Below are 57,671 nucleotides of genomic sequence, written 5' to 3'. Positions count from 1 at the left end.
AATATGGATTAACAAAATCTTGATGGATTATTGATCTTTTAGCTTGTTTAATTTCAAACGTAGTAAGCTTAACAGTTCCTTTTCAGTAATATCCAGCAGATTAACATCAATCCAAAGTAAATCTGGTTTTGATCTAAAAAGCATTCCCAACTTATTGAGATACTGAAGGTATGTACTTCGCTTAATTTCATTATATTTTTGAGGGTGGACCGTCACGATATAGATCTGATTTTGCGAGCGATAATAACCATTTCTAAATTCGACAATCTCCTCGAAAGGAATAAAAATATTGGTTTCCTGAGTATTGTTGGTAATTCCAATTTCATTCAATTTAATGCCAAAATAACCTTTATAGTATAGTTTTAGTGCTTTAATGTTGTGAAAATATAAAATATGAATAGCAACCAGCAGTAGAAAAATACTAATGGGTTTGTAAGAATTCGATGCGTAGATAGTGGCATAGACAAGAAAGATCATAAATGCGAGACACAGCACTGTTGATGTTATTAACTTCTTTTTTTTGAATTTTATTTCTACCATTAATTTATTGTTGGTCGATGTGCGATCAATAAATGTCTATTCAATTTAAACATCCACTGATAGTAATTATAAAACGAATATAAATGTTTGAACACAAAATTTGAACACAATGAAAAGGAGGTTTCTTACTGAAATAGGGCATCTTGGTCTGATTAATTGACAAGCATTGCGTAATAAAAAAGCTTTGTGATTTTGCTGAGCGATAATTGAACGAAGCAAAGTGATGTGAGAATGAAATCTTAAATTCACTCCATAAAAAAAACGTCTCAAGTTTCATTGAGACGTTCGAACTAAAATATTTATACTTTTTTAAATTTTTCTTACCCTACCTGAGCCGATGATGGTTTTATCAACACTTGCATCGCCAGAATAACTTAAACTTCCAGAACCGCTGATGAACGCTTTAATTGATTCATCTGCTTTGATGTGAACAGTTCCAGAACCACTTATGGTAGTGGTTAATGCACCTACCTCAAAACTTTTTCCTTCAAAAGATCCTGAACTGCTGATAACAATCTTCGCACGATCGGCGCTGCCTGTAATGTTCAGTGAACCAGAACCGCTAATTACTCCGTTGTACTTATCAACATCTGCCGAAGCTTTGATGCTACCCGAACCGCTTATGGTGGTGGTTAAATCGGTCATGCTGATTTTTCCATTTACAACCATGCTGCCAGAACCACTCATGGTTAAGCTAGCCAATTCTCTCACCGATACGTAAGCTGTTATTTTTTTACCATCATATTTTCTAGACCAGCTAGTGATGCTGTTTTGAGGACGAATAATTAACACATTGCCCTTCACTTCAGTGATAATCGATGATATCGCTTCAGCATCGCCTTCTAAACGGCAACTTTCTTTGCTGCCGAAGGTAACCACAACATTTATCGGTCCGGCGGAAGCGATGCCATTGAAATTGCTAACCTCTCTTTCATCATCATTAAGCTTTGTTGATTTGATATTAATTTGTTCTTTGGCAATTGCGCTGATACCTGTTATTAAGGTAAATGCGGCGAATAATAGGGCAAATATTCTTTTCATTTTTGATAAAGGTTTTATAGCCAATTGAGATGGCCTCAATCGGTTGATGAATACGTTTTTCTTATAAGACGATCATTTTATCAAAAAGTTGCATAGCTTATTAAAACTAATTCAATTTTCTGTGTGAGTAGTTGGCCTATAGGCATTAAAAATGATTCTAATTATTGTTATCGCAACACGATAATGAAACCTCGATTAAATTTATTTCTGGTTATTAATCGCAGGGTTGTTACCATCTATTTACAACAAAGCCCAATGCGTTATGCAATGGGCTTTGTTTTGGATACCTTTCAATTCTGGCTATCCTTTTTTAATATTAATATAAAATGCAGGATCGTTTTTGAAGTTTTCGGCAGTAATGCTGGTATCAACTTTTATAGTTTTCCAATTATTAGTTGGTTTAATCAAACTATAAACCCCATCTTTTAGGGTTACGCGAACCGGCATGTCAAAACCTTTAACATCCGTTATCCAACGGTAAGAAAGTATTCCGTTTTGAATTTTATATTCCAGTAATGGTATGTTAGTGTGGCGAAGATATTGATCGAAAACTTTATCTAATTTCAATCCACTTTGCTGAGCAATGTAGTCCTCTATTTGCGCTGTAGTTACCGTTTGGTGGTAGAAAGTTTTATTTAAGCCACGTAAAATCTGTCTGAACTTTTCATCATTATTAATTAACTGACGGATGTTGTGAATAAGATTTGCACCTTTTGGGTACATATCGCCCGAGCCTTCCTTATTTACGCCATACGGGCCAATAATTGGAATATCATTGCTAATTCCTTTACGGATACCAATTAGATATTCGCTACCCGATGCCTTACTATCAGTACATTCTGTAAACAGCGTTTCAGAGTAATTAGTAAAGCCTTCATGCACCCACATGTCTGCAAGATCTTTAGTGGTAATATTATTTCCAAACCATTCATGGCCACTTTCGTGTACGGTAATAAAATCCCATTTTAAACCATGCCCTGTTCCGCTTAAATCTCGACCTAAATAGCCTTTTTTAAATTGATTTCCATATGCCACAGCGCTCTGGTGCTCCATGCCCAAGTGTGGTGCCTGAACCAATTTGTAGCCATCCTTATACCAAGGATAGGGCCCAAACCAGTACTCGAAGCATTTTAACATCGGTTTTACGTCAGCATCCCAGTGTGGACGGGCTTTTGCGCTATCCACCTGGAGTGCCCAATAATCAATCGATAATTTTCCGTTTTCGCCATCATAACTATCTTTCCAATGGGCGTATTTTCCGATATAGAAACTTACATCATAATTGTTAATCGGGTTGCTAACAAACCAGTTGTACTGTTTGTAACCATCAGCCTTGTCAACCGTATTTTTTAATCGGCCATTTGATATTTCTTGCAGTGTATTGGGTACGCTGATGCTAATGAGCATGCTATCCACTTCATCGCTTTGATGATCTTTATTTGGCCACCAAACACTGGCTCCTAAACCCTGACACGCTACGGAAACGAACGGATTTCCTGCAGAATCTTTCTTAAAGATAAAGCCACCATCCCATGGGGCATTTTTAGCTACCCTCGGGTTCCCAGAATAAAAAACGGTAAATCTGTCTTTGCTTCCTTTTTTAATTGTTTTAGGGAAGATTAAAAAAACCGCATTATATTCTCTTGAAAATTTTAATGCTGAGTTATTATAAACTACTTTTTCAACCTTCAGATTATCGAAAAGATCAAATTGCAGCTTGTTAAAATCCTGCGTAGCGGTGAAAGCAAATTCATTGCTTCCTGCAACTGATTTTTGGTCGATATCAATTTTCACATCCAAGTGGTAATAATTAATATCGTAACAAGTTCGTAAGGGTGTAAGCGTTCCACGTAAACTATCGGCTCTTGAGTTTACTTGATTTTTGCCAAGCATTTGGGCATTTGCGCTTGCAATGCTTAGTGCAATGGAGAGAAGGGTAAGTAGTTTTTTCATTGATGATTTATTTACCACCCCTTTGTCCTCCTAAAATAGGAGGGGAGTTGGGCAGTGGGAGTTTAATCTATTGCCTATTTATTAAAGTTCTGTGTTGGCTTGGATACTATATTTACCACCCCCAGCCATTCCTAAAATAGGAGGGGAGTTGGATAGGTGAAGTTTAATTATGTTGTGCTTTTATCAAAAGGCTGATTACGTTGTGTTTAATGGTATTGTTGTCGGCTAAAGAACGGGGCTCCCCTCCTTATTTTCAAGGAGGGGTTGGGGGTGGTTTATTACATGTTTACTTCAAAACTGAAACCGTTATAAACGAACTGTTTTTTACATCATGATAAATTTTGTGTGTTGCTTTTTGAAAGTCGCCTGGTTCTGCCTGGTAGATATCCATGAATTTTTGTGGATTACGATCAGCTAAAGGAAACCATGAATTCTGAATTTGAATCATGATTTTGTGTCCTTTCTTGAAAGTATGTGCCACATCTGGCAATGGATAATTTACTTTAGTAATAGCACCAGGAGTAAAGGCTTCGGGTTTTTCGAAACTGTTGCGGTATTTGCCACGCATAATCTCACCACGAACCAGCATTTCATATCCTCCCATAATAATGTTTTTAGGATTCGGATTCGGGTTTGGTTCATCCTCCGGATAAACATCAATTAATTTAACCACATAGTCAGCGTCTGTTCCTGTAGTAGAAACGACCAGGTTCGCCAACACTGGTCCTGTTAGGGTAATGTCTTCCGCTAAAGCATCTGTTTGGTATGTTTTTACATCAGGTCTTCTGGCAGCGAAACGTTGATCATCGATCATGTATTCTCGGGTTCTTCTTGCCTGAACGCCATCCTGATAAGGTACAGGATTATTCGGATCGCTCACATATTCGTCCCAGCTATCGGTTCTGCCTACTTTTTCAAAGCTCAATTTTCCGTTAGGTTGCAGGTATAAATTTTTAGTTTCAATCTCTTGAGGTGGCCAGCTTGCAAATTTTTTCCATTGGTTAGATCCCGTTACAAAAATGTTTGCTTCGGCAGCGTTAAAATCTCCTTCATCTTTTAGGTAGTGTTTAAAAAAAGGAAGTTCAAACTCTTGTTGATAATCGATACTTGTTTTAGCTCCGAACTGAATATCGCCAAAAGATGAACCATCACCTCGTACCCAGCCTCCATGAAACCACGGCCCAGCCACAAGAATATTGGTAGCTCCTGGATTTTGTTTTTCAATGGCTTTGTAAGTGTCGAAAGTTCCATAAGCATCTTCGGCATCGAAGAAACCACCAACCACCATCACAGCTGGTTTAACATTTTTTAAGTGCGGAGTAATCAATCGTACTTTCCAAAAGGTATCTAAGTTTGGGTGTTTAAATAAATCATTCCAAAATTTAATGCTATCAGCAAAATACTTTTCCTTTAAGTTCTTTACCGAGCCTGATTCCAAATAGAAGCGATAGTTATCCTGAATAGGGAATTGGAAACCTTTTGGCCCTTTATCTGGCGTAATCGGTTTTGGACGTGGAACACCGAAGCTACTCATGAAACTGAAAGCGTCCATTAAAAACAAGGTGCCACGGTGGTGAAAATCATCACCCATAAACCAATCGGTAACGGGTGCTTGTGGCGAAACAGCTTTCAAAGCTGGGTGCGCATTTGGTAGGGAAGTAGTGGAATAAAATCCAGGATAAGAAATTCCATAAATCCCTGCTTTGCCATTATTGTCTTTCACGTTTTTTATTAACCAATCTATGGTATCATAGGTATCGGTACTTTCATCAATAGCCGTTTTACCTTTTTTGTTAGTTTGTGGCCGAATATCTTCAAAAGTACCTTCACTCATCCAACGTCCGCGTACATCCTGAAAAACGAAGATAAAGCCCTCACGAGCCATAGCAGGGAAATTTCCCAGGCTTATTTTATAATTATTGGCACCATATGGAGCAACTGTGTAAGGCGTTCGGTTAATCAAAAATGGATATTTTTTGGATTGATTTTTGGGTATGTAAATGGAAGTGAAGAGTTTAACTCCATCTCGCATGGGTATTTGACGTTCTATTTTAGTGTAGTTTTCTCTAACATAAGCCGAATCAGGTTGCTGAGCCCATAGTGGAGTGGAAATAAACAAACAAAATAGGAGACTTAAAAATCTTGAAAAGTTCATTCAGGTTTGGTTTTTAGTAATAAAATTTAAATATAGGTGATTAGAAATTGATTAGAAAAAACATCCCGTAAAAGGTTTGTTAGCTGCCTTAGAGGCGATCGTCATTGCTCCATCAGAATTTAGTTAAATAATGTTAACGACTAATCTTTCGAATGCTTTACTCGTCATATTTATGATTAATTTAAACAAACATGAAAAGGTTATTAAATAAAGGAATAGTTATTTTGGCTGCGGTAGCGATGATGACAACTTTGACTGTCGAAAGTGTTTCAGCTCAACGCCCAAGTAGAAGTAGCGGGGGTTCATCAAGTGCTGGAGGCGGTAGGTCAAGCTCCGTTTCACCATCAAGAGGTAGTATATCGAGGCAGCCTTCTATGCAGGCTCCATCAAATAATAGGATGTCGCAGGTTCCAAATAGAGGTTCAAACACGTCAATAGATCTAGGATTTGGTCGCTCCAATTCAGGCAGGCCTGAACGCTCTGGGTATAGTTACAACAGACCAGGTTATAACAGACCAGGATTTCGCCCAGGTGGAAATTACCGGCCGGGTTATGGGTATCGCCCAGGTTTTCGAAGACCATACTATCGACCATATTACAGCTATTATAATTTTTACAGGCCGTTTTTAGGTTTTAGAATTGGCGTTTTACCATATGGTTATTACCCGTTTAATTATGGTCCGAACCAGTTTTATTATTCCGGGGGATTATTTTATCAGCAAAATAATAACCAATATGAAGTAGTAGTACCACCAGTTGGAGCAGAAGTACCAAGCTTGCCACAAGATGCAAACCTGGTCACTATTGATGGGGTAGACTACTATGAATATAAAGGTGTTTACTATACTCAGGGCCAAAATGCAGATGGCGCTACGGTTTATATTGTTGCTGGAAAAGATGGCGTGTTAAATACAACTGATGGCCCGGTTGATACCCATCAAATAGGCGAAATTATTACACAGTTGCCAGATGGATGTAGAGAGGTAACCATTAAAAATGAGAAGTATTTTGTTTCTCCTACCGATGTTTATTACGAAGAAGTTATCGATGGAGATAAGATTTCTTATCGCATCATTGGCAAGTTGTTTTAAACCATTCATGGGATAAAAAATTTAGCCGTTTCAATATTAAATTGGAACGGCTTATTTATTTCATCAAATTCTATACTTTTGCCACCAAAACATTTCGATTTGAAAAAAATATTCTCGAAAATCTCCCTTTTCAATTTTGTTGCTATCCTATTGTTTTCTTCGTGTTCCACAACAAAAAATGTTGTTGATAGAAATAAGGAAAATTCGATTTCATCCCTAAAATTTTTGAGCGAATACATTATGCCGCTTAATGGAACTTTCCAGAATACATTGGTGGGTGGTTTATCCGGTATTGATTATGACACAAAAAACAATCAATATTATCTGATTAGCGACGATCCATCGCAGTTTAGTCCAGCGAGAATTTACACCGCAGAAATTGATATCAAAGAAAGTAAAATAGATACGGTTAGGTTAACAGGAGTTACCTTTATCCTGCAAAAAGATGGAACGCAATATCCGAAATATCAATACGGTAAAAATTCAAAAGCTGATGGAGAGTCGGTTCGCTATAACCCGATAAAACAAACTTTTGTTTGGAGCAACGAGGGCGAACGACTTTACAGAAAAACGGACACAACTATTGTTCAGCCTGCACTAACATTCATTTCTACAACAGGAAAATATGTAGATACCATTCCGCTTCCTGCAGGTTTTCACATCACCAAACAGCATTACGGCGTTCGTAAAAATGCCTTTTTTGAAGGTTTAGCCTATGCAGATAATTTCAAAACTTTATATGCCAGTTTAGAGGAACCCTTATATCAAGACGGTGAGCAGTCGCATTTCGAATTTGATCGAGCCTTAACAAGAATTGTGAAATTTGATGTAGATAAAAAACAAAATACAGCACAATATGCATACAGATTAGATGCTTTGCCAATTAAGCCGACAGCAGAAAGTGATTGGAATTTGAATGGTATTTCTGAAATTCTGACTATAAATAATCATACGCTATTGGTGATGGAAAGAGCGTGGGCAAAAGGACGCGATGATCACTCTTTTGTAAAACTCTATTTGGTTGATTTGGATGGCGCTGAAAATGTAATCAACAACCCATCTTTTATTGCTAATCCGCCTAAACCATTAAATAAAAAACTGCTTTTCGATTTCGATTCTTTGAATATGCATATTGATAATATTGAAGGGATTACTTTTGGGCCGAAATTGCCAAATGGAAATAATACATTAATTTTCTGTGTAGATAACAATTTTGGTAAAGCACAAGTTCAACAATTTTTTTTATTTGAAGTGATCAGGTAATCTGAAAGTCCGTAGGTTAGATTCGAAAATCCGAGGCGGAAGTTAGATGCCAGGCGGAAAAACAATTTTAATCTTTGAAATCTATTAATCTGTGTAATCATCCAGAAGGAAAATCTGGTTGATAAACTTTAAAAAATATGAGTAAAATAAAAGCGCTGCTATTTGATTTAGATGGAACATTAATTGATTCCGAAAAGTTTCACTTTGATTGTTGGAATGAGTTTCTTTCCCCATATCATGTGGTGCTTGATTTCAAGGATTGGCTGAGCAATTATGCTGGTATTCCTTTGCCTCAAAATGCAAAAACGATTATCAGCAAGTATAAAATAGATGCAGATCTGGATGATTTTATAAAGCGAAGAGAGCAACTCACCTTCGATGGATTTAGAACAAAAGATATTGCCCTAATGCCATTTGCACTAGATTTTGTTCAGTATTTTTACGATAAGGGATTTACCCTGGCCGTGGTTACTGCAAGCCCGAAAATAGATGTAGATGCGGTTTTTGCGAGAAATGGATTGGCTAAATATTTTACATTATTTGTCACAAGAACCGATGTAACGAAAAGCAAGCCTGATCCTGAAAGTTACAATATTTGCGTTCAAAAACTGGGGCTCCAGAAAGACGAATGTATTGTATTTGAAGATACTATAAATGGTGTAAAATCGGCAATGGCAGCTGGAATAATGACCTATGCAGTGCAAAATAATGTTAGGGCTCACCAAAAATTAAAAATTGCCGACCAACTATTTTTAAATTTCGCTCACGTGAAAACTTATATCCTGGAGCATGGAATTTTGTAGTGTCTTAAGCTTTTAAACGCAGCGCGTAGTAGCCTAAACCATCTTAAGGCTACACAGATTAAAACAAGGTTAGATATTTCAATATCAATCCTTTTTCATTGTAAAATTGTGCTTTTTCCATTGCAGGTTAGCGCTTTTGACTTTCAGCTTTCCGCCTTTTTCCCTACCTTTGATTAATCAAAATTCTCAAGAAATTATGCAATACGATGTCGTTGTTATCGGTTCAGGGCCGGGCGGTTATGTTGGCGCAATCCGTTGTGCTCAGTTAGGGTTAAAAACTGCCGTTATAGAAAAATACAAAACTTTTGGAGGTACTTGCCTTAACGTTGGTTGTATTCCATCGAAAGCTTTGTTAGATTCTTCAGAGCATTACCACAACGCTGCTCATACTTTTACCACTCATGGTATCGATTTAAAAAACCTGAAAGTAAATATGCCCCAAATGATCGCTCGTAAAGACGATGTTGTTGCACAGAATACTGCCGGGATCACTTATTTATTCAAGAAAAACAAAATTGATTCGTACGAAGGTTTGGGTTCATTTGTAGATAAAAATACTGTTTTAATCACTAAGACAGATGGTTCTACTGAAACATTAACAGCCAAAAACGTAATTATAGCAACGGGTTCAAAACCTACTACGTTACCATTTTTGCCAATTGATAAAAAACGTATCATTACCTCAACTGAGGCTTTAAATATTAAAGAAGTTCCAAAATCGATGGTGGTTATTGGAGGTGGAGTTATTGGTTTAGAATTAGGTTCGGTTTATGCCCGTTTAGGCACAAAAGTTTCTGTGGTTGAATTTTTGCCAACTATTATTGCAACCATGGATGCAAGTTTGGGTAAAGAACTTCAACGTGTATTGAAGAAAAACTTAGGCATGGAATTTTACATGGGCCATAAAGTTACCGGCGCAACCACAAAGGGTAAAACGGTTACGGTAACTGCTGAAAATCCAAAAGGCGAAACTATTTCTTTAGACGCCGATTATTGTATTGTAGCGGTTGGCCGTACAGCTTACACTGAAGGTTTAGGCTTAGATAAAATTGGAATCACTATTGAAGAAAGAGGTAAGAAAGTTCCGGTAAACGAGCATTTAGAAACTTCGGTACCAGGTGTTTATGCCATTGGCGATGTAATTACGGGCGCTATGTTGGCCCACAAAGCAGAAGATGAAGGAATTTATGTAGCTGAAACAATTGCCGGACAAAAACCACACATCAATTATAACCTCATTCCAGGCGTTGTTTATACCTGGCCAGAAGTTGCATCTGTTGGTTTAACAGAAGAGCAATTGAAAGAAAAAGGTACAAAATATAAAGCAGGCTCATTTCCATTTAAAGCAAGCGGACGTGCGAAAGCCAGCATGGATACCGATGGTTTTATCAAGGTTTTGGCTGATGCCGCAACAGATGAAGTTTTAGGTGTACATATGATCGGTCCACGTGCTGCGGATATGATTGCTGAGGCAGTTATTGCAATGGAATTCCGAGCTTCTGCTGAAGATATCGCCCGTACTTGCCACGCTCACCCAACTTATACCGAGGCATTGAAAGAAGCAGCAATGGCTGCAACTGAAAACAGAGCGATACATATTTAATTGTCTTGGTCTGTGTCTTCACAGATCAATGATATAACGAAGCCGATAAGAAATTATCGGCTTTTTTTGTGAAACTGATTTTTTAATTATCGTCATTTTCATTGAAATATGGAGATCTCTCAAAGATTTTTTAAAATTTCGGGCATGCCCCAAGCTACGCAAGGGTCGGGCTATTCGTTCAAATCTTTTTATTGTCCTCCGACGACGCTCAGGATAACAACAAAAAGGATTTCCACTGCTATCCCTCATGCAAAACCCATAGCATATCATACAAAGTTATGCGCCCGTGTATTCGTTCCTTGCGCTAAACGTTATGCTCTGAACTCCAAACCCCAAACTCTAAACTCCAAGCTTCAAACTCCATGCCCTAAGCTCCCTCAATTCCTTAACAAAATGATAACAAGTACCGACTGAAAAACAGCGTTGTTCAAATTTATTTTTGCGGTTCAGATATTAAATAAACCATGAATTGTAAAAAACTTTTCGTTGCCTTATTGGTTGCAACGATTGCTTTAAGCGCCTGTAAAAAAACAACAGAACCGGTAGATACAGGAGAGCCGATTGTGGCCGAAGATATTGCGAGTTTTAAGGAAACAGCCTCAGTAGATTTGGGCGGCGAAACCGCAGCAGAAATCACCGCTTACGATCCTTCAACTAAGAAGCTTTTTGTGGTGAGCAACGACGGTGGTGCTAAAGTTGAGGTATTGGATTTAGCCAGTTATCCTACAGTGACCAAAATAAAAACACTTTTATATGCCAATAACGCAGGGATTAATAGTGTTGCCGTGAGCAATGGCTTATTGGCTATAGCTTTAGATGGAGCAAGTAAGCAAGGCAATGGAGATGTAGCAATATTGAAAACATCAGATTTGTCAGAAGTAAAAAAAGTGACTGTTGGCGCCATGCCCGATATGGTAACATTTAGCCCTGATGGAAACTATATTCTTTCTGCAAATGAAGGCGAACCCAATGATGAATATACTGTAGATCCAATAGGGACGGTATCAGTGATTAATATCAAAGATAATTATTCAGTTAAAACTTTAGATTTCTCAGCTTTCGAATCGCAAAGAGCAACTTTGGTGGCGGGCGGTTTTAGAATATATGGTCCGAAAGCAAGTTTTGCTCAAGATATTGAACCGGAATACATTGCAGTAAGTTCCGATTCGAAGAAAGCTTATGTAACCTTGCAGGAAAATAATGGTGTTGCCGAAGTTGATATCATTGCCGGAACGATTACTAAAATTACTCCGCTAGGAACAAGAGATATAAGCTTGGCCGAAAATGCCTGGGATGTAAGCGACGACGAAAAAAGCGGAAAGAAGATTCAGTTGGAAAACTGGCCAATTAAAGCATTCTATTTACCAGATGCCATTTCGTACTTCAGCACTGGCGGTACATCTTATCTGGCATTAGCGAATGAAGGTGATACGAGAGCATGGAAAGGTTACGATGAAGAAGCAAGAGTGAAAAGTTTAAAGTTAGATCCAACAAAATTTCCTACAGCGGCAACTTTGCAACTAGATGCAAACCTGGGTAGATTAACGGTAACGAAAGCCTTTGGCGATACTGACGGGGATGGAGATTACGATGAACTTTATGCTACTGGCGGAAGAAGCATGAGCATTATTAATGCAAATACGGGTGCACTAATTGCCAACGTAGGTAAAGATTTGGAACAGCGGGTTATCGATGCTGGCAAATACGATGATACCCGATCGGATAACAAAGGAGTGGAAGTTGAAGGTGTTACAGTGGCAGAAGTAAACGGCAAAACCCTGGCTTTTATCGGTATGGAAAGAGTAGATATGATTGCAGTTTATGATGTGAGCACACCATCTGCTCCTAAATTTGTTCAATTGTTTGGTACAGGAGATGCCCCGGAAGGTTTATTATTTGTAAAACCAAAAGATAGTCCGAATGGAAGAAGTTTACTTATTGTTGCCAGCGAGGGCGATGGTGTAGTAAAATTTTTCCAGCCGAATAGAATATAAATATCATTTCTACCAATAATTTAAAACCGCCTTTTTGGCGGTTTTTTTATTTTTAACCGTAGGCTCGAATTAAAATAATTATACCACTTGGTTTTATTAAGTTAAAATGATAAATACATCTTTTAATTGCCATTTGATTTGAGGAACTTTGCAGCCAGATCCCCGGATATTAAAAATCAAGTTTTGGAAGAGAATAGTACGCATCAGGAAGTTTTAAATCAGGCAGAAGTTAAAACCGTTCAAATCCAAAGTTCTCCAAACCGGATTCGGTTAGCGGTTTCATTGTTTTATTTTGGCCAAGGTATTGCATTTGCCTCCTGGGCGAGTAGAATTCCTGATATCAAACACAGCTTAAATTTATCAGATGGCGAACTTGGCAGTATTTTGTTGGCGCTTCCGTTGGGGCAATTGGTTACTATGCCAATTTCAGGTGGGTTGGTAACCAAATATGGCAGTAAAACTATTTTGACCATCACGGCTCCCTTATATGTTTTGGCCTTAAGTAATCTGGGGCTGGCTACGGCTTCCTGGCACTTAGCCGCATTTCTCTTTCTCTTTGGTGTAATAGGAAATATGTGCAATATTGCGGTAAATACACAAGGTTCAGAAGCAGAAAAATTATTTGGTCGCCCTATTATGACATCTTTTCACGGCGCCTGGAGTATTGCAGGTTTCACTGGGGCATTGGTTGGTTTATTAATGGTTAATCTCCATATTGTTCCTTATCATCATTTCTGGATTATTGTCGCTTTAATTTTTATAAACGTATTCTTAAATTATAAACACTTGGTTCCTGGCAAAGGAACGAGAACTGAACGGAAAGGAAAGCTTTTTGTAAAGCCTGAAGGCGTTCTTTTACAGCTAGGAATTATTGGTTTTTGTAGCATGGCCACAGAAGGTGCCATGTTCGATTGGAGCGGGGTTTATTTCAAGGAAATCGTTAAAGCACCATCTTCTTTAGTAATTTTAGGTTACGCTTCTTTTATGGTCATGATGGCCACCGGGAGGTTTGTGGGTGATCGAATTATTGCTAGCCTAGGACGAAAAAAAACCATTCAAATCAGTGGTTTAATTATATCTTCTGGGATGTTTCTTTCTGTATTCCTGCCTTATATTATTCCAGCAACTATCGGTTTTATGTTAGTTGGTATAGGTGTATCGAGTATCGTTCCTACAGTTTACAGCGTTGCCGGCAAAAATGGGAAAATGTCGGCGGGTATGGCTATCGCGATGGTTTCTAGTGTGAGTTACTTAGGCTTTTTGATGGGACCTCCCCTCATTGGTTATATTTCAGCATTGTCCAGCCTTCAATACTCGTATGCCGTAATTGGGGTGTTTGGGTTATTAGTGAGTTTTTTGGTAACAAAGATAAAAGCTATTGAGTAGATCATAGAGTATTTATCTGGTAAACGGTCTTCTTGCCGAATGTCTAATCCTTAGTATTCTAATTTCCTGATCTAGTTTCCTAAATGATATTCTATAGCCGTCAATTTCAACTGCATAGAAACTTCTATCATTATTTCGTTTTAAACGATCTGTTTGGTAAACATCGAAGTTGACTGGTAAAGATCTTATTTATGATAAAATTTGTTTTTCTATCTTGATTGCGTAATCTAAAAGATTGTTGTCTTCCAGGTATTGAATAATATTTAAAAGTTGAATAATTGCAAGTTTATTCCACTTTATTCTCATGTGTTTGAATTACGCCTTTTTGCAAAATATGCTTCCACATCTTCATGTAAAATGAATTCACCTTTAGCAATTTGTGTGTCGGCTTGATTTATCTCCTCATTATATTGATTAGCAAAGTCGCTCTCCATATCATCAGCTTTATCTTCAACTCCCGATTGATACTTATAATTTAAACTTTCTAAAAAAGCAATCAAAACTTTTTCCTCTTGCTGATTTTTTACACTAACAAGTATGCCCATAAATCAAATTTAATGAAAATTAACTGCAATTGATATGCTCTATTCTTTCTTAACGAGATAAAATTCCCTCAACGTAGCGATCGCCAATTCAATCAACCTTAGGTTTTCATATTGATGGCCGTGTTGCACCTCTACATTAATATAAGGAATGCTATTTTGCATGGCGTATACGGAAAGTGATCCATCATTTTCAGCAAATTTCGATTGCAATATCACATTCACATTGGCTTTCTTCAGGCTTGTAAATAATCTTGGTTCAGTTACGTAAAGTAAATCATCTCCATCCATTTCAAAATTTATAAATACAGAATCAGCTGTGCTGGATAAATCATAGCCAGGCAAATAAGAAGAAATGCCAAAACCACCATCAGCATTGTTGTGTAATGTTAAAATGTAGCCAGTTGATTTTGGATCGTAAAAATCAACAATTTGCTTACCCGCATCCAGAATTAGTTTTTCTACCTCGTTAGAGCTAAAATAATCCTTTTTAAGTCTGCTATTTACACCCCGCTGCGTATAAATTGCATTTGGATCTATTCGATATTGATCGTCCATGTGAGTGAAAACATAATCACGTACACCACCGTACTGGCTATCAATTAGCTCCCCACCACTCCAGCGAATATAATCAAAACCAGCCTTTACGCCAGTATCTTCATTATCATGAACCACCAGAAACTTTACTCCATTAGGCTTGTATGAGTATTTAACTAAATTGATATTGAGATCGGCAATTTTAATAAATGATGAATCTGTTGTCATCGCTGGAAAAACAGGGGGATGTTGAGCATTTGCTAACAGTGAAGCGATGATTAAAATGAGAGTTAAAGCAACTTTAAACATATTACTAATATACAATGTTGCCTAATATTTTGTTTGAAAAGTTGGTTTTTGTACTGCTTTTGTACCTAAACGGGATGGAAGTGATATATTTTTAGTGGTACAAACTTAAAAATTGAACTGCCTTTTACTAAAAGATTTAACGAACAGCCCGACTGCACGATCCGATGACAAAGTGAAGCACCTTTCCTAAAAATTATTAGCCAAAAAAAGGTCGCCTTTGGGAGGCGACCTGATTGATTGTTAATGTGGATGAATTAATATTTTAATGACCGTGATCTAAATCATATTCATTTACATCTTTGTGATCGTAAGGCTCAACCATTAAATCATCAATAGTTTGACCCTTTTTATCATAACCAAATTTGTGCAACATATTGTCGAAAATTTGATACATCACAGGTACAACGACCAATGTTAAGAAGAGCGAACTCGTTAAACCACCGATAATAACCCAAGCCAAACCGTTTTTCCAATCGGCACCTGCGCCACTGGCCAACGCGATAGGCAACATACCAATTACCATGGCAATGGTTGTCATCAAAATCGGGCGTAAACGGGCATGGTTAGCTAAGATAAGAGCCTCGTGAGTAGACTTTCCTTGTGCTTTCATTTGGTTGGTAAAATCGACGAGGATAATCGCATTCTTTGCCACCAAACCCATCAGCATAATGAAACCTAAAATAGTGAAGATACCCAATGCGTTATTGGTTAAAGCCAGGGCAAGCAAGGCACCAATCAAGGCTAGCGGTAAAGAGAACATTACTACCAACGGATAAACAAAACTATCGTATAAGGCCACCATGATTAGATAAACCAATACAATCGCTGCAAGTAAGGCAATACCTAAAGTACCAAATCCTTCACTTTGATTTTCTTGGTCACCCGCCCAATAGAAGCTGATTCCGGCTGGTTTTTTCAATTTATCCAGCTCGGTTTGGAAGTTGGTAACAACTGTACCCGTTGGTACACCAACAGTTTGGGCTTTTACCGTTACCGAAGTCGATTTATTTAAACGCTCTAGTAAACTTGGGCCAGAACCTTCTTTAATATCGGCAAACTGCGAAAGCTTGATTTGTTGGCCGGCCTGGTTAGTGAAGATTAGGTTACGAACATCATCAATATCTTTTCTGTCGAAATCTTGATATTGAATGTTGATATCGTACTCATATTCTCCCTGACGAAATTTACCGTCGGTATTACCCGCAAAGGCAGTTTGCATGGTTGCACCTACTGTTTGCAGCGTAAGGCCCAAAGCCGACATTTTATCACGATCTACCTTTACGTTGATCTCTGGCGTTCCTTTTTCTACTGATAATTTAGTTTGTGTAGCTCCAGGAATTTTTGCAAGAACATTTTGTGCCTTTTGTGCAAAAGCTAAAACGCTATCCAACTCAGAACCCATTACCACCAATTGGATTGGTGCATCATCGGCAGTTCCCAAAATACCAATCGGAACGGTTTTAATTTTGGCACCTACCAATACTTTCTCTAATTCGCGGGTGTAAGTAGTGGAAATGATATCCGAAGAAACATTTCCTCTCTCTTCTTTCTCCTTTAATTTTACGTTGATTTCGGATTTATAAGCCGTAGATTGACTTGCGCCCATACCTTCACTCGATTGACCAACCGTAGCAATGGTTTGAATTACATCTTTCTGTTTGCTTAAATAATCCTCAGCTTTTTGCGTGTAGAAGTTGGTTTGTTCCAAAGAAACATCTTTAGGCATTTCTATTTGTAATAAGAACTCGCCTTTATCTGATTTAGGGAAAAACTCAAAACCAATGTATCCACCTGCTAATAAACCACATGATGAGAAGAACAATACCACCATCATGACCAAGGTAAGCGCCTTGTGCTTTAACGTCCATTCCAAAAGATTGGTAATCCACTGGGTAAACTTGCGCAATTGTTTTTCAAACCAAAGGATGAATTTTCCGAAGATATTTTTTCCTTCAATACGTTCTAATTTACCAAAACGAGAGAAAATTAATGGTACGATTGTAAATGATGCTACCAACGAAAGCAATGTTGAAATGATTACCACCACACAGAACTGACGTAAAATGTTGGCCACCATACCGGTACTTACCGCAATCGGGAAGAACACCACCACGATTACAAACGTGATGGAAACTACGGTAAAACCAATTTCACGGGTTGCATCAGAAGCTGCTCTAACCCTGTTTTTACCCATCTCCATGTGGCGCTGAATGTTCTCCAAAACCACAATCGCATCATCGACCAGGATACCTACCACGAGGGATAGACCCAATAACGACATTAAATTCAAGGTATAACCGAATAAAGCAATACCAATAAATGTTGCAATTAACGATGCCGGAATCGAAATCATTACGATTACAGCGTTACGCAAACTGTGTAAGAAGAAAAGCATTACAATTGCTACCAGCACAACAGCAAGCATTAAATCGTGAATTACCGCATCGGCCGATTCTAGCGTATAGACCGAACTATCGTTTACAATTTTAATATCTAAACCAACATTTTTGTAATCGGCTTTAAGTTTTTCGATGGTTTGCTTTGTACCCTCACTTACCGTTACCGCGTTGGCATCACTTTGTTTAATAATTTGAACCGCAATAGAGTTGGCTCGGTTAATACGGGCAATTTTTTCTGTTTCCTTCTGCGTATCCTGAACGTCGGCAATATCACCTAAGCGAATTTGGGCACCATCTTTACTGGTACTCACCACTAGGTTACGCATGTCTTCTACACTGGCGTATTTACCAGATAAACGAACCAAAATGTCTTGCGCTCTTGTTTTAACACTTCCGGTAGGGAAATCTAAGTTAGAAGATAAAATAGCTTGCTGAATTGCAGGAACTGATAAGCCGTAACCTTGCAGTTTTTTTGCATCCATTGCTACTTTAATTTCACGCTCAGAACCACCAATTAAGTTTACCTGTGCCACACCTGGTACACGCGAAATAATTGGTGCAATACGTTTGTCCATCAAATCGTAGAACGAAATATCGTCCATGTTGCCTGATGCAGACATCGTGATTACCGGAAAGTCATCTAAAGAGAACTTACTTAATGATGGTTGTTTTACATCATCCGGTAAATCGGCTAAAATTGCATTTACCTTTCTTTGTGCATCATTTAAGGCAATATCAATCTCCGCTTTATCGGTAAGGGTAATAATTACCACAGATAAACTCTCATAAGAGTTGGCATTGATTTTTTTGATATTTTCCATTGAGGAAACCGCATCCTCAATTTTTTTGGTAACGGTACTTTCTACCTCATTAGGTGAAGCACCAGGGTAGATAGTTGAGATAGATACTACGTTAGAAGAGAACTTTGGTAAAAGTTCGTATCCCAACGAGAAATAACTCAATAAACCCATCAGTGTTAGTGCGGTAAATACCACAATAACCAATGAAGGTCTTTTTATTGATATGTCAGTGATTTTCATTCTTTCTTGGTATTGCGTTTGGCGTACAGCGATTAGCTGGCCGGTTTAGCGCCAAGCGTTTAGGCTCGGAGCTTTCTACTTTTTACTTTCGACGTTTTACTTAATAACCGTAACTGGTGTGCCTTCGTTTAAGTTAATTTGGCCACTGGTAATTACCGTTTCACCTTCTTTTAAGCCATCTATCACCTCTACGTTTTCACCCAAAATACGTCCTGAAACTACTTTACGGGTTTGAGCGGTATTTTTAGCTTTATCTAAAATATATACTTCGTTACTGCTTACGCTACCAACGAAAGCTGTACGCGGTACCAAAATAGCGGGCGCCTGTTTAGGGAATTTAAAAACCGCTGAACCATACATACCGGCTCTTAAACTATTTTTAACATTGTTTGTTACTTCTACTTCGATAGGAAAGTTTAAAGTTTCGTCAGCTTTAGCAGCAATGAAGGTTACTTTACCGGTAAATTTATCCTGTGGAAAAACAGACGATTGTATTTGAACTGCATCGCCGATTTTTAAGTTAGCCACCTGGCTTTCGTTAACGTTTACTTTCAACTTTAACTTTGAAACATCTACCAATTCGAATAATTGAGTGCCTGGTGCTACAACAGCGCCAACTTCGATCATTTTCTTGTTTACGATACCGTTAATTGATGATCTAATGTTAGCATCATTTAACTTACGTTGTTGTTGCTGTAAACGAATTTTAGCATTTTGAGCAGTTAAACGTGCCTGATCTACCTGCTGTTGAGTTACACCACCTGTTTTGAAAGAGCTTTCATAACGTTGTAAGTCTTTCTGTGCATTTTGATAAGTAGCTTCGGCAGTTTCTCTATCCGTATTTAAAATCTCAGCATCAATTCTAGCCAATACTGTTCCTTTGCTTACACGACTACCTTCTTCTACAAAAATTTTGCTTACACGACCAGAGTTTTCAGCCATGAAGTTTAATTCTTGATTAGCCGCAAAAGTACCATTCACCGTAAAATCCAGGTTAATTTCTTTACGCTCAACTGTAGCGGTTTTAACAGCAACAGCGCCGCTGCCCTTCGCGATAAATGCTGTCGTTTCTTCTGCCTTTTTCTTGTTGTTTGTTAAAACATAAGCAATTGCGCCAAGGGCAACAATAACTACAACAATGATGATAATTATTCTTTTCATTTTTATTGTACTAGCGATTTAATATTTCCGTTTGATTTTATTAATTGTATTTCGGCTATTTTATAGTTTAATAAAGCCTGGGTATAACTGTTTTGAGATGATGTAAGTGAATTTTCTGTGTCCAATAAATCAGTTAAAGAAGCCAACCCGTTGTTATAGTTATTTTGAGTGCTTTTGTAAATCTCTTGAGCCAACTCTACGTTTTTACGTTGTGAATTAATGGTATTCAAGTTGTTGCGAAGTTGAATTTTAGCATTTTCGTAGGCCAGGTTCAGCGAGTTTACTGATTCCTTTCTGTCTTCCTTGGCTTTCAAAATTTCAACATTTGCCTGGCGAACTTTTGAACGCGTTAAAAAACCGTTAAAAATTGGAACACGTAAAGTTAAACCTATCGCCGATGCTCCGTAGCCAATAGCTGCAGCATTCGAGCTTAAAAAATCGAATCCATCACTCTGACTAGAATAAGTGTAGTTGCCTGTTAACGCCAACGATGGATAATATTCTGCCAGGTAAGCTTTACGCTGTAAGCTAAGTAGTTTATCTTGCGTGTTGAGTAATCTAACCTCTGTTCTATTTGCCAAATCAACTGAATCAGTAAAAACCGGCAACTGTGTAACCTGTGTTAACTCAGTTACTGGTAATTGGATAGGTGTGCTTACCGGCATCCCCATAGAAAATTTTAGCTGGTTTTCCAATTGAACAATCGCGTTAACCACTTGCTCTCTTTGAGTATTTAAGTTGGTTAAATTTACGCTGATCCGGTCTACGTCGATTTTTCGTGCCAAACCATTTTTAAACTGGTTAGAGATTACTTTCTCAACTGTTTTAACATTTTTGATGTTGGTATCCAGTACATTTAATTGCTGTCTGTTCACCAAAACCTGATAATAGTTATTGGCAACCAATTCAATTATTTGTTCTTCGGTTAACTGTGAGGTGAGGTTGTAATATTCTTCGCTGGAGCGTGCCGCTTGCAAACCTGTAAAAACCTGTTGATTAAACAATTGTTGCGAAAGCTGTACGCCAGCATTAGAATTCCAGTTTTGTCCTAACTTAATAGCTTGTGCCTGACCGCCAAAATCGGCGACCAATTGCCCAATGATTGGATTGTAAGTTAAGCCAGCAGTACCAGTAAGTTGAGGTAAAGCCTGTGCCCTTACTTCTTGTACCTTATATCGTCCACCTTCAATGTCGAGTTTCGATTTGCGAACACGGGCATTGTTTTGAAGCGCATAGGTTAGCGCATCTTTTAAGGTAACTTGCTGTTGTGCAGTTACCAGTTCAGGTAAAGCCATGCCTATTAACAGGATGAGCATTAATTTTACCATTTTTACTCTAAGCATAATATATTGATTTTGTTTTTTGGGTTCTTATTTTTAGTATCAAGTAGTTGGTATCAAGTATCAAGACGTGATGACAATTGCAAATGTTTAGCACTGGAAATACTTGTTCTTTACTCCTTGATCCTTGCTCTTTACTCCTTACTCTTTTTGTTCCTAGCACTTCAATCCTTTTGTGAAAATTGAAGAAAGATCTTTCTGCTTTTGGCTCATCTTATTTAATGCTTTCTTATCAGGGAAAATATCTTTAGCCGTTTCCATTACGCACATGGTGGTTAAACCCATCAAGCTTTCTAAGTATAGCTCTGCAATATGAGCTACGTCTTCATGGTCTATTTCACCTTTTTCTTTTGCACTGCCGAAAACCTTTGCGAAAAAATCTTTTTCAATATCTTTTAATTCATTAAGCTTGGTTTTAATCGATTCGTCGTTTAATAAATCTGGAACACCTTCCGCAATCTTTAACATGTAATATTTTTGGAAAAAGGTATTTCTAACATCTATTGTATTTACCAGTATGGTCTCTAATCCCAGTTCGGGATTGTACTTCTTTTGTATGGCCTCAAAAAATTCGTTAAAAATCTTCTCTATCACGCCAAGAATTAAGTGTTTCTTATCTGGGAAATAATAATAAAGAGAGGGTTTGGAAACCGAAAGGTCATCAGCAATATCGTTCATAGTGGTTTTTCCAATACCGAAATGACTAAATCTTTTTATAGCGCCCTCAATAATCTGTTCTCTCTTTTTATCAGCTACAATCATCTTACTTTTCTACTTTCTGACTTTTTTAATATTTTAGTCAAAAATAGACCAATAATTTTAAATGTTAATCATCTGATTAAAAATTGAATGTTATGTTACAATGTTATGACACTTAAAAGCATTTTTAAATGGTTTATTAGATAATTTGCAACTCTTAGATAAACTTTAGAAATGAATGTATTTTTAAGCATCGTGATCGTAATTTCTACCATCGTCGTAATGGAATGCGTTTCCTGGTGCATACATAAATATCTATTTCATGGTCCGCTATGGTTTATGCATAAAAGTCATCATGAAAAATCACATTCATTTTTCGAATGGAACGATTTATTTGCCTTGCTTTTTGCGGGTCTGTCACTTTATTTAATGTTTATTGATAAAGATGTTTTTGGTTATCGTTTCTTCATTGGATTAGGAATTAGTGTATACGGCGTAATCTATTTTATCATTCACGACTGGTTTGTACATAGAAGATTTAAAACGTTTAAGAGTGATAATGGCTATTTAAAAGCAGTGAGAAAAGCGCATAAAATTCATCACAAAAATCAAGGCAAGGAGAAAAGTAGAGCCTTTGGGTTATTGTTTGTGCGGAAGGATTTGTTAAATAGCTGATAAATTCTGGCAAGGTGCTTATTTCCAACTTGTAAACTTTCTTTTATGAAAAATATATTCCGCCTCTTTGCAATTTCAATATTGATATTTTCCTGTACAAAAAAAACAGATAAAGATCGAGCCATAGATTTGGTTGAATCTAAATATGAAAATGCTGAACAGAAACTCGATTTTAAAGATGCAAAGTTAGATAGCCTTTACAACATCTCGCCAAAAGCTTACGCTGATAGCTTGAGTAAAGGCCATCAGTTAGATTCCACATTGGCAGTTTTGGAGACTGAGATTGAACATTTACCGCAAGCCGAATCAGATAGTGTAGGTTTAGTAAGTGCAGCTTTAACGAAACAACGCTATCGGTTACTCGAATTGGCAAAAACGAAACCAGAGTTTCTAGGCTGGACACTATCGCGTGTAAAAATCGAGGGTGTAAACAGAGAAAGCATCAGTTTCAATTTTGATAAGGCGATTACTCAGATCGTGGAGTAAAAAAAATCTGCTTTTATTCCATTTTAAAATTTCATCCCTTTTTATTTTACTTTTGTGGCAAATACAAACTAGATATGCTTCACATTCAAGAAAATATTTCGCTCAAACCTTACAACTCTTTCAGTATCGATGTTAAGGCAAATTATTTCGCGGAGATTTTTTCTGAAGCAGATTTAAAAGCCTTATTCGAAAACGAACTTACTAAAACGCAGAAATTATTAGTCATCGGCGGTGGGAGCAATGTGCTTTTTACACAAGATTTTGAGGGTTTAGTAATCAAGATCAGCATTAAAGGAATCGAATCAAAAACCGATGGCGACAATATACTCGTTACTGCAGGTGCTGGCGAAGTATGGAACGATTTTGTAAACTATTGCGTAGAAGAAAACTTTGCAGGAGTAGAAAACCTAAGCTTAATCCCTGGAACGGTTGGCGCTTCGCCCATTCAGAATATTGGCGCTTATGGGGTAGAACTTAAAGATGTTTTTGAAAATTGTACCGCATTCGAAATCAAAACCGGCGAAATCAAAACCTTTAATTTCAGCGATTGCCATTTCGGTTATCGCGAAAGTATTTTTAAGGGGAATTTAAAAGGTCAATTTATCATTACCTCAGTAACTTTCCGCTTATCTGTACAACCAAAAATAAACACCTCTTATGGTGCTATCGAAGTTGAACTTCAAAAGAGGGCGATAGAAAATCCAACCATTGCCGATGTTTCTTCGGCGGTATCACATATTCGGGTGAGTAAACTTCCTGATCCATCTACCATTGGCAATGCCGGTAGCTTTTTTAAAAACCCGGTAATCGAAAAGTATGAATTTGCCGATGTGGTGGCCAAGCATCCGGATGTTGTGCACTATCCAACACCCGATGACAAGATCAAACTTGCTGCGGGCTGGTTGATAGAGCAATGTGGTTGGAAAGGCAAAGTAGTTGGCCAAACCGGTACTTGGAAAAATCAGGCCCTGGTATTGGTTAATCATGGAAATGCAACCGGTTCGGAAGTGTATAACTTTTCTGCACAAATAATAGACAGTGTGAAGTCTACTTTTGGAGTCACTCTGGAAAGAGAAGTAAATATTCTGTGACGGAAGCAACCTTTAGCAAGGTTTTGATGTTTTAGTTCCGTGCCAAAAAAACTTGGTATTAAGTTTGTTTAGTAAAAAACAATGAACATCAATTCATTTGTTTTAAATCTTACCTAAAGCTAAATATCATGACAAAATTTGAATTCAATCATCTGGTTAACCATCACTCAGTTTCACTTAGATCTTATGCTTTAAATTTTACCAAAGATGCCGAAGATGCAAATGATCTTGTTCAAGATACAATGCTCAAAGCCATCACTTACTACAACAAGTTTAAAGAAGGAACAAATTTAAAAGGGTGGTTGTTTACCATTATGAAAAATACTTTCATTAACAACTACCGTCGTTTAGTAAAAACAAATACTTTAATTACACAAAGCGAAGATATTTCTTCTGCTAACCTTTCGTATAGTGCAACCAAAAACCAAGCAGAAAGTAAATTTGTACTTGGTGATATTGACAAAGCACTTGCTCAATTACCAGAAGAATATTACGTTCCTTTCATTCGTTATTTCGAAGGTTACAAATACCATGAAATTGCCGATATGTTGCAGATTCCAATCGGTACTGTAAAAACCCGTATTCACGTGGCGAGAGGAATCTTGAAAAAATATTTGAAAACATATTCTAAAGATATTGCTATCGCAGAAATGTCATAACCTATATTTTCTGAAAAGAATGAGAAGTCTCAGCGAAAGTTGAGACTTTTTTTTTCAAATTTTTTGGAGCTCAACAATTAGAACCCTTTTGTATGCGAGTTCCCGCTTTCCCTACAAGTCCTCGCTTTTTCCATTACACCATCCCACGCACAGCTCAGAGTTTTTCGTACAATCGGGGCTAATTTCAAAATGAACTGCTATTGGCAAGAGCTGCCAACGTTAATAGTGTATGGATTATTGCTGTTCAAAGGATTTTCTGGAAAAGCAAAAGGCCCGGAAAATATCCAGGCCTTATTGCTTATCATATATTTGGTTAGTTGATTCTTATGTTTGCTTTCAACAATTTGCCTTCTCTCTCTATTCGAAACAAATGCAAACCTCAAACAATATTGCGTTTAAAAGGTTATTTGCAGTGTTTTTGTTTTGTGGATATAAAGATAAGGGAAATTTTAAGTTTGTCAAGCTTTTTTTAACTTTTTTATTATTTCTTTTGCTGCCACTTGGCCAGATATGATTGCAGGAGGCACTCCAGGGCCTGGAACAGTCAATTGTCCGGTATATAACATATTTGTTACTTTGCTTTTCATTTTAGGTTTTAAAAATGCAGTTTGTTTCAAAGTGTTTGCTAAGCCATAAGCATTGCCTTTGAAAGCATGGTAATCTTCAACAAAATCTTTCATGGCATAACTTCGCTTAAAAATAATATCATCTTTAATATCATTGCCTGTTAAAATCTTAAATCGTTCTAACAATAAATTAAAATATTCCTCCCGCTTAGCGTCACTGTCTTCCAGGTCAGGGGCAATAGGAATCAGGAAAAATAAATTCTCGCAGCCTACCGGTGCAACGCTTTCGTCGGTCACCGACGGACAGCAAGCATAAAATAAAGGTTTATCTGGCCACTTCGGGTTCGTATAAATTTCTTCAGCATGTGCATCAAAATCCTCATCGAAAAATAGATTATGATGAAGGATATTGTTTAATTTCTTATTTAAACCGATATAAAAAAGCAGGCAAGAAGGAGCCATTGTTCTCGATTGCCAATATTTTTCATCATAGTTGCGATAAGCCTTGTCCAATAATTTTTCTTCTATATGATGATAATCAGCGTTGCCAACTACAAAATCAGTGGCAAAGTTGCCTTGGTTGGTTAAAAGTTTATTTGCAATTCCATCCTCCACACTAATTTTATCTACTTCGGTATTGAACAGGAATTTTACACCCTGTTGCTCGGCTATGCTTTGCATGGCTTCAACAATTTTATGCATGCCACCAATGGGATACCAGGTACCCAAAACTAAGTCAGCATAGTTCATTAAACTATACAATGCTGGAGTGTTTTGTGGAGTAGCGCCTAAAAACAGTACAGGGAACTCCAAAAGCTTCCGAAGTTGCTCATTTTTAAAAAGCTGATGTACGTGTTTGCGCATGTTGCCTAACAGCTGCAGTTTAATGCCACTAATAGCCAAACGCGGATCAAAATATTCCATCACACTGTGCGAAGGCTTGAACACATATTCATTCATTCCTACATCGTATTTATACTTTGCCTGTGCTAAAAAAGAATCGAGGTTTTTAGAACTCCCAGGTTCGAGCTTTTCGAAAAGCTCATATAATTCTTCAAGCGTAGCAGGTACATCTATATTTTGCTCTTTTCCAAAATAGATACGGTAAGATGGATTCAGCCTTTTAAGCTCATAGAAATCGGCAGTTTTCTTGCCGAATATTTGATAGAAATTTTCAAAAACATCAGGCATCCAATACCAGCTTGGCCCCATATCAAATAAGAAACCATCTTTACTCCAGGTTCTGGCTCGGCCCCCGGCCATTTCATTTTTTTCAATAACAGTAACATCGCAACCATCTTTCGCCAATAATGCTGCGGCAGATATTCCTGCGAAACCGGCACCGATCACGGTTACCTTTGGTTTTTTATCCATGGTGTAAATAAAGCGATTTTTAATGATTTTGTTTTGATCAGCATGCTTTTCTCTATCGATAGCTAACAAAAATACGAAAGTATAAAACCATTCGCTTTTCTTACCTTTGCGTATACATGATAAAACTGCGATTTTTGTTCCTAACTTGTTTTGCATTGATAAATGTTGCAAAAGCACAGCTTTCTCCAAAAGAGATCGCAGTTTTAAAAACCAATTTGGTTAAAGCAGTAGATAATGAAGCATTAACGGATTCGCTATTTAGAAAACTGAACCGGTTACCAAATAAAACTGCGTTAACCGTTGCCTATGCGGGTACTTTAGAAGCGTTGAAAGCTAAACATACCTGGAACCCCTATAATAAAATAAAATACGTTAAAGGTTCTCTGAAAACCATGCAAAAAGCAGTAAATATGGACAAAGAAAATCTTGAAATCCGTTTTATGCGCTTTTCGATTGAGCACTTTACCCCAGGCTTTTTAGGGCTTAGTAAAAATCTAAACATCGATAGGAAAGAAATTGTTAAGCATTACCAGAACCGTAACTTTGGGGTCGCAGATGACGCCTTAATAAAAAATGTAGCCCGGTTTATGATTGATAGTAAGCGTTGTACCGCCGAAGAAATTAAAACTTTACAGAAATACATATAATGAATTACGTTTACCTACTCATCAATATTGGAGTAATCTTATTTCCCCTTGCCTTGTCTTTTGATAAAAAAGTTCATTTCTATAGCAAATGGAGATTTATCATCCCCGCTATCTTGATTACGGGCGTTGTTTTTTTAATCTGGGATTTGTTGTTTGTAAAGCTTGATGTGTGGTCTTTCAATCCCAATTACCTCGTGGGTATTTATTTATGGGGCCTGCCACTGGAAGAAATGTTGTTCTTTCTCACTGTTCCTTATGCTTGCGTATTTATCTACGAATGCCTTAATGCATATTTCCCTAATAACAGCCTGCAAAAATATAGTTTGGCGGTAAGCCATGCCGTTTTGGGTATCTGCTTTGCATTTTTATTTTTTGGTTATACCAAATGGTATACGTTAATCAACTTCGGTTTTCTATTCGTTTTATTGTTCTCAGTAGAGTATGTCAACCAAAAATACAGGTTCATGTACAAATTTTATCGGGCCTATTTAGTTGCGCTGATCCCTTTTTATATTGTAAACGGCTTTTTAACATCCATCCCGGTGGTGATTTATAACAACAATGAAAATTTAAATTTCCGCGTTGGCACTATTCCTTTTGAAGATCATTTTTATTTGATGGGTTTGTTGTTAATGAACATTTATCTATACGAGCGATTTAAAAGTAAAGCTTTACAAATGGGATGATATGTTTAGGAAATGAAAGTTTTTACATCTTGGGTCAAATTGTCCCGCCATACGCTATAGCTCCGGAAAGGCCGGAGGCTGCCGCTTTTGTCGGGTTTAAAAACAAGGGCTTGTGCTATAACAAAACTACTGACAACCTTGAAATGTACACAAACTAATGGAGCTGCCGATTTATACAAAACAACAATTAGCGTTAAGGAACGGGCAAGATAAACCGCAGATTTGGGTTGCACACAAAGGTTTGATTTACGACATGACTGACAGCCGATTATGGCGAAATGGTAAACATTACGAGCATTGGGCCGGACAAGATTTAACAGATGAATTACCTGATGCTCCCCATACCGACGCCGTTTTTGAAAAATTTACTCCTATTGGAAAAGTTGGCTAAAACCAGGCAAAGAATTAATAAACAACTCTTTCTCATTCTGGATGGTAATTCTCTTTCAAAAAATTTTCGAGGCAATCATCGTAAATTCTATGAACCTATATACAAGGCGAAAACTATCACGTCAGGCTTCGGGCTGGCTGAGCTGGAACAAGCAGATTAATATCAAAATCAATATTCCCCTTGATTTTACGAAACGATATAATCAACAATTGCTTGCGAATGTATTTTTGTAGTATCAAACATGGGGATATCAAAGTCGTCCTGATTGATTAGCATAGGTATTTCTGTACACCCTAATAGGATACATTCAGCGCCACTGTTTACAAGTTCTTTTATAATAGAGATGTAATTGATTTTTGTTTCCGGATTAATAAAACCTATCCCTAACTCTTCTTTCAAGGTTCGTTGAATGTAATCTCGGGTTTCCTGCTTTTCAGGTATGAGAACCTCCAGTCCATGCTTTTCTAGTTTGTCTCTGTAGAAATTCATTTCCATTGTGAACTTTGTAGCCAATAGGCCTACTTTTTTGTACCCAGTTTTATTAATCGCTTTTGCAGTTTCTTCTCCAATGTGGATGATAGGCAGTCCGATTGTATGCTGAAGTTTATCCGCAAAAAGATGGGCTGTATTTGCACATAAAACAATACTGTCAACCTCTATGTTTTTCAAGCTTTTGCATGCACCTAACAATAATTCATAAGAATTATCCCAGCCTGCGGATTGAATGTCGCCAAAATTCAAGGAATAAATGATGCATTCTGCAAAGTTCAAGCCGCCAAGCCTGGCATTTACCCCCTCGTTAATGAGTTTGTAATAATCCATTGTTGATACCCAGCTTATTCCGCCAACCAGTCCTATTTTTTTCATTGAAATATTTATTGCCAATATTAACTTATTTCAAACGCCTTTAACAGCCGCTTGATTATTAGAATTTCTAAAACAAGAAAGCCTCACCGGGCATGGTAAGGCTTGTTCTTGATATTGGCTCCCTCTGCTGGGCTCGAACCAGCGACCCTCTGATTAACAGTCAGATGCTCTAACCAGCTGAGCTAAGAAGGAATATTATTCATTTTGTATTCAATTTGCCAAAATCCTTTGGCAATCATTTCATAAAAAATCCCCACATTGCTGTGAGGATTTTTGCTCCCTCTGCTGGGCTCGAACCAGCGACCCTCTGATTAACAGTCAGATGCTCTAACCAGCTGAGCTAAGAAGGAGTGCTGGTTGTTTCCTAAAACGAGGTTCTTTATGCTTTGCAGCTTATCAGCCCTTGTTCGTTTTGGGAATGCAATATTAGGGCTTTTAAATTATTTATGCAATATTTGCAGTGAAAAATTTTTAAAAAAATTCAAAATAAAATATATGAGCCTGATAATCATAGGTACTGTAGCTTTCGATGCTATTGAAACTCCATTTGGAAAAACAGATAAAATTGTTGGTGGCGCCGCAACGTACGCAAGTTTAGCTGCATCTTACTTCTATAACAAGGCAAAAATTGTTGCAGTAGTAGGTGATGACTTTCCACAATCTGATATAGATAGTTTCAAACAACATGGTATTGATACCGAAGGCTTACAGGTAAAAGCGGGTGAAAAGTCGTTTTTCTGGTCTGGAAAATATCATAACGATATGAACAGCAGAGACACCTTAGTTACTGAGCTAAACGTATTGGAAAATTTCGATCCAATTATTCCGGAGAGCTATCAGGATTGCGAATACTTGATGTTGGGCAATTTAACGCCACAAGTTCAGCAAACGGTAATCAAACGGTTAAAAAATCGCCCGAAATTAATCGTGATGGACACCATGAACTTTTGGATGGATATTATGATGGGCGACTTGCTGGAAACCATTAAATTGGTCGATGTCTTAACTATTAATGATGCAGAAGCCCGTCAATTGTCTGGAGAATATTCTCTGGTTAAGGCTGCCAAGAAAATTTTGGCTATGGGTCCAAAGTACCTGATCATTAAAAAAGGAGAGCACGGTGCATTGTTATTCCATGAAGATCAGATTTTCTCTGCACCTGCATTACCATTGGCAGAAGTATTCGATCCAACAGGTGCTGGAGATACATTTGCTGGCGGTTTTATTGGGTATATGGCTAAAGTTGGTTCCATCAACTTCAACAACATGAAAAATGCGATTATTTATGGCTCTGCGCTTGCATCATTTTGTGTAGAAAAATTTGGTACCGAAAAATTATTGAATTTAACAGAAGAAGAAGTGGCAGCAAGAATACAACAGTTTGTGGAGTTGAGTGCATTTACCATCGAAGCTTAAGTTTCAAAAATCACTATTTAAAATTTGTTGCAGAAGCCTTTTCTTTAGAAGAGGCTTCTGTGTTTTAGTACCACTCTATATTATTGAGCGAAGAGATTCGATATGCCTTTTAATAGCTTAGCCTAAATGCATTTTTGGCATTACGACTGAAAATTTTTCACTTTTTATGAAAATTTTTCAGCTAAACCCGGGCAAAAAAGGTTTGGCATTTGAGTTGTTTAAGGTAGTTTGAGCATTTGGCTCAAGAGTTTAATTAATTATTTAGTTTTTTAATCATTAATAAATTTAAGGAGGAAAAACCTATGACACTGGTTAAATTTAATTCGGAAAACAACAAAAAGACCAATTCAATACCGGCCTTTAACAATGTTTTTGATTCGATCTTCAACGATACGTTCTTCTCTGATCGAATGGTTACAAGAGTACCTGCTGCAAATGTTAGCGAATCTGCAGATCACTTTCACATCGAACTTGCTGTGCCTGGCCTCGCCAAAGAAGATTTCAAACTGAAACTCGAAGGCGATGTTTTGTCGATCTCGGTAGAGCAAAGTCACCAAGATCAAAGGCATGAAAGAAGTTATGCAAAGCGGGAGTATAGCTACAGCTCATTTGTGAGAAGCTTCACCCTACCAGAAAGTGCAAATGCGGATCAGATTCAGGCGAAATACGATAGCGGAATTTTAAATATTGATATTCCAAAAAGGGAAGAAGCCAAAATGGTTACCCGACAAATCGAAATCCAATAATTAGCATTTAATAATCAGTTTAGAGCTGCCTGTAATGGCGGCTCTTTTGTTTTGTTATGAAAACTAATTTCGAAATATCATTGAAGTTCAAACTGTGTAAAGGTATTGAAGAATACGGATGCTTTCAGGTTGGTGCCAACGAGCTTTTTGCAAAGGAGTTGTTTAACATGATGGAAGGAACCGAAGACATCACAAAAGAGTCTATTATGTTGATTGATTTTATTAAATGGGAAAGAGGCATTCCTTTTCCAGTTAATGCCAAACATTGTACTTACAATCAACTCGCGACCAATGTGAAGTTGATCACAAGGGAATTGTTTAAGCAGCATCAGTTGGCTCATTGATTTAATTCTTTTATTCCATCAATACTCCATATGTTTGAGTATAAATTCGACAAAATGAAAATAATTAAACAATCCTCTTTGCTAGTGCTGTTGATGTTTTCGATCGTAACAGCTAAAGCACAAACTGCTCTAGAAAAAACCGTTGCAGACTGGGAACGAGCCAAGACTTACACAAAAGAATATTTAGACGCCATGCCTGAAGGTTCTTTTTCTTTGAAACCTACGCCTCAAATGCGGTCTTTCGCCGATCAGTTTTTACACCTCGCTGATGCAAATTACGCATTCGCATCGGCAGCTACGGATGAAAAAAGTCCGGTAGCGATGGGCGGCTTAGAGAAAGGCTCCGATAAATCGAAGTCAACGGTAACAAAAGATGTTTTAGCAAGCTACGACTTCGTAATTGCTGGTATTAAAAAAATGTCGGCCGAGAAGCTATCAGAAAAAGTAAAACTTTTTGGGAAATTCGAAATGACCCGAGAAGATGCACTTAATAAATGTTTTGAGCATCAAACGCATCACAGAGGACAAGGAACTGTTTACATTCGTTTGGCTGGTGCAACTCCGCCTGCCGAAAAGTTATTTTAGCATTAGAATGGGGCGAATAAATTACTCCATTTTTTTTAACAATACTTTTGGAAACCATCAGCTGTAAATGCAACATGGCTCAGAAAAAGAAGCTTGCAGAAATTAAAACAAAACCAACACAAGCCAGTGTGGATGAATTTATTAACAGCATCAATGATGAGCAAAAACGTGAAGACAGCTTTACTATTTTGCAAATGATGAAGGATGCCAGTGGTGAAGAGCCGGTATTGTGGAGCAGTGCGATTATTGGGTTTGGGAATAAACAAGTTACCAGTGCGGCAACCGGAAGAACAGTAAACTGGCTGCGGATTGGGTTTTCGCCACGTAAGGCGAATTTATCGTTGTACCTTACTGTGAATTATGAAAAACATTTGGATCTGATGAAAGAACTTGGAAAGCACAAAACCGGAGTAGGTTGCCTTTACATTAATAAGCTTGATGACATAAATTTAGATGTATTACGAAAGATTATAAAACTATCGCTCGATAATTTAGTTTAAGTATTCGGATTAATGTTGTTCAGTATAATTCGCTCAATTCCGAAACGAATTTCTATTTTGCGGCATAATTATTAGATACAAATGGCTTCAGGTTTTTTTGCAATTTTAGATGATATAGGTGCTTTAATGGATGATGTGGCGATGGCTAGCAAGTTGGCTACCCGAAAAACCGCAGGTATCTTAGGAGATGATTTAGCTGTTAATGCTGAAAAAGCCACTGGTTTCTTGGCATCGAGAGAAATTCCGGTGCTGTGGGCCATTACAAAAGGATCATTTTTGAATAAGCTGATTATTGTTCCTATTGCGTTATTGCTTCAGGCATTTTTTCCGGTTGCCATCAAAGTGATCTTGGTTTTAGGGGGCTTTTACTTAGCCTATGAAGGAGTAGAAAAAATTATTGAGTTCTTTTTTCATCGGTCAAAGCCAGCACCGGTGGCTGCTGCGGAAGTTAGACAAGACGATGCTGAAGCAGAAAAGGCGAAGGTTAAATCGGCGGTATTAACAGATTTTATTCTTTCTATAGAAATCGTAATTATTGCGCTTGGAAGTGTTTTAGATAAATCATTAGCCATTCAAATTTTAACTGTATCTGTTGTAGCTATTTTAGCTACGGTTGGTGTTTACGGCATTGTCGCTTTAATCGTCCGTATGGATGATGCTGGCCATAAATTGATAAAGCGCTCCAACGATAAAGGTTTTTGGGCATCTCTGGGGCATTTACTGGTTAAAGCTTTGCCCATCATTATAAAAACCTTAGCCGTAGTGGGTACCATTGCTTTAATTTTGGTTGCAGGGGGGATCTTTGTGCATAATATTGAATTTATGCACCATGTTTTGCCAAACCTTCAGTCTACGATAAAAGAATTTGGAGCGGGAATCGTGGGTGGTTTAATTGCTGTTCCTGTAATGATAGTGGGCAAAAAGCTAATTAGCTTGTTCAGGAAAAAGCCAGCGGTCTCAAAATAATTCAAGCGTTTCTGCAATTCTGCAAGCTTCCAAGGCATTCGTCACGTTTAATTTTTGAAAAATATTTTGGCGGTGGCGGTTGATCGTATTAATGCTTAGTGAAAGTTTATCAGCAATTTCTTTACTTCGTTTTCCGTGTTTAATCAATTTTAGAATTTCCTGCTCTCGACTGGAGAGCAGGTTTGAGAGATTTCTGATCTCGTTATCTATCACTTTTCCTGTCTGTTTATTCACGATTAAACCGCCTGAGATACTATATTCAGGATGATCATAAATCAAGTTGTAAAGACAAAGTGCCAGCCAAACATTACCATCAGCGGCGTTTGCGATATAAATTAGCCGGTGCTTCAGCATCACATATTTTCCCTCCCTATTTTTTACTCTTAACCTGGTAATTACTTCATAATGCTGTCTTTCGTCCAGGCTAAAGGACTGAATCATCCTAAAGAATTGAAATTCTAACTGGTATTTTTTAGTCAAATCTTCCGGATGAACTTTGCTTAATAGTTCGTCTTCCCAAATGGAATTGATTTCATCTTTTTGCTCGGAAAGGCCGAGGTCGTTCGCAATGGAATTATAAAAAATATAACTTTTCCTGCTCTTCAAATCGCTTAATACGCTAATCCCGTTCTCAAGTTTACTGTACATTTCAGCAATTGCCTTAGCCTGCTCAATTTGTAAATTCTCGCTTGCATTACCTTTAAAGGTTTGCCCTAACAGTTTAATTTCAAGTAAATTTCTCATTGCTTCTCAAAGGTAATGGTTATTTTTCACCATTGAACGATAGGGAAATCATAGATAACTTTGAGCTTCCGGTTGGATAAACTCAGGTTTAGATGTAACCTTAAAAATGATAAGACAAAGAATGAAAAAGATACTATTGGCCATCTGTATATTAGTAAACCTAAATAAATTACAAGCCCAAAATTTAAATAATATGCAATGGTTTAATGAGCCTGAAAAGTGGTCAGTGAAAGATAACAGCCTAATGATGAAGGTAACTCCTCAAAGCGATTATTGGCGCATTTCGCATTATGGTTTTACCGTAGATGATGCTCCGTTCTACTATGGCACCTATGGCGGTGAATTTGAGGTAAAAGTAAAATTAACGGGAGATTATAAAGCTCGTTTTGATCAGATGGGTTTAATGATTCGCGTTGATCATCAAAATTATATCAAAACAGGAGTGGAGTTTGTAGATGGAAAATTTAATGTGAGCACTGTAGTCACAAATCAAAAAAGCGACTGGAGTGTTTTACCGCTCGAAAAAGTACCTCCATTTATTTGGGTTAAAGCAGTAAGAAGACTTGATGCTGTTGAAATTTTTTATTCCCTTGATGATAAAAATTATATCATGACGAGAAATGCTCCATTACAAGATAACACCCCTGTTATGGTTGGATTAATGGCTGCCAGTCCAGATGGCAATGGTTTTGAAGCAAAATTTGAAGCGTTTAAGGTTAAACATTTACCAGACCAGCGAAGACTTGAATGGTTAAAAAATCACCAATAACTGTTGGTGATAAACATTTGTTTACAGACCACTAGATAGGTACGGAGGTTGAAATTCTACGGCGTTTTGTATTAAAGATAGTTCCAATGTTTTGCCTGGCGCCATATTACGATCATTTGTAGCACTTTCTTCTGGTCGCATTCGAAAAGGATTTGCAAGGAAGGTTTGAAGCGAATAAACTAAGCAATATCATTTATTATTATCGATTTCAAGATAAAAGCTGATATTTGTGGCTTCAAAAAACAGCAATGAAACCCTACCTGCAGCTATTCGACTTCTCTAAAAAAATAAATTATAAAACAGAGATTTTAGCTGGACTCACTGTTGCGATGACGATGATTCCCGAATCTTTGTCGTTTGCTATTTTAGCAGGTTTCCCACCTTTAACAGGTTTGTACGCAGCCTTTATCATGGGGCTAGTTACCGCAGTTTTGGGCGGTAGGCCTGGCTTGGTATCAGGAGGGGCCGGAGCAACCGTAATTGTACTCATTGCTTTAATGAAGAGCCATGGCATAGAATATGTATTTGCTGCTGTTGCTTTTGCGGGAATAGTACAGATTTTGGTTGGCCTTTTTAAACTTGGTAAATTTGTAAGACTCGTTCCTCAGCCTGTAATGTTTGGCTTTGTAAATGGGCTGGCTGTAATTATTTTCATGTCGCAGCTAGAGCAGTTTAAAACAATTGTAGGCGGCAATATTACTTGGTTAAGCGGATCGGCACTTTACACCATGTTGGGTTTAGTGGCCCTAACGGTGCTTATTGTTGTTGTTTTGCCAAAATTCACCAAAGCAATTCCATCCTCGCTAGTCGCTATTATAGTTGTATTTATTGTCGTTCTCGTTTTCAATATAGATACCAAACTGGTTAAAAACATTGCTTCAGTAAGCGGAGGTTTTCCACCTTTTCACATCCCTAAAATCCCTTTTGATTTAGACACTTTAAAAATCATTTTTCCTTATGGATTAATTATGGCTGGGGTAGGTTTAACAGAAGGTTTGCTCACTCTAAATTTGGTTGATGAAATTACGGAAACCAAAGGCAATGGAAACAGGGAAAGTATTGCCCAGGGAATTGCGAACATTGCCAATGGCTTTTTTACAGGTATGGGCGGATGCCCGATGATTGCACAAACGCTTGTAAATTTATCTGCCGGAGCAAGGGCAAGACTTTCGGGCATTATAGCAGCATTAACGATTTTACTTATTATTCTCATCGGTGCGCCGGTTATTGAGCGGGTTCCAATGGCGGCATTGGTTGGCGTAATGATGATGGTTGCCATTGGCACATTTGAGTGGATGAGTTTTAAGGTGATTAATAAAATGCCCAGACAAGATATTTTTATTGGGATCTCTGTGGCTGTAATTACGGTCTGGCTCCACAATTTAGCCTTGGCCGTATTAATTGGCGTTATTATTTCTGCCTTGGTATTTGCCTGGCAGAGTGCAAAACGGATAAGGGCTAATCAATTTAAAGATGAAGATGGGGTTAAACATTATGAAATTTATGGTCCTTTATTTTTTGGCTCCGTAGCAAATTTTAACGATCTCTTTGAAGTGTCTAATGATCCTGAGTATGTAGTAATCGATTTTAAAGGCAGTAGAATTTATGATATGTCTGGTATCGATGCGTTAAACAAACTGACTGAAAAATACCGGAATGCCAATAAAAAACTTCATTTGCGGTTTTTAAGTGAAGATTGTAAACGGTTACTTAAGAATGCCGAAGATATTATTGAGGTCAACATCATCGATGATCCTCGTTATAAAATCGCTACGGAGAAATAATTAGAAATCGAATTCTAGCTGACTATTTTCTAGTTTTTCTTCTGCAATGTCATCATAAAATCGAGATAGCGTAATTCCCAGTAGTCTTATCTTTGCAAAGCCAATATTGGCCTCATTTAATAAGTTAATGGCTTCGGTATAAATGGCTTCCGTCTTATTAATTGAGGCGGGAAAAGACCTGCTTCTGGTAATAATCTTAAAGTCTTCAAACTTAATTTTTAGCGTAACCGTTTTGCCTTTTAGCTGATATTTTTCTAATCGCTTCGCTACCGTTTCGCTAATTTGTCGGAGTAGATCATGCATTACCGCATCTTCATTGGTATCTTCAGATAAAGTATCTTCGGCTCCTACAGATTTTGTTTCCCGATTTGCTCTTACCGGCCGGTCATCAATTCCCCTTACAATTTTATAATAGAACTGGCCCGATTTCCCAAATTGGGAGATTAATTGCGCCTCACTTAGCTTTTTTAAATCAGCACCGGTATTGATTTGCATTGCTTTCATTTTAGCAGCCGTTACTTTACCTACGCCAAAAAACTTTTCGACAGGCAACTTCTCCATAAAAGCTTTGATTTTCGAAGGACCGATGAAAGTCAATCCATCTGGTTTGTTCATATCTGAAGCAACCTTAGCCACAAATTTACTTACCGAAACACCCGCCGATGCGGTTAAATTGAGTTCGTTTTTTATAGCATCTTTAATCGATTTTGCAATGTCGATAGCAGAACCTATTCCTAGCTTATCTTCGGTAACATCAAGATAGGCTTCATCTAAAGATAAAGGCTCAATAATATCGGTGTAGCGGCTAAATATTTCTCGGATGGATTTCGATGCGCTTGCATAAGCATCAAAACGGGGGTACACAAAAATCGCAGTAGGACAGAGCTGATAGGCTTTGCTGCAAGACATGGCAGATTTAATTCCGAACTGACGGGCTTCGTAACTGGCAGTTGCAACAACGCCACGGCTGTCGGGTTTGCCACCCACCACTATAGGCTTGCCTCTATACTCCGGAAAATCCCGTTGCTCTACGGAAGCATAGAATGCATCCATATCAATGTGGATGATCTTTCTTAAAAGAGGTAGATTTTGATCAGACATCTAAAGCCTAAATTTCGGAAATTTAAACTTGATAACAGCATATTTCTGGAGCTTGTAGCCTGGTAATTCTAGATCATTTTAAGGTATGACTTTAATTCAACAGAAATTCAACCTTATTGAGAAGCGAATCCATTTCAAACGGTTTTTCCATGAAATCGTTGGCGCCGGCATCCAAAGCAGACTGACGGATGTCTCTACTTGCTGAAATCATTAAAATAGGTATTTTTTGATATTGAGGATCACTTTTAAGCAATTTACAAATGTCGCGGCCATCATGTCCGCTCATCCAAATATCTAACAAAATTAAGTCTGGTTTATTTTTCACGGCTTCAATAACCGCCCCGCCATCGTAAGTAAATTCCACCTCATAACCCATTACTTCCAATATCATCGTCACTGCATCTACAATCCCTTCGTCATCATCGGCGATGAGTATTTTCTTAGTTCCCATTGGCGTAAATTTTTGCTATAGTGATCTATTTAAATGTGAGGATAAAGATGATAACTAGTATAGTATTAATACTGAATTAGTGGTTTTTGTTTTCAAATAACGCAATTTATTTTGATATAGATTAGCCTGGTTATTTATAATTCTAAATTAGTTTATCCTCATCGTAACATATTAGTTTTTTATTGCTCAAATGTTCATCAGAATAAGAAACTGGAAGTTTTCAGCAGTTTCATCTATTTATTTCGATATATTATAGATTATATTTACAACGAAAATTCAATTACATAGGTGAGTAGCCAAAATGGATAGCATTAATATTAAGAAGTTAGCTGAGGCTTTAAATTTATCTACTTCGACTATTTCTAGGGCGTTTAGAGATAATAGTGACATCAGCATTGCTACCAAAGAACGTATTTTGGCAAAAGCCAAAGAACTGAATTATCAACCCAACCATTACGCAAGTAATTTAAGAGAACAAAAAAGCAAAACCATTGCAGTGATTGTTCCTGAGTTGGCTAACAATTACTTCTCTCAAGCCATACATGGTATTGAGCGTGTGGCCAGGGAAAACGGTTATCATATCTTAATTTATGTTACCGATGATGATTATAAAAAAGAGGTAAATTTTATTCGCCACTTACATAATGGCCGGGCAGATGGCATAGTGATGTCGGTGTCTGGTGAAGCCAACGATCACAATTACCTCAATAAATTCGGTGCGAAAAGGCTACCTCTGGTTTTCTTTGATCGAATTTATGAAGATATTGAAACGCCAAGAGTAATCACCAACGATTATAACAGTAGCTTTCTGGCTACCGAGCATTTAATTGAGCAAGGTTGCAACCGGATTGCCTATTTGGTGGTAAACAAAAGTTTGTCTATCGGAAAAACCAGGATGCAGGGCTACATTGATGCGCTTGCCAAATACCAAATTCCGTTTGAAGAAAATTTGATTGTAGATTGTAGCAATAGCTACGAAGAAAACAGTCTGATCATCAAAAATGCGTTGCAGCAATTGCAACCCGATGGTGTTTTTACCTCGGTAGAGCGTTTAGCATTTGCTACCTACTATGCTTGCTACGATTTGAATATTAGTATTCCCAACGATTTAAAAGTAATTAGCTTTTCGAGTCTGGAAATAGCACCATTACTAAACCCATCTTTAACAACCATTACACAACCTGCAACAGAAATAGGGGAGCAGGCGGCCAAGTTACTTTTCAAAATATTGGATGATAATCAGGATAAAAATCTCTTTACAGAGGTTGTTTTGGAATCGAAAATTATTAAAAGAAATTCGACAGTAATTGGGGGCAAAAAAAGCTAAAAAACAGCGTTTAATTTTGGTCTGAAAATTTGAAATTTTTTCTTCACTTAGTGTAAAATAAGCAGAATTCGGCACAATCTTCGGGAACGTTCCCGAAAAGAACCAGTGTTTTTCTTCTTCATTTTCGGGAACGTTCCCGAAAAATCTCTTGAAAACAACTTAGTGTAAAAAGTACACTAAAATTTATCAAATCAATTTTTTAAACATTTGATTTATAGACGTTTAATTCTCTTCCATCGCGATAATTCGTGTTCGTTTATTAATCAAAAATAAAATTTATGTTAAGTTTTCCCTCTATTTTTTATCGCTTAAAATATATTTTTTAAATAAATTTTGAAATCTCATTAAGTGCTGTAAATTAGGCCTATGTGTAAATCACTATAATATTTAACCAAATTTATATACTTAAAAGAGCTTCGAATATGAAAGTATTTTACCTGTTTAAACAGGGGCTTTTAGTGCTGTTAGTTTTTTCAGCATTAATCGTAAAAGCACAAACCGGATCGGTATCCGGAAAGGTGCTTGATGAAACCGGCCAACCTTTACCCGGTGCTTCTATTGTTGTAAAAGGAACAACAAGGAGTACCTCAACCGATGTTAATGGTGTTTTCAAATTAGCAGGCTTAAGCAATGGTGCTGTAACTTTATCTGCAAGCTTCATTGGCTATCAAACGCTTGATAAGCCAGTATCTGTTTCAGCTAATGCCACGGTTAATTTCCAATTGGTGCCCGATGCACAAAAACTGAATGAGGTTGTTGTAATCGGTTACGGTACTGCCGAAAAGAAAAACTTAACTGGTTCAATCACTACAGTAAGTTCAAAAGACTTCCAAAAGGGTGCAATTACTACACCAGAACAATTAATTCAAGGTAAAGTTGCAGGTGTAAATGTAATCTCAAACAGCGGTCAGCCTGGTGTTGGAAGTACAATTCGTATCCGTGGCGGGGCATCACTTAACGCCAGTAATGATCCGTTAGTAGTGATCGATGGAGTTCCATTCAGCGGAAACACAATCGACAATGCACCAAGTCCTTTATCATTAATTAATCCTAATGATATTGAAACATTTACAGTATTGAAAGATGCAAATGCAACGGCTATTTACGGCTCAAGAGCATCAAATGGAGTTATTTTAATCACCACTAAAAAAGGTAGTGCTGGTGCTCCGGTAATTAATTTTAGTACCAACAATTCTATTGCGACAGTAATTAAAAATGTTGATGTACTTTCTGCAGATCAAGTTCGTGCTTATGTAAATGCCAATGGTAGTGCCTCTCAAAAAGCATTATTGGGTACTGCAAATACAAATTGGCAAGATGAAATTTATCAAAGAGCCTTTACAACTGATAATAATTTAAGTATTGCAGGTTCATTTAAGGGTGTTCCTTATCGTGTTTCTGCTGGATATTTAGATCAGGATGGATTGTTAATTACCGATAAACTTAAGCGTGGAACGGGTTCAATTACTTTGTCACCTAGATTGTTTAACGATCATTTAAAAATCGACTTGAACTTAAAAGGTTCATTAACTGATTCTCATTTTGCAAATGGCGGTGCAATTGCGAACGCCATTCAATTTGATCCAACGCAGCCTGTAAATGTGAATAACAACTACGGAAATTACTACGAGTGGACACAAGGTACCGGTGCTGACATGGTTCCAAACCCAAATTCACCTCGTAACCCTGTTGGTTTAATTAGGTTGCAAGATAACAATGGCCATGCCGCCAGAAGTGTTGGTAATGTTAAGTTTGATTATTCTTTCCATTTCTTACCGGAATTGCATGCCAATTTAAACTTAGGTTATGATGTATCTAAAGGTTATGGCTCAATTAGGGTTCCAACATTTGCTGCTCAAAGTGCTTCAACTCAAGGATCTTTCTCCCGGGCATTAAGAACTGGTAACGATAAATTTTCTGAGTTTTATTTAAACTATGCTCATACCGTAGAAAGCATTAAAAGTAGATTCGACGCAACTGCCGGTTATGGTTATTATGATATCTCAACTACAGGCTACAATTTTACAAATTATACAGGTACAGGTGTTGCACTTGTAACTCCGGTATTTCCTTTTTCTGTTGAAAGAAACAAGCTACTTTCCTACTACGGAAGGTTAGTTTATACTTTAGCTGATAAATATATACTTTCTGGTACCATGAGAGCTGATGCATCTTCAAAATTTGCTGAAAACAATCGTTGGGGTTATTTCCCATCAGCAGGTTTTACCTGGAGAATTATTGGTGAAAATTTCTTAAAGGATAGCAAAGTAATATCTGATTTGAAACTAAGATTAAGTTATGGTGAAACGGGTAATAAAGATGGTATCGGTAACTACGATTACTTATCTAAATATTATGCTAATTCCAATACTGGTCAATACCAAATAGGCAACACTTTTTATAACTATTACGCACCTGCAGGTTATGATCCAGATTTAAAATGGGAATCAACTACCACCTATAATGCTGGTTTAGATTATGGTTTTTTACAAGGAAGATTGTACGGTAGTGTAGATGTTTACTACAAGAAAACCAAAGACCTATTAAGCACAGTAACTATACCTGTAGGTACAAACTTTAGCAATGTATTAACAACAAATGTTGGAAATATGGATGTAAGAGGTGCTGAAGCTAGTTTAAACTTTGTAGCAATTAAATCTGATGACATCAATTGGGATTTTGGAATTAACGCTGCTTATAACAGAAGAAAGGTTACTAACCTAACTTTAAATCCAAATTCTGGTTTTAAAATCGATGCAGGAGATATTACTGGAGGTACTGGTGTTCACTTAAAATACAACGCAGTTAATCAAATTCCGGGTTCATATTTTGTTTACAAACAAGTTTATAATTCCAACGGAAAACCGCTCGAAGGTGTTTTTGAAGATTTGAATGGTGATGGTGCAATTACACCGGATGATCAGTATTTTTATAAATCCCCTAATCCAGATTTTACTTTTGGCTTTAATACTTCGTTTAGTTATAAAAAATGGACAATCAATACCGTTTTAAGAGCTAATATTGGCAATTATGTTTATGATAACGTGGCATCAAATTATGGTGTCAGATCTAATATTCTTACTTCGGTAGGTGTAATAAATAACGCAAGCACCGATTTGTTAAATACAGGTTTCACTGCTACGCAATTTCTAAGTGATTATTATATTAGAAACGCATCGTTTCTTAAAATGGATAATTTGGGGCTGGCATATAATGTTGGTAAATTATCTAAAAACGGAAATACCACAATGCGTATTTCAGCAAACTGCCAAAATGTTTTTGTCGTATCTCAATACAAAGGGCTTGATCCAGAGTTAGTAACAGGTATTGATTATAATCTTTATCCTAGACCAAGAACATATACTTTAGGCTTAAACGTTGGCTTTTAATTAAGATATAAAAATGAAAAACTCATTTAAAACAATATTAACCTCGGCAGTCGTATTGCTGTCGTTAAACTCTTGTAAAAAAGAGTCATTAAACGTACTTCCAACTAATGATGTAACAGAAAGTGTAGTTTATGCTACACCAGCAGGATACAAACAAGGGTTGGCTAGATTATATGCAAATTATGCTTTAACTAGTCCATCAGGGTCTGATAACAGCGATGTTGGTGGTTTAAACTCAGGATTTGCAGATTTTTTAAGGTTATTCTGGACTAGTCAAGAATTAACTACCGATGAAGCAATATGTAATTGGGGCGATACTGGTATTCCTGAACTAGATAACTCTACCTGGTCAACCGATAACCAATTTTTAAGAGGATTATACTCAAGAAGTATTTCGCAAATCACTTTAGTTAACGAATATCTTCGTCAAAGTACACCAGAACAGTTGGCTAGTCGCAACATTACAGGTGCAGATGCTACAAATGTTGTACGCTATCGTGCTGAAGCTCGTTTTTTACGTGCTTTTCAATACTGGGTTTTATTAGATGCTTTTGGTAACCCACCTTTTTTAACTGAAAATGATTTAATTGGAAAGGTAAATCCTAAACAAACCACCCGAACAGCATTATTTGCATATGTAGAGTCTGAATTAAAAGCTATTGAAGGTGATTTAGCCAATCCAGGAAGTGCCGAAAGTGAATACGGACGGGCAAATAAAGGTGCGGATTGGGCATTATTAGCCAGATTATATTTAAACGCACAAGTTTATACAGGCACTGCGAAATATACGGAAGCCATTACTTACTCGAGTAAGGTAATTGCGTCAAGTTATTCTTTAAAACCAAATTATAGAGATTTGTTTTTAGCTGATAACAATATTAACAATACGGAAAACATCTTAACTATTAATTATGATGGGGTTAACGGAACAAACTATGGCGGAACAACTTTTTTAATTAATGCAATGGTTTACACAGCTCCGGACGCTGCAGGGATGGTTTCTACTGCCTACGGCGTTCCTAATGGCGGATGGGCAGGTAATCGTACACGTCAAAATCTTCCGGCTTTATTCCCTGATCCAAATGGTACTTTAGATAAACGTGGAATTTTTGCAGGAACTAAAGCGGTAATCGATGCAATTGATGCACCAAATGATGGTTTAAAGGTTACTAAATTTAAAAATATTACTTCAACTAACACCACACCACCATCTTTAAATGGAACGTTCAGTTCATTAGATTTTGCGCTATTTCGTTTGGCTGAACAATATTTAATTTACGGAGAAGCAGTTGCTCGTGGTGGTTCTGGCGGTAGTGCTGCACAAGCTTTAACTTATGTAAACGCTTTACGCTTTAGAGCATATGGCAATAACTCAGGAAATGTGAGTGCCGCTGCCCTGACAACTGATTTTTATTTAGATGAGCGTGGTCGCGAATTATATTGGGAAGGTCATCGCCGTACAGATTTAATACGTTATGGCAAATTTACAGGTTCTACTTACTTGTGGCCATTTAAAGGCGGCGTAAAAGCTGGAACGAGTGTGCCTGCTTATCGCAACTTATACCCAATTCCAAATGCAGATTTGATTGCTAATCCGAATTTGGTTCAAAATCCAGGCTATTAATCTTTATCGATAAAAAGATATGAAATCAAAATTATTCAAAACCTTAGCTTTAGGCTTAATTGCAGTATCGCTTTGGTCGTGTAAAAAGGAAGAAACCAGAACGGTTTCTAATGTTACAGCGGCGGGTACGCTTACTGCTTCAACTAGCGCATTAAATTTAGTTCAAGCTAACGGAGCGTTACCGGCAACGACATTAACTTATCCCTTGGCTACTTCTTCTGGTTATGTAGTTCCAGTAAGTACAACGCTACAGTTCGCTTTAAAAGGAACTAATTTTGCTACGCCTAAAGAGGTGGTGGTAACAACTAAAAGCTATGCCCCAACCATTACAGAAGTTAATAATATGATCCTCGCTTTTGGCGGGGTAGTGGGTAAACCTGCAGAAGTTGAGGTGAGACTAAAGTCAGGAGCTGCGGTAAACGATTTGACATACTCTAATGTGGTAACGTTAACGGCTACACCTTATTTGGCATCTGCATGGATTTATGCGCCAGGTGCTTATCAGGGTTGGAATCCATCAACTGCAGATAGTTTAATTTCTATATCAAGCAATGGTGTTTATACTGGTATGATCGCTTATACTACTGGTAATTTAGAATTCAAAATTACTCCCGCAAAGAAATGGGATGTAGCTTACGGAGATGCTGGTGGCGGTAAAATTAGCTCAAGCGCCGGCGATAACCTAAAATCTCCTGATGCAATTGTGAAACAGGTAACTGTTGATTTAAATAAAAACACAATCGTTTTTGGTACACCAAATGAATGGTCAATTATAGGTGATGCTACACCAGGTGGATGGAACAACGATACCGATATGAAAGGTGTGAACGATGGGAAGTTTACCGTTTATTCTATCAAAACCACATTAGGCGTAGGCGAGTTTAAATTCCGCTTCGGTCATGCGTGGGATGTTAATTTAGGTGGTGGTGCAACACTTACTACAGGTGGCGATAACATCAAAGTTACTGCTGCTGGAACCTATACCATTACACTTACTGTTATTAAAACAGGAGATAAAGTAACTGGTGGTACTTATACTATTGTTAAAAACTAATTCTTAAAATTTGTCCCGTGGTAACTACCGCGGGGCTTTTTCAATCTTTCAAAGTTTTAGCATGATCAAAACCCAACCTATCCTTCAGCATCCCATCTTTTCTAATGCTTGTTCCAATAATTGGCGTTCTGCCAGAATAAAATTAGTAGCACTTTCTTTTTTAATTCTTTCAAGTGCAAACCTCTTTGCTCAAAAAGTAGAGCGAATAGAACCAATGTTCTGGTATGCAGGAATGCACAATCCGAAACTCCAACTGCTTGTTCATGGAGAAAACATTGCTGCCAGTACGATCTCATTAACTTACCCAGGTGTAAAGCTGGTTAAGGTAAACAAAGTTGAAAATCCAAATTATCTATTTTTGGATTTAGAACTTTCTTCAACAGTAAAAGCGGGAACGTTCCCGATTAATTTCACAGTTAAAGGAAAAAAAATATTTAGTTACCAATATGAATTAAAGAACCGCAATAAAAACGCAGACAGAATTCAGGGGGTAACGCAAAAAGATTTTATTTACTTATTAATGCCAGATCGTTTTTCGAATGGCGACAAAAGTAATGATGTTGTTAAAGGCTTAGCAGAAACAGCACTCAATCGTGATAGTATGTATTACCGTCACGGGGGAGATATTCAAGGGGTAATTAATCATTTAGACTACCTTAAAGATTTAGGAATCACCACGGTTTGGATGACTCCAGAAATCGAAAATGATATGGAAAAGGCTTCCTATCATGGTTACGCAGTAACAGATCATTACAAAATTGATCCTCGTTACGGAACAAACGAACTTTACAAAAAATATGTAGAAGCTGCTCATGCAAAAGGCATGAAGGTAATTAAAGATGTGGTCCATAATCACATCGGTACGGGTCATTGGTTTTTCAAAGATTTGCCCATGAAAAGCTGGGTGCACCAATGGCCAAAATATACACAAACCAGTTATCGCGATCAAACCGTGATGGATACTCACGCATCTGCTGCTGATCGTAAAAAAATGTTAGATGGTTGGTTTGTTCCTTCTATGCCAGATCTTGATCAAACCAATCCTTATGTTCAAAATTATTTAACGCAAAACCACATTTGGTGGATTGAATATGCTGGAATCGATGGCTTACGTTTAGATACCTATCCTTATAATGATCCAGCTTACATGGCCGATTGGGCAATTAAATTGAAGGCTGAGTTTCCAACTTTATCTATTTTTGGAGAGACTTTTGTTTCAGGCGTAGCCAACCAGGCTTATTTCACAGGTGGAAATACTGTTAATCGTGGTTTCGATACGCACTTGCCGGGCATTACCGACATGGCCGTTAAAGAAGGGATTTACGAAGCTTTGAATGGTAAAAACGGCTGGACAGATGGTATTAACCGACTGTATGATGTGGTGGCACATGATTTTCTTTACAAAGACCCCACATTAAATTGTATCGCTTTAGATAATCATGACATGAGTCGTTTTTATTCTGTAGTGAATGAAGATTTTGAGAAATATAAAATGGGTTTAGCCATGCTTTTGACTATGCGTGGTATCCCTCAGATGTATTATGGGACAGAAATTTTGATGAAAAATTTCTCTGCCCCTGATGGTCTGGTTCGTTCTGATTTTCCTGGCGGATGGCAAGGAGATAAAAAAGATAAGTTTATCGTCAATGGTAGAACAAACAAAGAAAACGAAGCTTTCAATTTTGTGAAGACTTTGGCCAACTACCGCAAAAATAGCCCAGCTTTACAAACTGGTAAATTAATGCAGTTTGTACCTGAAGATGATATCTATGTTTATTTTAGATACAACGCTACTGCAAAAGGTACAGTAATGGTTATCGTGAATAATACAAATAAAGAGAAAACGCTCAATACAGAGCGATTTGCAGAAAGAACAACTGGAATTACTACTGCCAAAAATGTGATTTCGGGAGAAAGCATCCAAATTAAAGAAGTTAAAGTGCCAGCAAAAACAACCTTGATTTTAGAATTAAATTAAAGCCCCACCCAACCCTCCCCAGAAGAGGAGGGCTTTATAAAAACCCAAAGCACTAATAAATGAAGAAGGTTATTTAACAAAAGGATAATAAAATATAAAATAGAATTAAGATAATTACATAAACGCTTTTGCACTCCCTCCCCTCTGGGGAGGGTTGGGGTGGGGCTTATATAAACACAATGCAAGAAAAACTTTCAACCTTTAACATACAACCTTCAACCTCAATTAAAGCCTGTCTATTTGATTTGGATGGTGTATTGGTAGATACAGCAGTTTACCATTACCAAGCCTGGAAACGCCTGGCAAATACCATGGGTTTCGATTTTACAGAAGAACAAAATGAGCAGCTTAAGGGCGTAAGTCGTGTAGAAAGCTTAAATAAAATTTTGGCCTGGGGTAATGTACAAAAAACCGATGCGGAGAAGGAAGAACTTGCCAGTTTGAAAAATAGCTGGTATGTAGATATGATTACCAAAATGACTCCTGCTGAAGTGTTGCCTGGAACGGTTGATTTTTTAACGGCTATTCATCAGGCGGGCTATAAACTGGCTTTAGGCTCTGCAAGTAAAAATTCAGGAATCATTTTAGAACGTACCAATCTTGATCATTTCTTTGATGAAATTGTAGATGGTAACATGGTTACGAAATCAAAACCCGATCCTGAGGTATTTTTGAAAGGTGCAGAGCTTTTAGGTTTCAAACCTGATGAATGTGTGGTTTTTGAAGATGCTGTTGCAGGTGTTGAGGCCGCAAAGCGTGGCGGAATGAAGGCCATAGGAATTGGCGAAAAAAGCGTGCTTACCGATGCAGACCTTGTGGTAAGTGGGTTAGATAAATTAACGGTTGAAGATTTAGAAAAGTTATAGAACGTCAACTGCCGTCATTGCGAGGCACGAAGCAATCTATGAAAGGAATTCAATATAATTGTGAGGGCGAACACTCTAAATGAGATTGCTTCGTGCCTCGCAATGATGAAAGTATAAAAGATGAAGAATTACATTAAAGCAGACGAGTGGAGTATTATCGAAGAAGGCTTTGATCCACATTTAAATAAAATCTCAGAAAGTATTTTCAGCTTGGGTAATGGTCGTATGGGCCAGCGTGCCAATTTTGAGGAAACTTATTCAGGAGATACGCTATTAGGTAATTACGTTGCGGGAGTCTATTATCCTGATAAAACCCGTGTGGGTTGGTGGAAAAATGGCTATCCAGAGTATTTTGCTAAAGTTTTAAATGCGGCAAATTGGGTAGGTATCGAAGTGAAACTGGATGATGAAATCTTGGATTTGGCAACGGCCGAAGTAAGTGAATTCAAACGTGTTTTGAATATGCATGCTGGTGTTTTGGAGCGCACTTTCACTGCCAAACTTAGAAGTGGTAAAATTGTTAAGGTAAAATCAACTCGTTTTTGCAGCATTGCTGATGATGAGGTTGGAGCGATCCGTTACAGCATTAAGCCTTTAAACTTTGATGGCAAAATTACGTTAATGCCTTTCATCGATGGTGATATCAAAAATCAGGACAGTAACTATGATGAGAAATTCTGGACTTTAGTTTCTGATGAAATTAACAAGACAGAAGCTTACATCAAACTGAGAACAAAGAAAACTGAATTTGAAGTTTGTACCGGAAGCCATATTGAATTGTATAAAAATTCGGATAAAGTTTCCATCAACCCGGAGGCTGTTCGGAGAGAAAAATTCGTCGGACAAACTTTTTCAGTTGATGTAAAAGCGAATGAGGAAATCACTTTGATTAAAATCGCAGCGAATTTATCTTCAGAAAATTATGCAAAAGAATCACTTTTAAAAGAGGCCAAAGCCGTTATTGCAAAAGCTACAGCTAAAGGTTTCGGTACGTTATTAAAAGAACAAACTGAAGCCTGGGCCACGAAATGGGAGGAAAGCGATATCATTATTGAGGGTGATATTTCGGCGCAACAGGCCATTCGTTTTAATATTTTTCAGCTGTTTCAAACCTATACAGGTAAAGATGATCGGTTGAATATTGGTCCGAAGGGTTTTACCGGCGAGAAATACGGCGGTTCTACTTATTGGGATACCGAAGCTTATTGTGTACCGTTTTACTTAGCAACTGCACCGCAGGAAGTAAGCAAAAACTTGTTGGTTTATCGCCACAAACAATTGGGTAAAGCCATTGAAAATGCGGCGAAATTAGGTTTTAAAGATGGCGCTGCATTGTATCCGATGGTTACCATGAATGGCGAAGAATGCCACAATGAGTGGGAAATCACCTTCGAAGAAATCCACCGTAATGGTGCTATTGCATTCGCGATTTATAATTACATCCGCTATACTGGCGATGAAAGTTATTTGTCAGATTTTGGTTTAGAAGTGCTCATCGGCATCGCCCGCTTCTGGAAACAACGCGTAAACTGGAGCGGGGAAAAACAGCAATATGTAATGCTTGGTGTTACTGGTCCGAACGAGTATGAGAACAATGTAAACAACAATTGGTACACTAATTTGTTAGCAACCTGGTGCATGAGGTATGCAACAGAAGCTGCCGAAATTGTGAAAAATCAGCATCCAGAAAAATATAATAGCTTATTAAAAAGCTTAAATTTCGATGCTCAGGAATTTGCTGATTGGGCAGATATCATCGAGAAAATGTATTATCCAGAGGATAAAAATTTAGGCATTTTCTTGCAGCAAGATGGTTACTTGGACAAAGAGCAAACTTTAGTAAAAGATTTACCAGCAAGTGAAAGACCAATTAACCAGAAATGGAGTTGGGATAGGATTTTGCGTTCTCCATTTATCAAACAAGCTGATGTTTTACAAGGACTGTATTTCTTCGAAGAGGATTACGACCTGGAAACTATCAGAAGAAACTTCGATTTTTATGAGCCACGTACCGTTCACGAAAGTTCATTATCGCCTTGCGTACACAGTATTTTGGCCGCTAAATTAAATGATGAAGCTCGTGCTTACGAGTTCTATTTACGTACTGCCCGTTTAGACTTGGACGATTACAACAACGATACGGAAGATGGCTTACACATTACATCGATGGCCGGAACCTGGATGAGTGTGGTAGAAGGTTTCGCCGGTATGCGTGTTCGCGATGGCAAATTGCAATTTAATCCTTTCTTGCCAAAGCAGTGGAAATCGTTCTCGTTTACCATTGGTTTCAGAGGAGCAACTTTGAAAATAAATATCACTGAAAACAGCATCAATATTAAGAATAATAACGCTGTTGATTTAGTAATCGGAATCAAGAATCAGTTTTATAAACTGTCTGGAAACGCAGAAATCGAAGTAAATAACGCGGAATTGGTATGATTGTAGAGGTAAAACATAAAATGGAAAATGTATTGAAATTGGCTTCAATTTCTCGTCACTGCGAGAAACGAAGCAATCTTAATGCGATAGCTTGTATAATTGCGGTTTCCATTTTATTAATTTCACAATCATCCTTTGCACAAAAAAAGAGTAAAAATATGAACGATAGGCAAATCGTTATATATCAGTTATTGCCCCGTTTATTCGGAAATAAAAACGCTACAAATATTCCTTACGGTACCATTGAGCAAAATGGTTCTGGCAAGTTTAATGATATCACTGATAGGGCGCTAGATGGGATCAAAGAGTTGCATGTAAATTACGTTTGGTACACGGGCGTTATTGCACATGCAAGCCTAACTGATTATTCGAATTATGGAATTAAGGTTGATGATGCCGACGTGGTTAAGGGCAGGGCCGGTTCGCCTTATGCAATCCGCGATTATTACGATGTAAATCCTGATTTAGCAGTGGATGTAAAAAACCGGATGCAGGAATTTGAAGCGTTAGTGAAAAGATCGCATGCTAAGAATTTAAAGGTCATTATCGACTTTGTTCCAAACCATGTAGCAAGAGGTTACCATTCTTATTCCAAACCAAAAAATGTGATCGACTTTGGTGCTCATGACGACGTAGCTAAAGCTTTCAGCACAAAAAATGATTTTTATTACATCCCTGGTCAGCCACTTGTAGTGCCTACTAACGGGCAAGAAACACCGCTTTCTATTCTTCAGGATGGAAAATTCGACGAAAACCCGGCAAAGGCTACTGGCAACGATGCGTTTACTGCTGTTCCAAAATACGACGATTGGTACGAAACCGTTAAGCTAAACTATGGCGTTGATCATTTGAACGGTAGAAAAGAATATTTTAATCCCATCCCTCCGGTTTGGATGAAGATGCGTGATATTTTAGTTTTTTGGACGGATAAAGGTGTTGACGGATTTAGGTGCGATATGGCCGAAATGATTCCTATAGCATTTTGGAATTGGGTTATTCCACAGGTTAAAAAAGTTAATCCTACTTTGATTTTCTTGGGTGAAGCTTACAATCCTCAGGTTTACAAACAATATTTAGAAGAAGGAAAATTCGACTACCTATACGATAAAGTGGGTTTATATGATGGCTTAAAAAAGCTGATTAGAAATGAACCCGGGGCAGATGTCTCGGCTATTCGTTACGTGTGGCAGAAAGAAAGCGCTGGTTTTGGAAAAAAAATGTTGCGCTTTTTAGAGAACCACGATGAAGAACGGATTGCATCAGCCGGCTTTGCGGGCAAGGCCGAACTTGCGCTACCTGCGATGGTGGTTTCTGCTACCTTAGGTGCTGGTCCGGTAATGTTGTATTTCGGACAGGAAGTTGGAGAACCGGGAAAAGGCAAAGAAGGTTATGGCGGAGATGATAACCGCACCACTATCTTCGATTATTGGGGTGTTCCAAATCATCAAAAATGGATGAATGGTGGCTTGTTTGATGGACATAAACTTAATGCTGCCCAGCAACATTTGAGAGCTTATTACAAGCAGCTGTTGAAAGTTACATCGGCAAGTGATGCAGTATTGAACGGCGAAATTTATGAGATTCCTCAAAGCGGAAACATGAATAACCGGATGTATGCTTTCATTCGTTACTCTGGTAAGCAACGTTTGTTGGTAGTGGCAAATTTCGATAGAAATTTAACGTTGGAGGCGAACATCCAAATCCCTGACGAGGTACTGAAAGTTAAGAATTCATCTCCGGTTACGGATTTATTAACGGATACAAAACTGAACATACCGGCAGGAACAACTATACCCGTTAAGCTTGTACCAGTTTCGGCACAAGTAATAGAATTTTAGAATGATGAGTTTCATGGTCTGTGTCCCTACAGACCATTTTAAATTTACATTTCGGTCTGTGAGGACACATACCGAGGAATTGCAATAAAAAAATTTGCGCCTTTGCGTTATTCACTTAGCGTACTTTGCGGTTAAATAAAAACCAAATATAATGAGCTTAAAAACAATATTCGAGAACCCGAAACTAACGCTTGCACAAATTATCAATATGAGTGTCGGGTTTTTCGGAATTCAGTTTGGCTGGGATTTGCAGCGTGCCAACATGGGGCGTATTTACGAAAATCTGGGCGCAAACCCCGATCAGGTTCCGCTATTATTTTTAGCTGCCCCGTTAACGGGTTTGTTGGTTCAACCAATTATTGGTTATCTAAGTGATAGAACCTGGCACCCGAAATGGGGGAGAAGAAGGCCTTATTTTATGATTGGGGCAATTGTAAGCAGTATCGCTTTAATTTTTATGCCACACAGCAGCGCCTTGTGGATGGCTGCGGGCTTACTTTGGGTTTTAGATGTATTTGGTAATATTGCGATGGAACCTTTCCGTGCTTTTGTTACCGATAAGTTGCCAGATAGCCAGGTGAATCGCGGTTTTATTATGCAAAGCATGATGATTGGTTTAGGTGGAAGTGTAGCTTCGGCTTTACCCTGGTTGATGAACAATGTTTTTGATTTACAGAATACAGCAGCTCAGGGTCAGATTCCTGAAAATGTAAAATTCTCTTTTTATATCGGTGCATTTTTCTTTTTCGCTGCCGTATTGTGGACGGTTTTTACCACCAAAGAATACCCACCACAAGATCCCGATTTTAAAGAGAATTTGAAAGCAAATAGCAGTGGTTTTTTAGGTGGTGCAAAAGAGATCTTCCATGCGTTAAGCAACATGCCTAAGCGTATGCAAATCGTTTCTCTTGTACAATTTTTTACCTGGCCAGGCTTATTTCTAATGTGGTTTTATTACACTACAGCAGTGGCGGTAAATGTTTTTGGTGGCAAAGATGCTGCCGATCCTGTATATGCCCAGGGAGCAGATTTTGGTAGTTTAACCTTGGCCTATTACAGCGTAATTACTTTCCTTTTTGCATTGGTGTTACCTAAAATTGCTGATGCACTGGGCAGAAAAACAACTCATGCCATTTGTTTGCTTTGTGGCGCAATTGGACTAATCAGTGTGGCTTGGGTACATGATAAAAATATGCTTTACCTGTGTATGACTGGTGTTGGTATCGCCTGGGCAAGTATTCTTTCCATGCCTTATGCCATGCTCAGTGGTTCGTTACCAAAAGATAAAATCGGTATTTACATGGGGATATTTAATTTCTTCATCGTTTTGCCTGAGATCATTGCATCACTGGGTTTCGGCTGGTTAATGCGTAATGTTTTAAATAATGATAGGCTTTTAGCGGTTCAGTTGGGTGGCGGATTAATGATTTTAGCCGCTATCATTTGTTATCTATTTATCAGAGAGCCGAAGAAAACAGATGAAACATTAGCTTCAGAACTGGCTATTGAAGAAAATAGATCGTTCTAATAACTCTGCAAATAATTTGTAACCACAGAGAACACAAAGAAAAGGCGCAAAGTAAACAGAGTTGAATATTTTGCTCTGTTTACGCTGTGAAAAGCTCTGTGTGCTCGATGGTAAAACTCCCTTAAACCCTAACCAAATGAAAAAAATTATTTACCTGTTACTGCTGGTTACAGCATTTAATACCTCGTGTAAAAAATCTTCGACAGAGGGCGGAACAGAAACTCCGGCCCAACCCTCGGTAGATTTACCTGCGGGCGCAAAAGATGGTGTCGCTTTCATTAACAACGGAACTTCGGCAATCGTAACCCTTTACGCGCCTGGGAAAAATTCAGTTTCACTTATTGGTGAATTTAATGATTGGTCTGCAACAGCTTCGGTGATGAAAAAAACTGCAGATGGTAACACCTGGTGGGTTCAGGTAGACAACCTAAATCCAAATACCGAATATGCTTATCAATTTTTTATTGATGGCAAATTAAAGGTTACCGATCCTTATAGTGAAAAAGTGCTTGATCCGGATAATGACAAGTATATATCTGCAACTGTTTATCCAAATCTAAAAGCTTATCCGGCAGGAAAAACTACGGGAATTGTGAGTGTGATGCAGGCCAATCAACCGGTTTACACCTGGAAAAATGCCGGCTTTTCTAGGCCCGAAAAAAACAATCTGGTTATTTACGAACTGCTGGTCCGCGATTTTACAACTGATCACAGCTATGCTTCTACGTTAACCAAACTCGATTACTTATTAAGTTTAGGCATCAATGCCATCGAATTAATGCCGGTAAACGAGTTCGAAGGGAATTTAAGCTGGGGTTACAATCCTTCTTTTTACTTTGCTGCGGATAAATATTATGGAACCAAAACGGCCTTGCAAAATTTTATCGATGAGTGTCACGGAAAAGGGATTGCTGTGATTCTAGACCTGGTTTTGAATCATTCTTTTGGTCAATCGCCAATGGTACAAATGTATTTTGATAATTCGAAACCTACATCAAATAGCCCATGGTTTAATGTTGATGCAAAACATCCGTATAATGTAGGTTACGACTTTAACCATGAAAGTGCAGCAACTAAAAAGTTTTCTAAAGATGTGATGAAATTCTGGATGCAACAATACAAAATAGATGGTTTTAGATTTGATTTGTCAAAAGGCTTCACCCAAAAAACTTCTACAGATGATGCGGGAATGAGTGCTTATGATGCAAGCAGAATTGCGATTTGGAAAGAATACAATGGCTATATCAAAAGCATCGACCCTAATAATTTCTATGTTATTTTAGAACATTTTGCTGATGCAACAGAAGAAAAAGTGTTGGCTGATGACGGGATGATGCTTTGGAACAACGTAAACTACAACATGAATGAAGCCACCATGGGCTGGTTAGGAAATTCCAATTTCCAATGGGGATTTTATGCCAATCATGGTTTTTCAAAATCTGAGAACCTGGTTACCTATGGTGAAAGTCATGATGAAGAGCGCCTAAATTTTAAAAATTTCACCTACGGAAATGCCGCTGGCACTTATTCGATCAAAGGCAATTTAGCTACGTCTTTAAAAAGAGAAGAAATGGCGGCAGCTTTTCTATTCGCTATTCCCGGGCCAAAAATGATCTGGCAATTCGGCGAATTGGGCTACGATATCAGTATCGATTTCAATGGAAGAACTGGCGAAAAACCCATCAAATGGGAATATTTCACCGATACTGGTCGGAAAGCGCTGTTTGATGCTTATGCCAAATTTATTCGTTTAAAAAAGAACAATTCTATTTTTAATGCGGCAAGTTCAAGTTACAATTTAGCAGGCGGGATTAAGTATATCAAACTTATAGAGGGTTCGAATACGGTAATTGTTGTTGGCAACTTTGATGTGGCTAACCAAACTGCAAACATTGATTTCGGAGCTTCCGGACCGTGGTTTGATGCAGTTGGCAGCAACATTAACTTGTCTTCTAACGCTTACACGGCCACTTTAGCCCCAGGCGAATATCATATTTTCAGTAAAAGTGTTTTGAAATAGCACTTTTGTAATTTCGTTTCGAAGCTACTGTTTTACACTATAATTCGATTATATCTGTAAATGTGCGGCTTCGGTCTTAATAATCTTGATGTTTTTAGTTAATATTGTTTTAACAACAACTCATCCTAAATGAACGAAAAATTAACGCATCACCTGTTATGGGAACGACTTCGTTCTGGCGACAGAGATGCGTTTTTTGATCTTTACCGAACGCTTTATTATCCACTCGTAAATTTTGGAATTCGGGTATGTGCCGATGCAGATACTTCCAGCGAAGCCACGGATCTGGTTTTTACCAACATTTGGGAAAAGCATGAAACACTCAATCGGGTAGATAATGTAGAGGCATATCTTCGAACCTTTTTAAAACGCAAACTCTTGCGAATCCTCGAGCGAAAGCGTAAAATTAACGACGCACTATCAAACGCTGGTGCCGATGGAGATTGGATGGAAATGAGTTATGAGGAGTTTATTGTAAAAGTGCAAAGCGATGAACTGGTGAAACACCAACTTAAAAATGCGCTCGAGAAGCTCACTTTTCGTCAGAAACAACTGATTCATTTAAAGTTTTTTGAGGGTTTAAGTTACGAGCAGATTGCTGAACAAACTAACCAAAGCATTAAAACGGCTTACAACACCATTTACGATGCGCTCAAAATATTGAGGAAAGAGTTTAAGGGATAAATTGGGTTGCTCTGGGATATTAAGCCAAACTTGCTTTCTTCACCGTTCCTTAACCAAAGATTCACCTGTTGCATTTCAATGAAAGCCCGCCGCTGGTCGTCATCCCAGCGAGCTCCCACGGCCCGTCCTTTAGATTTGTATCAGTATTTTATTTAGGGATTAATTGATATTACAATTAGTTTGGTTTAGAATAATATATTTAAAAGATTACCTAATCGGT

General features: G+C 37.8%; 47 protein-coding genes and 2 tRNA genes. 32 read left to right on the top strand and 17 right to left on the bottom strand.

Features of this window, described 5'->3' with window-relative positions:
- Positions 1-27: 27 nt before the first annotated feature.
- The 4 genes from ASE92_RS15060 to ASE92_RS15045 all read right to left on the bottom strand — a co-directional run bounded on the left by ASE92_RS15060 (position 28) and on the right by ASE92_RS15045 (position 5,689).
- The gene (locus tag ASE92_RS15060) at positions 28-540 is read right to left on the bottom strand and encodes an STM3941 family protein (RefSeq protein WP_056850948.1); all 513 of its coding nucleotides are present in this window, start codon (positions 538-540) and stop codon (positions 28-30) included.
- A 309-nt stretch (positions 541-849) separates the two neighbouring features.
- A complete protein-coding gene (locus ASE92_RS15055; protein WP_056850947.1) occupies positions 850-1,581 on the bottom strand; it encodes a head GIN domain-containing protein in 732 nt (243 codons plus the stop codon).
- Positions 1,582-1,881: 300 nt separating this feature from the next.
- The gene (locus tag ASE92_RS15050; protein ID WP_056850946.1) at positions 1,882-3,534 is read right to left on the bottom strand and encodes a M1 family metallopeptidase; all 1,653 of its coding nucleotides are present in this window, start codon (positions 3,532-3,534) and stop codon (positions 1,882-1,884) included.
- Between the two features lie 286 nt (positions 3,535-3,820).
- Positions 3,821-5,689, bottom strand: coding sequence for a CocE/NonD family hydrolase (locus ASE92_RS15045; RefSeq protein ID WP_157255761.1), 1,869 nt, complete (start codon positions 5,687-5,689; stop codon positions 3,821-3,823).
- Between the two features lie 191 nt (positions 5,690-5,880).
- On the opposite strand from ASE92_RS15045, the gene ASE92_RS15040 reads away from it, so the two are divergent.
- From ASE92_RS15040 to ASE92_RS15010, 6 genes are all read left to right on the top strand, one after another.
- Positions 5,881-6,780, top strand: a complete 900-nt coding sequence (locus ASE92_RS15040) for a DUF6515 family protein (protein WP_056850945.1) — start codon at positions 5,881-5,883, stop codon at positions 6,778-6,780.
- Positions 6,781-7,005: 225 nt separating this feature from the next.
- A complete protein-coding gene (locus tag ASE92_RS15030; protein ID WP_157255760.1) occupies positions 7,006-8,043 on the top strand; it encodes an esterase-like activity of phytase family protein in 1,038 nt (345 codons plus the stop codon).
- Between the two features lie 137 nt (positions 8,044-8,180).
- On the top strand, positions 8,181-8,846 hold the full coding sequence (locus ASE92_RS15025; protein WP_056850942.1) for an HAD family phosphatase: 666 nt from the start codon (positions 8,181-8,183) through the stop codon (positions 8,844-8,846).
- Between the two features lie 196 nt (positions 8,847-9,042).
- Positions 9,043-10,449, top strand: a complete 1,407-nt coding sequence (gene lpdA, locus ASE92_RS15020) for a dihydrolipoyl dehydrogenase (protein ID WP_056850941.1) — start codon at positions 9,043-9,045, stop codon at positions 10,447-10,449.
- A 464-nt stretch (positions 10,450-10,913) separates the two neighbouring features.
- Positions 10,914-12,443, top strand: coding sequence for a choice-of-anchor I family protein (locus ASE92_RS15015; protein WP_056850940.1), 1,530 nt, complete (start codon positions 10,914-10,916; stop codon positions 12,441-12,443).
- Positions 12,444-12,626: 183 nt separating this feature from the next.
- Positions 12,627-13,829 carry an MFS transporter gene (locus ASE92_RS15010; RefSeq protein WP_056851206.1) on the top strand — a complete coding sequence of 401 codons (1,203 nt, stop codon included), beginning with the start codon at positions 12,627-12,629 and terminating at the stop codon, positions 13,827-13,829.
- A gap of 302 nt (positions 13,830-14,131) precedes the next feature.
- Here ASE92_RS15010 and ASE92_RS15005 read toward each other — a convergent pair whose 3' ends face one another.
- The 6 genes from ASE92_RS15005 to ASE92_RS14980 all read right to left on the bottom strand — a co-directional run bounded on the left by ASE92_RS15005 (position 14,132) and on the right by ASE92_RS14980 (position 21,919).
- On the bottom strand, positions 14,132-14,374 hold the full coding sequence (locus ASE92_RS15005; protein ID WP_056850939.1) for a hypothetical protein: 243 nt from the start codon (positions 14,372-14,374) through the stop codon (positions 14,132-14,134).
- Positions 14,375-14,413: 39 nt separating this feature from the next.
- Positions 14,414-15,232: a hypothetical protein gene (locus tag ASE92_RS15000; RefSeq protein WP_235527374.1), complete on the bottom strand. Its 819-nt coding sequence runs from the start codon at positions 15,230-15,232 to the stop codon at positions 14,414-14,416.
- 247 nt (positions 15,233-15,479) lie between these two features.
- Positions 15,480-18,656 carry an efflux RND transporter permease subunit gene (locus ASE92_RS14995; RefSeq protein ID WP_056850937.1) on the bottom strand — a complete coding sequence of 1,059 codons (3,177 nt, stop codon included), beginning with the start codon at positions 18,654-18,656 and terminating at the stop codon, positions 15,480-15,482.
- Positions 18,657-18,752: 96 nt separating this feature from the next.
- Entirely contained in the window at positions 18,753-19,817 is a 1,065-nt protein-coding gene (locus tag ASE92_RS14990; protein WP_056850936.1) for an efflux RND transporter periplasmic adaptor subunit, read from the bottom strand.
- Between the two features lie 2 nt (positions 19,818-19,819).
- On the bottom strand, positions 19,820-21,160 hold the full coding sequence (locus tag ASE92_RS14985) for a TolC family protein (RefSeq protein ID WP_056850935.1): 1,341 nt from the start codon (positions 21,158-21,160) through the stop codon (positions 19,820-19,822).
- 153 nt (positions 21,161-21,313) lie between these two features.
- Positions 21,314-21,919: a TetR/AcrR family transcriptional regulator gene (locus tag ASE92_RS14980; RefSeq protein ID WP_056850934.1), complete on the bottom strand. Its 606-nt coding sequence runs from the start codon at positions 21,917-21,919 to the stop codon at positions 21,314-21,316.
- A gap of 171 nt (positions 21,920-22,090) precedes the next feature.
- On the opposite strand from ASE92_RS14980, the gene ASE92_RS14975 reads away from it, so the two are divergent.
- From ASE92_RS14975 to ASE92_RS14960, 4 genes are all read left to right on the top strand, one after another.
- On the top strand, positions 22,091-22,531 hold the full coding sequence (locus tag ASE92_RS14975; RefSeq protein WP_056850933.1) for a sterol desaturase family protein: 441 nt from the start codon (positions 22,091-22,093) through the stop codon (positions 22,529-22,531).
- Between the two features lie 45 nt (positions 22,532-22,576).
- Positions 22,577-23,017: a hypothetical protein gene (locus ASE92_RS14970; protein ID WP_157255759.1), complete on the top strand. Its 441-nt coding sequence runs from the start codon at positions 22,577-22,579 to the stop codon at positions 23,015-23,017.
- 74 nt (positions 23,018-23,091) lie between these two features.
- Positions 23,092-24,108 (top strand): UDP-N-acetylmuramate dehydrogenase, encoded by a 1,017-nt coding sequence (gene murB / locus ASE92_RS14965; protein ID WP_056850931.1) that lies wholly within the window; start codon positions 23,092-23,094, stop codon positions 24,106-24,108.
- Positions 24,109-24,236: 128 nt separating this feature from the next.
- Complete coding sequence (locus ASE92_RS14960) at positions 24,237-24,767, top strand: RNA polymerase sigma factor (protein ID WP_056850930.1); 531 nt, start codon at positions 24,237-24,239, stop codon at positions 24,765-24,767.
- A gap of 458 nt (positions 24,768-25,225) precedes the next feature.
- Here the strand turns inward: ASE92_RS14960 and ASE92_RS14955 are convergent, their stop codons facing one another.
- Positions 25,226-26,863: a phytoene desaturase family protein gene (locus ASE92_RS14955; protein ID WP_369817426.1), complete on the bottom strand. Its 1,638-nt coding sequence runs from the start codon at positions 26,861-26,863 to the stop codon at positions 25,226-25,228.
- Between ASE92_RS14955 and ASE92_RS14950 the strand changes: the two genes are divergently transcribed.
- The 3 genes from ASE92_RS14950 (at position 26,863) to ASE92_RS14940 (ending at position 28,431) form a co-directional block, all read left to right on the top strand.
- Positions 26,863-27,354, top strand: a complete 492-nt coding sequence (locus ASE92_RS14950; protein ID WP_056850929.1) for a hypothetical protein — start codon at positions 26,863-26,865, stop codon at positions 27,352-27,354. The two genes, ASE92_RS14955 and ASE92_RS14950, sit on opposite strands and share 1 nt — an antisense overlap.
- Positions 27,354-28,040: a lycopene cyclase domain-containing protein gene (locus tag ASE92_RS14945; RefSeq protein ID WP_056850928.1), complete on the top strand. Its 687-nt coding sequence runs from the start codon at positions 27,354-27,356 to the stop codon at positions 28,038-28,040. Before ASE92_RS14950 ends, ASE92_RS14945 begins: the two co-directional genes overlap by 1 nt.
- Positions 28,041-28,197: 157 nt before the next feature.
- Positions 28,198-28,431 carry a cytochrome b5 domain-containing protein gene (locus ASE92_RS14940; protein ID WP_056850927.1) on the top strand — a complete coding sequence of 78 codons (234 nt, stop codon included), beginning with the start codon at positions 28,198-28,200 and terminating at the stop codon, positions 28,429-28,431.
- A gap of 186 nt (positions 28,432-28,617) precedes the next feature.
- Here ASE92_RS14940 and ASE92_RS14935 read toward each other — a convergent pair whose 3' ends face one another.
- The 3 genes from ASE92_RS14935 to ASE92_RS14925 form a co-directional block, all read right to left on the bottom strand.
- Positions 28,618-29,298, bottom strand: coding sequence for an aspartate/glutamate racemase family protein (locus ASE92_RS14935; RefSeq protein WP_056850926.1), 681 nt, complete (start codon positions 29,296-29,298; stop codon positions 28,618-28,620).
- Between the two features lie 115 nt (positions 29,299-29,413).
- Positions 29,414-29,490, bottom strand: a tRNA-Asn gene (locus tag ASE92_RS14930).
- Positions 29,491-29,574: 84 nt separating this feature from the next.
- Positions 29,575-29,648 (bottom strand) — tRNA-Asn (locus ASE92_RS14925).
- Between the two features lie 145 nt (positions 29,649-29,793).
- Here ASE92_RS14925 and ASE92_RS14920 point away from each other — a divergent pair.
- The 6 genes from ASE92_RS14920 (at position 29,794) to ASE92_RS14895 (ending at position 33,855) form a co-directional block, all read left to right on the top strand.
- The gene (locus ASE92_RS14920) at positions 29,794-30,714 is read left to right on the top strand and encodes a PfkB family carbohydrate kinase (protein WP_056851204.1); all 921 of its coding nucleotides are present in this window, start codon (positions 29,794-29,796) and stop codon (positions 30,712-30,714) included.
- Positions 30,715-31,016: 302 nt separating this feature from the next.
- Positions 31,017-31,460, top strand: coding sequence for an Hsp20/alpha crystallin family protein (locus ASE92_RS14915; RefSeq protein WP_056850925.1), 444 nt, complete (start codon positions 31,017-31,019; stop codon positions 31,458-31,460).
- Positions 31,461-31,516: 56 nt separating this feature from the next.
- Complete coding sequence (locus ASE92_RS14910; protein ID WP_056850924.1) at positions 31,517-31,804, top strand: hypothetical protein; 288 nt, start codon at positions 31,517-31,519, stop codon at positions 31,802-31,804.
- 54 nt (positions 31,805-31,858) lie between these two features.
- Positions 31,859-32,389: a DinB family protein gene (locus ASE92_RS14905; RefSeq protein ID WP_056851203.1), complete on the top strand. Its 531-nt coding sequence runs from the start codon at positions 31,859-31,861 to the stop codon at positions 32,387-32,389.
- Positions 32,390-32,463: 74 nt separating this feature from the next.
- Complete coding sequence (locus tag ASE92_RS14900; RefSeq protein ID WP_056850923.1) at positions 32,464-32,889, top strand: DUF1801 domain-containing protein; 426 nt, start codon at positions 32,464-32,466, stop codon at positions 32,887-32,889.
- Positions 32,890-32,970: 81 nt separating this feature from the next.
- Entirely contained in the window at positions 32,971-33,855 is an 885-nt protein-coding gene (locus ASE92_RS14895; RefSeq protein ID WP_056850922.1) for a DUF808 domain-containing protein, read from the top strand.
- Here ASE92_RS14895 and ASE92_RS14890 read toward each other — a convergent pair.
- Positions 33,847-34,599: a response regulator transcription factor gene (locus ASE92_RS14890; RefSeq protein WP_056850921.1), complete on the bottom strand. Its 753-nt coding sequence runs from the start codon at positions 34,597-34,599 to the stop codon at positions 33,847-33,849. The genes ASE92_RS14895 and ASE92_RS14890 overlap by 9 nt on opposite strands.
- 121 nt (positions 34,600-34,720) lie before the next feature.
- On the opposite strand from ASE92_RS14890, the gene ASE92_RS14885 reads away from it, so the two are divergent.
- Together ASE92_RS14885 and ASE92_RS14880 are read left to right on the top strand one after the other, a co-directional pair.
- The gene (locus tag ASE92_RS14885) at positions 34,721-35,368 is read left to right on the top strand and encodes a DUF1349 domain-containing protein (protein ID WP_056850920.1); all 648 of its coding nucleotides are present in this window, start codon (positions 34,721-34,723) and stop codon (positions 35,366-35,368) included.
- Positions 35,369-35,616: 248 nt separating this feature from the next.
- The gene (locus ASE92_RS14880; RefSeq protein WP_056850919.1) at positions 35,617-37,152 is read left to right on the top strand and encodes a SulP family inorganic anion transporter; all 1,536 of its coding nucleotides are present in this window, start codon (positions 35,617-35,619) and stop codon (positions 37,150-37,152) included.
- Here the strand turns inward: ASE92_RS14880 and dinB are convergent, their stop codons facing one another.
- The gene (gene dinB, locus ASE92_RS14875; protein ID WP_056850918.1) at positions 37,153-38,253 is read right to left on the bottom strand and encodes a DNA polymerase IV; all 1,101 of its coding nucleotides are present in this window, start codon (positions 38,251-38,253) and stop codon (positions 37,153-37,155) included.
- Between the two features lie 91 nt (positions 38,254-38,344).
- Positions 38,345-38,704, bottom strand: coding sequence for a PleD family two-component system response regulator (locus ASE92_RS14870; protein WP_056850917.1), 360 nt, complete (start codon positions 38,702-38,704; stop codon positions 38,345-38,347).
- A 301-nt stretch (positions 38,705-39,005) separates the two neighbouring features.
- On the opposite strand from ASE92_RS14870, the gene ASE92_RS14865 reads away from it, so the two are divergent.
- From ASE92_RS14865 to ASE92_RS14815, 11 genes are all read left to right on the top strand, one after another.
- Positions 39,006-40,031 (top strand): LacI family DNA-binding transcriptional regulator, encoded by a 1,026-nt coding sequence (locus tag ASE92_RS14865; RefSeq protein ID WP_056850916.1) that lies wholly within the window; start codon positions 39,006-39,008, stop codon positions 40,029-40,031.
- A gap of 422 nt (positions 40,032-40,453) precedes the next feature.
- Positions 40,454-43,420, top strand: a complete 2,967-nt coding sequence (locus ASE92_RS14860; RefSeq protein ID WP_056850915.1) for a TonB-dependent receptor — start codon at positions 40,454-40,456, stop codon at positions 43,418-43,420.
- Positions 43,421-43,433: 13 nt separating this feature from the next.
- The gene (locus tag ASE92_RS14855; protein WP_082455082.1) at positions 43,434-45,044 is read left to right on the top strand and encodes a RagB/SusD family nutrient uptake outer membrane protein; all 1,611 of its coding nucleotides are present in this window, start codon (positions 43,434-43,436) and stop codon (positions 45,042-45,044) included.
- Positions 45,045-45,063: 19 nt separating this feature from the next.
- Complete coding sequence (locus ASE92_RS14850; protein ID WP_056850913.1) at positions 45,064-46,098, top strand: SusE domain-containing protein; 1,035 nt, start codon at positions 45,064-45,066, stop codon at positions 46,096-46,098.
- Between the two features lie 61 nt (positions 46,099-46,159).
- Complete coding sequence (locus tag ASE92_RS14845) at positions 46,160-48,076, top strand: glycoside hydrolase family 13 protein (protein WP_082455081.1); 1,917 nt, start codon at positions 46,160-46,162, stop codon at positions 48,074-48,076.
- A 179-nt stretch (positions 48,077-48,255) separates the two neighbouring features.
- Positions 48,256-48,942, top strand: a complete 687-nt coding sequence (gene pgmB, locus ASE92_RS14840) for a beta-phosphoglucomutase (RefSeq protein WP_056850912.1) — start codon at positions 48,256-48,258, stop codon at positions 48,940-48,942.
- A gap of 120 nt (positions 48,943-49,062) precedes the next feature.
- Complete coding sequence (locus tag ASE92_RS14835) at positions 49,063-51,381, top strand: glycoside hydrolase family 65 protein (protein ID WP_056850911.1); 2,319 nt, start codon at positions 49,063-49,065, stop codon at positions 51,379-51,381.
- Entirely contained in the window at positions 51,378-53,219 is a 1,842-nt protein-coding gene (locus ASE92_RS14830; protein ID WP_056850910.1) for an alpha-amylase family glycosyl hydrolase, read from the top strand. The genes ASE92_RS14835 and ASE92_RS14830 overlap by 4 nt, the downstream gene beginning before the upstream one ends.
- 151 nt (positions 53,220-53,370) lie before the next feature.
- Positions 53,371-54,747: an MFS transporter gene (locus tag ASE92_RS14825; RefSeq protein WP_056850909.1), complete on the top strand. Its 1,377-nt coding sequence runs from the start codon at positions 53,371-53,373 to the stop codon at positions 54,745-54,747.
- 136 nt (positions 54,748-54,883) lie between these two features.
- Positions 54,884-56,767, top strand: a complete 1,884-nt coding sequence (locus ASE92_RS14820; protein ID WP_056851201.1) for an alpha-amylase family glycosyl hydrolase — start codon at positions 54,884-54,886, stop codon at positions 56,765-56,767.
- A gap of 129 nt (positions 56,768-56,896) precedes the next feature.
- Entirely contained in the window at positions 56,897-57,451 is a 555-nt protein-coding gene (locus tag ASE92_RS14815; protein WP_056850908.1) for an RNA polymerase sigma factor, read from the top strand.
- Positions 57,452-57,671 lie beyond the last annotated feature (220 nt).

The organism is Pedobacter sp. Leaf41 (genome assembly GCF_001422545.1).
Taxonomy (GTDB): Bacteria; Bacteroidota; Bacteroidia; order Sphingobacteriales; family Sphingobacteriaceae; genus Pedobacter.
This window is presented reverse-complemented; position numbering and strand designations above follow the sequence as displayed.

Coding starts and splice junctions, on each gene's coding strand:
- ASE92_RS15060 (WP_056850948.1), bottom strand. CDS start 540: ATGGTAGAAATAAAATTCAAAAAAAAGAAGTTAATAACATCAACAGTG.
- ASE92_RS15055 (WP_056850947.1), bottom strand. CDS start 1,581: ATGAAAAGAATATTTGCCCTATTATTCGCCGCATTTACCTTAATAACA.
- ASE92_RS15050 (WP_056850946.1), bottom strand. CDS start 3,534: ATGAAAAAACTACTTACCCTTCTCTCCATTGCACTAAGCATTGCAAGC.
- ASE92_RS15045 (WP_157255761.1), bottom strand. CDS start 5,689: ATGAACTTTTCAAGATTTTTAAGTCTCCTATTTTGTTTGTTTATTTCC.
- ASE92_RS15040 (WP_056850945.1), top strand. CDS start 5,881: ATGAAAAGGTTATTAAATAAAGGAATAGTTATTTTGGCTGCGGTAGCG.
- ASE92_RS15025 (WP_056850942.1), top strand. CDS start 8,181: ATGAGTAAAATAAAAGCGCTGCTATTTGATTTAGATGGAACATTAATT.
- lpdA (WP_056850941.1), top strand. CDS start 9,043: ATGCAATACGATGTCGTTGTTATCGGTTCAGGGCCGGGCGGTTATGTT.
- ASE92_RS15015 (WP_056850940.1), top strand. CDS start 10,914: ATGAATTGTAAAAAACTTTTCGTTGCCTTATTGGTTGCAACGATTGCT.
- ASE92_RS15005 (WP_056850939.1), bottom strand. CDS start 14,374: ATGGGCATACTTGTTAGTGTAAAAAATCAGCAAGAGGAAAAAGTTTTG.
- ASE92_RS14995 (WP_056850937.1), bottom strand. CDS start 18,656: ATGAAAATCACTGACATATCAATAAAAAGACCTTCATTGGTTATTGTG.
- ASE92_RS14990 (WP_056850936.1), bottom strand. CDS start 19,817: ATGAAAAGAATAATTATCATCATTGTTGTAGTTATTGTTGCCCTTGGC.
- ASE92_RS14985 (WP_056850935.1), bottom strand. CDS start 21,160: ATGCTTAGAGTAAAAATGGTAAAATTAATGCTCATCCTGTTAATAGGC.
- ASE92_RS14980 (WP_056850934.1), bottom strand. CDS start 21,919: ATGATTGTAGCTGATAAAAAGAGAGAACAGATTATTGAGGGCGCTATA.
- ASE92_RS14975 (WP_056850933.1), top strand. CDS start 22,091: ATGAATGTATTTTTAAGCATCGTGATCGTAATTTCTACCATCGTCGTA.
- ASE92_RS14970 (WP_157255759.1), top strand. CDS start 22,577: ATGAAAAATATATTCCGCCTCTTTGCAATTTCAATATTGATATTTTCC.
- murB (WP_056850931.1), top strand. CDS start 23,092: ATGCTTCACATTCAAGAAAATATTTCGCTCAAACCTTACAACTCTTTC.
- ASE92_RS14960 (WP_056850930.1), top strand. CDS start 24,237: ATGACAAAATTTGAATTCAATCATCTGGTTAACCATCACTCAGTTTCA.
- ASE92_RS14955 (WP_369817426.1), bottom strand. CDS start 26,863: ATGCAAAACAAGTTAGGAACAAAAATCGCAGTTTTATCATGTATACGC.
- ASE92_RS14945 (WP_056850928.1), top strand. CDS start 27,354: ATGAATTACGTTTACCTACTCATCAATATTGGAGTAATCTTATTTCCC.
- ASE92_RS14940 (WP_056850927.1), top strand. CDS start 28,198: ATGGAGCTGCCGATTTATACAAAACAACAATTAGCGTTAAGGAACGGG.
- ASE92_RS14935 (WP_056850926.1), bottom strand. CDS start 29,298: ATGAAAAAAATAGGACTGGTTGGCGGAATAAGCTGGGTATCAACAATG.
- ASE92_RS14920 (WP_056851204.1), top strand. CDS start 29,794: ATGAGCCTGATAATCATAGGTACTGTAGCTTTCGATGCTATTGAAACT.
- ASE92_RS14915 (WP_056850925.1), top strand. CDS start 31,017: ATGACACTGGTTAAATTTAATTCGGAAAACAACAAAAAGACCAATTCA.
- ASE92_RS14910 (WP_056850924.1), top strand. CDS start 31,517: ATGAAAACTAATTTCGAAATATCATTGAAGTTCAAACTGTGTAAAGGT.
- ASE92_RS14905 (WP_056851203.1), top strand. CDS start 31,859: ATGAAAATAATTAAACAATCCTCTTTGCTAGTGCTGTTGATGTTTTCG.
- ASE92_RS14900 (WP_056850923.1), top strand. CDS start 32,464: ATGGCTCAGAAAAAGAAGCTTGCAGAAATTAAAACAAAACCAACACAA.
- ASE92_RS14895 (WP_056850922.1), top strand. CDS start 32,971: ATGGCTTCAGGTTTTTTTGCAATTTTAGATGATATAGGTGCTTTAATG.
- ASE92_RS14890 (WP_056850921.1), bottom strand. CDS start 34,599: ATGAGAAATTTACTTGAAATTAAACTGTTAGGGCAAACCTTTAAAGGT.
- ASE92_RS14885 (WP_056850920.1), top strand. CDS start 34,721: ATGAAAAAGATACTATTGGCCATCTGTATATTAGTAAACCTAAATAAA.
- ASE92_RS14880 (WP_056850919.1), top strand. CDS start 35,617: ATGAAACCCTACCTGCAGCTATTCGACTTCTCTAAAAAAATAAATTAT.
- dinB (WP_056850918.1), bottom strand. CDS start 38,253: ATGTCTGATCAAAATCTACCTCTTTTAAGAAAGATCATCCACATTGAT.
- ASE92_RS14870 (WP_056850917.1), bottom strand. CDS start 38,704: ATGGGAACTAAGAAAATACTCATCGCCGATGATGACGAAGGGATTGTA.
- ASE92_RS14865 (WP_056850916.1), top strand. CDS start 39,006: ATGGATAGCATTAATATTAAGAAGTTAGCTGAGGCTTTAAATTTATCT.
- ASE92_RS14860 (WP_056850915.1), top strand. CDS start 40,454: ATGAAAGTATTTTACCTGTTTAAACAGGGGCTTTTAGTGCTGTTAGTT.
- ASE92_RS14855 (WP_082455082.1), top strand. CDS start 43,434: ATGAAAAACTCATTTAAAACAATATTAACCTCGGCAGTCGTATTGCTG.
- ASE92_RS14850 (WP_056850913.1), top strand. CDS start 45,064: ATGAAATCAAAATTATTCAAAACCTTAGCTTTAGGCTTAATTGCAGTA.
- ASE92_RS14845 (WP_082455081.1), top strand. CDS start 46,160: ATGATCAAAACCCAACCTATCCTTCAGCATCCCATCTTTTCTAATGCT.
- pgmB (WP_056850912.1), top strand. CDS start 48,256: ATGCAAGAAAAACTTTCAACCTTTAACATACAACCTTCAACCTCAATT.
- ASE92_RS14835 (WP_056850911.1), top strand. CDS start 49,063: ATGAAGAATTACATTAAAGCAGACGAGTGGAGTATTATCGAAGAAGGC.
- ASE92_RS14830 (WP_056850910.1), top strand. CDS start 51,378: ATGATTGTAGAGGTAAAACATAAAATGGAAAATGTATTGAAATTGGCT.
- ASE92_RS14825 (WP_056850909.1), top strand. CDS start 53,371: ATGAGCTTAAAAACAATATTCGAGAACCCGAAACTAACGCTTGCACAA.
- ASE92_RS14820 (WP_056851201.1), top strand. CDS start 54,884: ATGAAAAAAATTATTTACCTGTTACTGCTGGTTACAGCATTTAATACC.
- ASE92_RS14815 (WP_056850908.1), top strand. CDS start 56,897: ATGAACGAAAAATTAACGCATCACCTGTTATGGGAACGACTTCGTTCT.